The sequence below is a fragment of the Streptomyces sp. R302 genome (genome assembly GCF_012927245.1).
In the GTDB taxonomy this organism is placed as follows: domain Bacteria; phylum Actinomycetota; class Actinomycetes; order Streptomycetales; family Streptomycetaceae; genus Streptomyces.
In genome coordinates this window covers 1-55,293 of the sequence record NZ_JABBGE010000002.1, presented here as the reverse complement: position 1 = coordinate 55,293, position 55,293 = coordinate 1, and the positions used below count along the sequence as shown (strand labels likewise).

Here is a 55,293-nt window from a genome sequence, read left to right as displayed (position 1 = left end):
TCGCCACCGCCCCGCTCGTCGACACCGTCGCCGAGCTCCTCGCCGGGACGGACGCGCCCGTGGTCGTCGACCCCGTCGGCGTCTCCAAGCACGGCGACCCGCTGCTCGCGGCCACCGCCCTGGAGTCCGTACGCGAGCGGCTGCTGCCGACCGCGACCGTCGCCACGCCCAACCTGGACGAGGTGACGCAGCTCACCGGGATCGTCGTCGAGGACGAGGACGGGATGCGCCGGGCCGCCGACGCGATCCTCGGACACGGGCCGCGCTGGGCGCTCATCAAGGGCGGCCACCTGCCCGGGGACGCCGCCGAGGTCGTGGACCTCCTCACCGACGGCACCGAGGAGCACTGGCTGTACGCCCCCCGGTACGACAACCGGCACACCCACGGCACCGGCTGCACGCTCGCCTCGGCGGTCGCGTCCGGCCTCGCCAAGGGGCTGCCCGTGCCGAAGGCCGTACGGGAGGCGAAGGCGTACGTGACCGGGGCCCTCGCCGCCGGCTTCGCCCTGGGGGAGGGCATCGGGCCCGTCGACCACGGGTGGGAACTGCGCCGCTGAACCACCGGCATGACGAAGGGCGGGTCCGACCCCCGAGGTCGGACCCGCCCTTCGTGTCACGCGGGCAAGGCTGGTGTCGCTGAGAAGGCGGAAGGCCGGTCCACCGAGGTGGACCGGCCTTCCCAGGCAACCGCAGGGGCTGCGCTACGACACGGAAACGTCGCGATTAGCGCGAGACCTTGCCGGCCTTGATGCACGAGGTGCAGACGTTGAGCCGCTTCGGCGTCCGACCGACCACGGCACGCACACGCTGGATGTTCGGGTTCCAGCGACGAGACGTACGGCGGTGCGAGTGCGAAATGTTGTTGCCGAAGCCCGGCCCCTTGCCGCAGACGTCGCAGTTGGCAGCCACGGGTCACTCCAAAGACTTCAGATTTACAGTGAGATCCGGCGCACCGGAATCAGGAGTCTGAAGTGGCTTGCCGGGGATGGCCCGGCGAGTGCCGGGCAACCGAAGCAGCATACAACGACTGCTCCGGTGGAACGAAACTACCACGGTCCGGTCCGACGGCGTCCCGGCCCCCGGACCCGGAAGCCCCCGGTCTACCCTGCGGTGGACTTCACCGCCGAAGGAGGACCCCCGTTGTCGCGAGCCCCGCAGCCCTTCGACCCCGCCGACCGAGGTGACGAGCGTCTCGTCCTCGACGCCGAGGCGGTCCGGGCCTGGAGCGCGCGGACGGCCGAGGCCCTCGGCCGGGAGCGGGCCGCGATCGACGCCATCAACGTCTTCCCGGTCGCCGACGGCGACACCGGCACCAACCTCTACCTGACCGCCGACGCCGGCCGCCGGGCCGTCGAGGCCGTCTTCGCCGCCCCCGGCGCCGCCGGAGCCTCCGCGCCCGACACCGCCGACGCCGTACGGGCCCTGGCCCACGGCGCCCTCCTCGGCGCCCGCGGCAACTCCGGCACCATCCTGTCCCAGCTGCTCCGCGGCATGGCCGCCGTCCTCGCCGACGGCGGCGACGGCGACCACCTCGCCCGCGCCCTCGACACCGCCGCCGCCTCCGCCCGCGCCGCCGTCGCCCACCCCGAGGAAGGCACCATCCTCACCGTCGCCTCCGCCGCCGCGGCCGGCTGCGCGGCCGGCGGCACCCTCCCCGAAGTGGCCAGGAAGGCCTACGACGGGGCCAGGACGGCCCTGGAGGCCACCCCCGGGCAACTGGCCGTGCTCGGCCGCGCCGGGGTCGTGGACGCCGGAGGGCAGGGCCTGGTGGCCGTCCTCGGCGCGCTCGTGGAGACGGTGACCGGCCGGGCCCCGGAACCGCTGCCGCCGTCCCCGGCGGTACGCGCCCTGCCCGAGCGGCCGGGGGAGACCTGCGGCCACGACGGCGCGCAGGGCCCCGGCTACGAGGTCCTGTACCTCCTGGAGGCCGAGGACGCCGCCGTCGAACTCCTCAAGGCCCGGCTCGACGCCCTCGGCGACTCCCTCGTCGTCGTCGGCGGCGACGGGCTCTGGAACGTCCACGTCCACGTCGACGACGCGGGCGCCGCCGTCGAGGCCGGGATCGAGGCCGGCCGCCCGCACCGGATCCGCGTCACCCACTTCGCGAGCGCCGCCCCCGCGCCCGCACCCGACGCACCCGACCACACGGCCGAGGCACCCGCCCACGCGCGCGGGGAACGGGCCCAGCGGGCCGTCGTCGCCGTCCTCCCCGGCGAAGGGCTCGCCGGACTCTGCGCCGAGGCCGGCGCCACCACCCTCCAGGCCAGGCCCGGCGAACCGCCCACCGGCGACGAACTCCTCGACGCCGTACGCCGCGCCCACGCGCGCGAGGTGGTCCTCCTGCCCAACGACACCGAGCTGCGGGCCGCCGCCGCGTCCGCCGCCGAACGGGCCCGCGCCGAGGGCATCCGGGTCGCCCTCATCCCCACCCGGGCCGCCGTCCAGGGCATCGCCGCCCTCGCCGTCCACGAACCCGGGCGCAGCTTCGACGAGGACGTCGTCGCCATGACCGCCGCCGCCGGCGCCACCCGCTACGCCGAACTCGCCGTCGCCGCCCGCCAGTCCTTCACCAGCGCCGGCGTCTGCCAGGCCGGCGACGTCCTCGGCCTCATCGAGGGCGACGTCGCCGTCATCGGCCAGGACCTCACCGCCACCGCCCGCACGGTCCTCGACCGGATGCTCCAGGCCGGCGGCGAACTCGTCACCCTCGTCGTCGCCGACAGCGCACCGGCCGGCCTCGCCGACACCCTCGAAGCCCACGTCCGCCGCGGCTACCTGGCCGTCGACACCGTCACGTACCACGCGGGCGAAGGTGCCCCGCCGCTGCTCGTCGGGGTGGAATGAGAGCGCTCGGCCGTGGTGCGGAGCGCCCCCGGTGTCCGAGTCATGGTGTGCAATGGAACACGTGCCCGCGCTCGACGAACCCCTCAAGAAGTCCCTCGGCCCCGCCACCGCCAAGGTCATGGCCGAGGCCCTCGACCTGCACACGGTCGGCGACCTCCTCCACCACTACCCCCGGCGGTACGCGGAGCGGGGCGAGCTGACCACGCTCTCCGACCTGCCGCTCGACGAGCACGTCACGGTCGTCGCCCAGGTCGCCGACGCCCGCGTGCACACCTTCAACGGCGCCAAGGGCCGCGGCCAGCGCCTCGAAGTCACCATCACCGACGGGTCCGGCCGGCTCCAGCTGGTCTTCTTCGGCAAGGGCGTCCACAAGCCCCACCACGACCTGCTGCCCGGGACCCGCGCCATGTTCTCCGGCAAGGTCTCGCTCTTCAACCGCCGCCTCCAGCTCGCCCACCCCGCGTACGAACTCCTGCGCGGCGACGGCGAGGTGGCCGTCGACGCCTGGGCGAGCGCGCTCATCCCGATCTACCCGGCCACCACCAAGCTGGAGTCCTGGAAGATCGCCAAGGCCGTCGACGCCGTCCTGCCGAGCGCCGCCGACGCCGTCGACCCGCTCCCGCCCGCCCTGCGCGAGGGCCGCGGCCTCGCCGAACTCCCCGACGCCCTGCGCCTGATCCACCGCCCCGGCACCAAGGCCGACGTCGCCGCCGCCCGCGAACGGCTCAAGTGGGACGAGGCCTTCGTGCTCCAGGTCGCCCTCGCCCGCCGCCGGCACGCCGACACCCAGCTCCCCGCCGTCCCCCGCCGCCCCGCCGCCGACGGCATCCTCACCGCCTTCGACGCCAAGCTCCCCTTCACCCTCACCGACGGCCAGACCAAGGTCTCCAAGGAGATCTTCGACGACCTCGCCACCGACCACCCCATGCACCGCCTCCTCCAGGGCGAGGTGGGCTCGGGCAAGACCATGGTCGCCCTGCGGGCCATGCTCGCCGTCGTCGACGCCGGGGGCCAGGCCGCGATGCTCGCGCCGACCGAGGTCCTCGCCCAGCAGCACCACCGGTCGGTGACCGAGATGATGGGCGAGCTCGCCGAGGGCGGGATGCTCGGCGGGGGCGACAAGGCCACCAAGGTGGTGCTGCTCACCGGATCCATGGGGGCCGCCGGCCGGCGGCAGGCCCTGCTCGACCTGGTCACCGGCGAGGCGGGGATCGTCATCGGGACGCACGCGCTCATCGAGGACAAGGTCAGGTTCCACGACCTGGGGCTCGTCGTCGTCGACGAGCAGCACCGGTTCGGCGTGGAGCAGCGCGACGCGCTCCGCGGCAAGGGGAAGCAGCCGCCCCACCTGCTCGTCATGACGGCCACCCCGATCCCGCGGACCGTCGCCATGACCGTCTTCGGCGACCTGGAGACCTCCGTCCTCGACCAGCTCCCCGCCGGGCGCTCCCCGATCGCCAGCCACGTCGTCCCCGCCGCCGACAAGCCGCACTTCCTCGCCCGCGCCTGGGAGCGGGTCCGCGAGGAGGTGGAGAACGGCCACCAGGCGTACGTCGTCTGCCCCCGGATCGGGGACGACATCGACCAGGCGGCCCAGAAGAAGGCGGCCAAGGGCAAGCCCTCCGCCGAGGACGAGGCCGAGAAGCGGCCCCCGCTCGCCGTCCTCGACGTCGCCGAGAAGCTCGCCCGGGGCCCCCTCGCCGGGCTGCGGATCGCCGTCCTGCACGGGCGCATGCACCCCGACGACAAGGACGACGTCATGCGCCGCTTCGCCGCCGGCGAGCTCGACGTCCTCGTCGCCACCACCGTCATCGAGGTCGGCGTCAACGTGCCCAACGCCACCGCCATGGTCATCATGGACGCCGACCGCTTCGGCGTCTCCCAGCTCCACCAGCTCCGCGGCCGCGTCGGCCGCGGCTCCGCCCCCGGCCTCTGCCTCCTCGTCACCGAGATGCCCGAGGCGAGCCCCGCCCGCCAGCGCCTCGGCGCCGTCGCCTCCACCCTCGACGGCTTCGAGCTCTCCCGCATCGACCTCGAACAGCGCCGCGAGGGCGACGTCCTCGGCCAGGCCCAGTCCGGCGTCCGGTCCTCCCTGCGGGTCCTCGCCGTCATCGACGACGAGGAGGTCATCGCCGCCGCCCGCGAGGAGGCCACCGCCCTCGTCCTCGCCGACCCCGACCTGACGGACCACCCGGGGCTGCGCACCGCCCTGGACGCCCTGCTGAGCGAGGAGCGGGAGGAGTACCTGGAGAAGGGCTGACCGAGCCCCCGGCCCGTACGGCCATATCCTGGGGCGTACGCACTGGACGACGCAGGACGAGGAAACCGATGACCCGCGTGATCGCCGGCACCGCCGGCGGGCGGCGCCTGGCCGTGCCCCCGGGCACCGGCACCCGCCCCACCTCCGACCGGGCGCGCGAGGGCCTCTTCTCCACCTGGGAGGCGCTCCACGGCATCGAGGGCAGCCGGGTCGCCGACCTGTACGCAGGCTCCGGCGCCGTCGGCCTGGAGGCGCTCTCCCGCGGCGCCGTCCACGCCCTGCTTGTCGAGGCCGACGCCCGCGCCGCCCGCACCGTCCGGGAGAACGTCGCCTCGCTCGGCCTGCCCGGCGCCGAGGCCCGCACCGGGAAGGCCGAGCAGATCGTCACGGGACCGGCCCCGGCCGAGCCGTACGACCTGGTCTTCCTCGACCCGCCCTACGCGGTCGCCGACGAGGAGCTGCGAGAGATCCTCCTCACACTGCGCTCGGGGGGCTGGCTGAGCGAGGATGCCGTCGTCACCGTGGAACGCAGCACCCGAGGCGGCTCCTTCGGCTGGCCGGACGGCTTCGAACCACTGCGGTCCCGCCGCTACGGCGAGGGAACGTTTTGGTACGGTCGCGCCGCCTCTACGTGCGAAGACGCACGATGACCGGACCGGAGAGCGAGGGAACCAAGGTGCGCCGCGCCGTCTGCCCGGGGTCGTTCGACCCCATCACCAACGGACATCTCGACATCATCGCCCGCGCCTCCAAGCTGTACGACGTCGTGCACGTCGCGGTGATGATCAACCAGTCCAAGAAGGGCCTGTTCGCGGTCGAGGAGCGGATCGAGCTGATCCGCGAGGTCACCGCCGACTTCGGCAACGTCGAGGTGGAGTCCTTCCACGGCCTGCTCGTCGACTTCTGCAAGCAGCGGGACATCCCCGCCATCGTCAAGGGCCTGCGTGCGGTCAGCGACTTCGACTACGAGCTCCAGATGGCCCAGATGAACAACGGCCTGTCGGGCGTCGAGACGCTCTTCGTGCCCACCAACCCCACGTACAGCTTCCTGTCGTCCTCGCTGGTCAAGGAGGTCGCGGCCTGGGGCGGCGACGTCTCCCACCTGGTGCCCCCGCAGGTCCTCGGCCGGCTCACCGAGCGGCTCGCCCAGAAGTGACGCGCGGCCACCGCCGCTGACACTCCGTCATCTGGTGTCGGACGGGCCACGACTGCCCTTACAGTCGTCCCGTCCGTCTCCATCCAGCTGTAGAGAGTGGCGAGCACCCGGTGGACGTGCAGAAGAAGCTCGACGAGATCGTCGCGACCGTACAGAACGCCCGCTCGATGCCCATGTCGGCCTCCTGCGTGGTGAACCGCGCCGATCTCCTCGCCCTCCTCGAAGAGGTACGGGACGCCCTGCCGAACTCCCTCGCCCAGGCCCAGGAGCTGATCGGCGGGCGCGAGCAGATGGTCGAGCAGGCCCGCCAGGAGGCCGAGCGGATCATCGAGGCCGCCCACGCCGAGCGGGGCACCATCGTCTCCGACACCCAGATCGCCCGGCAGTCCCAGGAGGAGGCCGACCGGATCCTCTCCGAGGCCCGCCGCGAGGCCGAGGAGGTCCGCGCCGAGGCCGACGAGTACGTCGACTCCAAGCTCGCCAACTTCGAGGTCGTCCTCAACAAGACCATCGGCTCCGTCGACCGCGGCCGCGAGAAGCTCCTCGGCCGCGGCCCGGGCCTGGACGAGCAGGGCTACGCCGACGAGGACGCCCCCGAGTACAGCGCGGACCCCCAGACCCTCATCGCCCGCGCCGACGAGTACGTGGACGCCAAGCTGGGCGCCTTCGAGGCGGTCCTCTCCAAGACCCTGGAGGCCGTGGGCCGCGGCCGGCAGAAGCTGCACGGCCGGATCGCCACCGACGCCCTCGGCGAGCACATGGCCGCCCAGGAGGGCCTCGGCCACTCCGTGCACACCAGCGACGCCGACTACCTCGCCGGCCTCGCGGAGCTCGCCGACCCGGCGCCCGCCGCCCCCGCCCCGGTCGCCGCGCAGATCCCGGCCCAGCAGCCGGACCCGTACGGCTACCAGCAGCCGCAGCAGCCGGACCCGTACGGCTACCAGCAGCAGGACCCGTACGCGTACCAGCAGCAGGACCCCTACGCGTACCAGCAGCCCCAGCAGCCCCAGCAGGCCGACCCGTACGGCTACCAGGAGCAGCAGCCCCGGCCCGCCGCGCTCGACGAGACCAGCTTCTTCGACACGAGCATGATCGATCTGGAGCAGCTGCGCCGCTACGAGCAGGGGCAGTAGCCGGCACGGGGGCCGATTGGGCCCAGAGCGAAGCGTCCAGTATCCTGGCTCTTCGGTCGCGTGTATGCCCGCGATCCGGGCTGCCCGCGAGCGGGCGGCCCCCGTGAAGACTTTGCGACGCGAACGATCCGAAAGCAGGAAGAACCCTGAGCACGCGCCTCGACCACCGCAACCCCCTCGTGTTCGACACACACGAGCTGGGGCGGCGTCCCGGTGCCCTCCAGCGGATCTCCCGCACGGTCGACGCGCCCGCCGATCTCGGCGTCGCCGGGGTCGTCGGAGTGCCCGAGGGCGCTCCGGTGGAGATCGAACTCCGACTCGAGTCCGTCATGGAAGGGGTGCTTGTCACAGGCACCGCCCGTGCATCGGCCGAGGGGGAGTGCGTAAGGTGTCTGGAGCCCGTCGAGCTGGAGCTCGACGCGGACTTCCAGGAGATGTTCTCGTACCCGGAATCCGACGACCGGGGCCGTGTCAAAGCGGCCGCGGACGACGAGGACGATGAAGACGAGAGCATGATCCCCCTCGAGGACGGCATGTTCGACCTCGAACCCGTGCTGCGTGACGCCGTGGTGCTCGCTCTGCCGATGCAGCCGGTGTGCCGGGAGGACTGTGCGGGTCTGTGTTCCGACTGTGGAATCAACCTGAACGACCACCCCGACCACCACCACGACGCCACCGACATCCGTTGGGCGGCACTGCAGGAACTCGCCGGTTCGCTGGGAGCCGACGAGAAGGACAACATGAGCGACGCCGCTACCGGTGTCGACGAGAAGCAGGAGAAGTAGCCGTGGCTGTTCCGAAGCGGAAGATGTCGCGCAGCAACACGCGCCACCGCCGGTCGCAGTGGAAGGCTGCGGTCCCCACCCTGGTTTCGTGTGAGCGTTGCCAGGAGCCGAAGCTGCAGCACATCGCGTGCCCGAGCTGCGGCACCTACAACAAGCGCCAGGTCCTCTCGGTCTGAGCGGGCTGGTGAGAGGCACGATGTCTGACAACATCAGCAACGCCTCGTCCCACACGCTTCTGGAAGGGCGGCTCGGGTATCACCTCGAGTCCGCCCTTCTGGTGCGTGCGCTGACGCATCGCTCGTACGCGTACGAGAACGGCGGCCTGCCCACCAACGAGCGCCTGGAGTTCCTCGGGGACTCCGTGCTCGGCCTGGTGGTCACCGACACCCTCTACCGCACCCACCCGGATCTGCCGGAGGGCCAGCTGGCCAAGCTCCGGGCCGCGGTGGTCAACTCGCGTGCGCTGGCGGACGTCGGGCGCGGCCTCGACCTGGGCTCCTTCATCCGGCTCGGCCGGGGCGAAGAGGGCACGGGCGGCCGGGACAAGGCATCCATCCTCGCCGACACCCTCGAAGCGGTGATCGGCGCGGTCTATCTCGACCAGGGCCTCGAAGCGGCGTCCGAGCTGGTGCACCGGCTCTTCGACCCGCTCATCGAGAAGTCCTCCAACCTCGGTGCCGGCCTGGACTGGAAGACCAGCCTCCAGGAGCTCACCGCGGCCGAGGGGCTCGGTGTCCCCGAGTACCTCGTCTCCGAGGAGGGCCCGGACCACGAGAAGACCTTCACAGCTGCCGCCCGCGTCGGTGGTGTCTCGTACGGCACCGGCACCGGCCGCAGCAAGAAGGAGGCGGAGCAGCAGGCCGCCGAGTCCGCGTGGCGCGCGATCCGCGCGGCCGCGGACGAGCGGGCGGCGGCGGCCAAGGCCGCGGCCGAGGCCGGCACGACCGGCGATCAGGACCGGACGGACGGGGCCACCCCGGCCACCGCCTGAACGCCTGACGCCTGCCGGCCGACGGCTGACGCCCGAGGCCTGATCCGGTCACGCGACCTCGCCGACCTCGCGTGAGCGGGCACCCGCATCCTTCAGCGGAGTTCTTCACCGCCCGCCCCCCATCAGGGGGCGGGCGGAGCCGTTTCCGGGGTCGGGTCCCGGCCGGGGCTCGGGCCGGACCCGGCCCCGAGCCCGATCCCGGGCCACCTCGGGGACTTCTCCCGGGGGCCGTGTCCGGTCTTTCTCGGAGCCGTTTCCGGGTCGGCCCGGTGGGGCGGGGTCCGGGGCGGCCCAGGGCCCGTTCCCGGGGGCGATTCCGGGAGGTTTCCGGGCCTGTTCCGGGCCTTCCGACGGGGCGGTCCTCGGGGGAGCCCGGGCGGTAGGCTGCGAGGACCACCACCCCGTACCCCCTCCGGAGGAGTCCCGTGCCCGAGCTGCCCGAGGTCGAGGTCGTCCGGCGCGGACTGGAGCGCTGGGTCGCCGGCCGGACCGTGGCCGGGGTCGAGGTGCTGCACCCGCGGGCCGTCCGGCGCCACCCCGCGGGCGGCGCGGACTTCGCGGCCCGGCTGACCGGACAGCGCTTCGAGCCGGCCCGCCGCCGCGGCAAGTACCTGTGGCTGCCGCTCGCCGACACCGGCACCTCCGTCCTCGGGCACCTCGGGATGAGCGGGCAGCTCCTGGTGCAGCCGGCGGACGCCCCGGACGAGAAGCACCTGCGGATCCGGATCCGCTTCGAGGACCGGGCCGGTACGGAGCTCCGCTTCGTCGACCAGCGCACCTTCGGCGGGCTCTCGCTGCACGACACCGCCCCGGACAGCGCCGACGGGCTGCCGGACGTCATCGGCCACATCGCCCGCGACCCGCTCGACCCGGCCTTCGACGACGCCGCCTTCCAGGCCGCGCTCCGGCTGCGCCGCACCACGATCAAGCGGGCGCTCCTCGACCAGTCGCTGATCAGCGGCGTCGGCAACATCTACGCCGACGAGGCGCTGTGGCGGGCCAAGCTCCACTACGACCGGCCGACCGCCACCCTCACCCGCCCGCGCTCGGCCGAGCTCCTCGGCCACGTCCGCGACGTGATGAACGCGGCCCTCGCCGCCGGCGGCACCAGCTTCGACAGCCTCTACGTGAACGTGAACGGCGAGTCCGGCTACTTCGACCGCTCGCTCGACGCCTACGGACGCGAGGACGAGCCCTGCCGCCGCTGCGGCACCCCGATGCGCCGCCGCGCCTGGATGAACCGCTCCAGCTACTTCTGCCCGCGCTGCCAGCGCCCGCCGCGCGTCAGCCCGTGACGGCGGCGCGCTCGGAGTCGTACGCCTCCCGGGCCGCGACGACCTCCGGCATCCGCCCCTCGACCAGCGCGATCAGCCCGACGAGGCGCTCGGCGACGTCCCGCCCCAGCGGCGTCAGCCGGTAGTCGACCCGGGGCGGATTGACCGGCTGCGCCTCCCGGTGCACCAGGCCGTCCCGCTCCAGCGCGTGCAGCGTCTGCGCCAGCATCTTCTCGCTGACGCCGTCGACCCGCCGGCGCAGCTCGTTGAAGCGGAAGGAGCCCTCGTACAGGGCGGAGAGGGTGAGGCCGCCCCACCGTCCGGTGATGTGCTCCAGCGTCACCCGCGAGGCACACCCGCGCGCGAACACGTCGAAGGCCGGATCGTCGCTCATGCCCCCACGGTAACCGTGGGGGCGGCTGGTTCAGTAGCCGAAGTCCTGGGTCCACCACGGGCCGCCGTCGGCGAAGTGGACGCCGACGCCGAGGGTGGTGAGGTCGCAGTTCAGGATGTTGGCGCGGTGGCCGTCGCTGTTCATCCAGGAGACCATCACGGCGGTCGCGTCGACCTGGCCGCGGGCGATGTTCTCGGCGCCGAGGCTGTCTATGCCGGCGGCCTGGGCGCGGGACCAGGGGGTGGCGCCGTCGGGGTCGGTGTGGTCGAAGAAGTTCCGGGCGGCCATGTCGGCGCTGAAGGCGCCGGCGAGCCGGGCGAGGCCGGCGGAGGGCTGGACCGGGGAGCAGCCGACCTTCGCGCGCTCGACGTTCACCAGGCGCAGCACCTCGGCCTCGGCGGCGTCCGCGCGGTCGGCGGTGGAGCCGGCCGCCTCGGCCGTCTCCTCGGCCGGTGCCGGCGTCGTGGCCGTGGGGGCCGGGGCGGCCTGGGTGGTGGCCGGGGCCTTCGAAGGCTGCGCCGTCCTCGACGGCTTCGGCTTCGCCGGGGCGGTGGCCGCGCGGGTCTTCGACGGCGTGGGGGAGGGGGTCGCCGTCGCGGTCCTCGTGGGGGTGGGCGTGGCCTCGGGGGAGGCCGGGGCGTGGGTCTTCCTCGTGCCCTTCGCGCCTTCGCCGGTGCCCGTCGAGGCCTCGGCCGGGGTGCGGGTCGCCCCGCCCTGGGTGGTCAGCTCGGGCGCCTGCCGGCTCTCCGCGGTGGTGGGCCGGCTGGTGCCGGCGCTGCCCGCGGTGAGGGTCTCGCCGCCGGGGAGGAGCCCCGGGGAGGCGACCGCGACGGCGGCGGCGCCGACGACGACGGCCGCCGAGGCGCCGATCAGTCCGGTACGGACCGGGCGGCCGCGCCGCTTGCGGCGGGTACCCCCGTGACCGCGGTCGGTGCCGGTCGCGTAGTCTGCCTCGGCGGGCGCGGCGCCGGAGCGACGGTGGCGTCCCATCTGCCCTGCCTCCCTGAGCTGGCTCTGCCGGCTCCTGCCGGATCTTCGCTACTGGATCTTTGCGCCCTTTGCTTTCGGCATGGAGTTCCGCGGAGCGTGACGCTCCGTGCGGACGGCCGAGCGGCGTGCACCCGTGTGGGTGAGGCGCATTCCGTCGGACTGTACGCCATGGGAAGCCGCCGCGACGTGCCGTTCGGGCAATCCGCCCGCTAGCGTGCAGCCATGAGTGACGATGTACGGATGACCGCCTGGGTGCGCGGACGGGTACAGGGAGTGGGCTTCCGCTGGTTCACCAGGGCAAACGCTCTGGAGATCGGCGGCCTCACCGGCTTCGCCCTGAACCTCGACGACGGCCGGGTGCAGGTGGTGGCCGAGGGCCCGAGTGACCATTGCCACCGTCTGCTCGACTGGCTGCGGACCGGGGACACGCCCGGCCGCGTGGACGGTGTCACCGAGATATGGGGCACCCCCCGCGGCGGCTACGACGGCTTCGCCATCCGCTGACCCCCGCCCCGACGCCTTCCGCCTCCTCCGCCGGCCCTCCCTCCGGACGCCCTCCACGGGCCCCGGGCGGGGGGCCGCTTTCGCGCCGGTGAACGCGGGTGAACGGGCGTCCTGCCTGGTGGTTGCCAAGATTCGGCACTCGTGCAAGGCTTCCCGGGTAAGGATCATCGCCACGCCCCGGAGCGCACGGGTCGAGAGGCGCCGCCGCCCCCGTCGCGGCCGCGAACTCCCCGTCGCCGCACCCGTCGGGGCGTGATCGTGTTGACCGTCAAACTTTTTGGTGAGACTCTGGAAGCCCCGCGCACCTTAGCTGTGTGGCAGTAGAACACCGGCACGACTCAGGTACTGCCGAGCACCGCGGGTGCGAATCCATCCCTCACGACCCACACCGCAATCGGTCGGTCACTCAGTGTGGAGGACCACTCATCATGGCAAAGGCGCTTCTCGGTTACGTCGGCGGCTCCGACCCGCGACTCCTCGCCGAGATGCGACGGCTTCAGCAGCGCGTCCAGGACCTGGAATCCGAGCTCGTACGGATCCAGACCGAGAACGACGCGCTCAACGCTGCCGCCGCTCAGCAGGGCGAGTCGCTGCTCGACCGCATCGACCTCGACGTACCCCAGGCGGAGCCTGCGCTCACCTGACACCCATGCACCGACGGGCTCAGGTGGGAACAGCTGAATAGGCAAGGGGCGCTCCGGCGTCCCTTCTTTTCTGATCTCTTCCGACCCCGCCGACCTCCGACGGCCTCTCCCCGTCGGCCTTCCCCCGTCGACCTCTCCCCGTCCCCCTCGTCACACCCTCCGTTCACCCGAGGGTCTGCCCTGCGCGATCACGGGCGAAACGCGACACCCCGGGTAGAGTCCCACGGGTGCACCTCAAGGCCTTGACGCTCCGCGGATTCAAGTCGTTCGCCTCCGCCACCACGCTGAGGTTCGAACCGGGAATCACCTGCGTCGTCGGCCCCAACGGCTCCGGCAAGTCCAACGTCGTCGACGCCCTCTCCTGGGTCATGGGAGAACAGGGCGCCAAGTCGCTGCGCGGCGGCAAGATGGAGGACGTCATCTTCGCCGGCACCACCGGGCGGCCCCCGCTCGGCCGCGCCGAGGTCTCCCTCACCATCGACAACTCCGACGGCGCCCTGCCGATCGACTACGCCGAGGTGACGATCACCCGGATCATGTTCCGGGGCGGCAGCAGCGAGTACCAGATCAACGGCGACACCTGCCGGCTCCTCGACATCCAGGACCTCCTCTCCGACTCCGGCATCGGCCGCGAGATGCACGTCATCGTCGGCCAGGGACAGCTCGACTCGGTGCTGCACGCCGACCCCATGGGCCGGCGCGCCTTCATCGAGGAGGCCGCCGGCGTCCTCAAGCACCGCAAGCGCAAGGAGAAGGCGCTGCGGAAGCTCGACGCGATGCGCGCCAACCTCGCGCGCGTGCAGGACCTCACCGACGAACTGCGCCGGCAGCTCAAGCCGCTCGGCCGGCAGGCCGCCGTCGCCCGCCGCGCCGTCGTCATCCAGGCCGACCTGCGCGACGCCCGGCTCCGCCTCCTCGCCGACGACCTCGTCCGCCACCGGCGCGCCCTGCACGCCGAACTCGCCGACGAGGCCGCCCTCCTGGCCCGCAAGGAGACCACCGAGGAGGAGCTGCGCGCCGCCCTCGCCCACGAGGCCGCCCTGGAGGCCGAGGTCCGCGCCCTCGCCCCGCGCCTGGAGCGCGCCCAGCAGAGCTGGTACGCCCTCTCCCAGCTCGCCGAACGCGTCCGCGGCACGATCTCCCTCGCCGACGCGCGCGTGAAGAGCGCCACCGACGCCCCCGCCGAGGAGCGGCGCGGCCGCGACCCCGAGGACCTGGAGCGCGAGGCCGCCCGCGTCCGCGAACAGGAGGCCGAGCTGGAGGCCGCCCTGGAGGCCGCCGAACGGGCCCTGGAGGACACCGTCGAGCACCGGGCCGAACTCGAACGGGCCCTCGCCGCCGAGGAACGCCGCCTCAAGGACGCCGCCCGCGCCCTCGCCGACCGCCGCGAGGGCCTCGCCCGGCTGCACGGCCAGGTCAACGCCGCCCGCTCCCGCGCCGCCTCCGCCCAGGCCGAGATCGACCGGCTCGCCGCCGCCCGCGACGAGGCCGCCGACCGGGCCGTCACCGCCCAGGAGGAGTACGAGCGGCTCAAGGCGGAGGTCGACGAGCTCGACGCCGCCGACACCGCCCACGGCGAGCGGTACGAGGAGGCCCGCCGTACCCTCGCCGACGCGGACGCCGCCCTCGGCGCCGCCCGCGAGGCCGCCGCCGACGCCGAGAGCCGCCGGGCCGCCACCCGCGCCCGGCACGACACCCTCGCCCTCGGCCTGCGCCGCAAGGACGGCACCGGCGCCCTGCTCTCCGCGGGCCTCGCCGGGATCCTCGGCCCCGCCGCCGAACTCCTCACCGTCACCCCCGGATACGAGGTCCCCGTCGCCGCCGCGCTCGGCGCCGCCGCCGACGCCCTCGCCGCCGACGGCCCCGCCGCAGCCGTCGAGGCCCTCCGCCTGCTCCGCAAGCAGGACGCCGGCCGCGCCACCCTGCTCCTGACCGCCGCCGACGAGCAGCGGGACCCGACGCCGCTGCCGCCGGGCACCGTGCCCGCCGCCGGACTCGTCACCGGACCCGCGGGACTCGTCGCCGCCGCACGCCGGCTCCTCGACGGCACCGTCGTCGTCGACGGCCTCGACGACGCCCTGCAACTCGTCCGCGCCCACCCCCGCCTCACCGCCGTCACCGCCGACGGCGACCTGCTCGGCGCCCACCACGCCCAGGGCGGCTCCGCCGGCGCCCCCAGCCTCCTCGAAGTCCAGGCCCAGGTCGACGAGGCCGCCGCCGAACTCGCCGAACTCGCCGTCCGCCGCGAGGAGTCGGCCCGCGCCAAGGAGGAGGCCGCCGAACGCCGCCGGGCCGCCGCCGCCCGCGTCGAGGAGCTCGACGCCCTCCGGCGCACCGCCGAGAAGGAGAAGGCGACCGTCGCCCAGGCCCTCGGCCGGCTCGCCGGCCAGGCCAGGGGAGCGGCCGGCGAGGCCGAACGGACCGCCGCCGCCGTCGCCCGCGCCCAGGAGGCCCTGGAACGCGCCGCCGCCGAGGCCGAGGAGCTGACCGAACGGCTCCTCGTCGCCGAGGAGACCCCCGCCGAGGAGGAACCCGACACCTCCGTCCGCGACCGGCTCGCCATCGACGGATCCCACGCCCGCCAGACCGAGATGGAGGCCCGCCTCCAGGTCCGCACCCACGAGGAACGGGTCAAGGGCCTGGCCGGCCGCGCCGACTCCCTCGACCGGGCCGCCCGCGCCGAACGCGACGCACGCGCGCGTGCCGAGCAGCGCCGCGCCCGCCTCCGCCACGAGGCCCGCGTCGCCCGCGCCGTCGCCGGCGGAGCCCGTACCCTCCTCGCCCACGCCGAGGTCTCCCTGGAGCGCGCCGAGCGCGAGCGCGCCGCGGCCGCCGCCGCCCGCGCCGACCGCGAGCAGGGCCTCGCCGCCGCCCGCACCCGCGGCCGCGAGCTCAAGACCGAGCTCGACAAGCTCACCGACTCCGTCCACCGAGGCGAGGTCCTCGGCGCCGAGAAGCGGCTGCGGATCGAACAGCTGGAGGCCAGGGCGCTGGAGGAGTTCGGCGTCGAGGCGGGCGCGCTCACCGCCGAGTACGGACCCGACCAGCCCGTCCCGCCGTCCCCGCCCGCCGAGGGCGAGACCCTCCCCGAAACCTCGTCCGACAGCGGCTCCGCCGCGGGGGCGGACCCCCGCAACCAGCCGCGCCCCTTCATCCGTTCGGAGCAGGAGAAGCGGCTGAAGGCGGCCGAGCGCGCCTTCCAGCAGCTCGGCAAGGTCAACCCGCTGGCCCTGGAGGAGTTCGCCGCCCTGGAGGACCGCCACCGCTTCCTCTCCGAACAGCTCGAAGACCTGAAGAAGACCCGCGCCGACCTGCTCCAGGTCGTCAAGGAGGTCGACCAGCGGGTCGAACAGGTCTTCACCGAGGCGTACCACGACACCGCCCGCGAGTTCGAGGGCGTCTTCTCCCGTCTCTTCCCCGGCGGCGAGGGCCGACTGGTCCTCACCGACCCCGACAACATGCTGACCACCGGCGTCGACGTCGAGGCCCGCCCGCCCGGCAAGAAGGTCAAGCGCCTCTCGCTGCTCTCCGGCGGCGAGCGCTCCCTGACCGCCGTGGCGCTGCTGGTCTCCATCTTCAAGGCCCGCCCCAGCCCCTTCTACGTCATGGACGAGGTCGAGGCGGCCCTCGACGACACCAACCTCCAGCGCCTGATCCGGATCATGCGGGAGCTCCAGGAGTCCTCGCAGCTCATCGTGATCACCCACCAGAAGCGGACGATGGAGGTCGCGGACGCGCTGTACGGCGTCTCCATGCAGGGCGACGGCGTCTCGAAGGTGATCAGCCAGCGGCTCCGCTGAAGTGGTGGACCGCCGGAAGGTGTGCGCCACTGGAAGCCCCGGCGCCCCGGCGGGCCCGGGAAGCCGACAGCAGGACGACCGCCGCACCGAGGAGTCCATGTGACCGACACCGCACAGGCCCCCACGCCTCCGCCGCCATCCGAAGGCAGGGCGGCACACCCGGACCACCTCGGCCACGTCATCTTCATCACCGCCTCCGCCGCGATGGGCGGATTCCTCTTCGGCTACGACAGCTCCGTCATCAACGGCGCCGTCGAAGCCATCCGCGACCGGTACGACATCGGCTCCGCGACCCTCGCCCAGGTCATCGCCATCGCCCTGATCGGCTGCGCCATCGGCGCCGCGACCGCCGGCCGGATCGCCGACCGCATCGGCCGCATCCGCTGCATGCAGATCTCCGCCACCCTCTTCACGGTCAGCGCCGTCGGCTCCGCCCTGCCCTTCGCCCTGTGGGACCTCGCCTTCTGGCGGGTCGTCGGCGGCTTCGCCATCGGCATGGCCTCCGTCATCGGCCCCGCCTACATCGCCGAGGTCGCCCCCGCCGCCTACCGCGGCCGCCTCGGCTCCTTCCAGCAGGCCGCCATCGTCATCGGCATCGCCATCTCCCAGCTCGTCAACTACGGCATCCTCCAGCTCGCCGACGGCGACCAGCGCGGCGAGATCGGCGGCCTGGAGGCCTGGCAGTGGATGCTCGGCGTGATGGTCGTCCCCGCCCTCCTCTACGGGCTGCTCTCCTTCGCCATCCCCGAGTCCCCCCGCTTCCTCATCTCCGTCGGGAGGACCGCGCGGGCCAAGGAGGTCCTGGCCGAGGTCGAGGGCCACGGCGTCGACCTCGACCGCCGGGTCGCCGAGATCGACCTGGCCATGCGCAGCGAGCACAAGTCCACCTTCAAGGACCTGCTCGCCCCCGGCAGCCCGTTCCGTCTGCTGCCGATCGTCTGGGTCGGCATCGGCCTCTCCGTCTTCCAGCAGCTCGTCGGCATCAACGTCGCCTTCTACTACTCCGCGACGCTCTGGCAGTCCGTCGGCATCGACCCGTCGAGCTCGTTCTTCTACTCCTTCACCACGTCGATCATCAACATCATCGGCACCGTGATCGCGATGGTCCTGGTCGACCGGGTCGGCCGCAAGCCGCTCGCCCTCGTCGGCTCCGTCGGCATGGCGATCGCGCTGGCCTTTGAGGCCTGGGCCTTCTCCGCCGACCTCGTCGACGGCAAACTCCCCGAGACCCAGGGCGTGGTGGCCCTCGTCGCCGCCCACGTGTTCGTGCTCTTCTTCGCCCTCTCCTGGGGCGTGGTCGTCTGGGTCTTCCTCGGCGAGATGTTCCCCAACCGGATCCGCGCCGCCGCCCTCGGCGTCGCCGCCTCCGCCCAGTGGATCGCCAACTGGGCCATCACCGCCAGCTTCCCGTCCCTCGCCGACTGGAACCTCTCCGGCACCTACGTCATCTACTGCGCCTTCGCCGTGCTCTCCATCCCCTTCGTGCTCCGGTACGTCAAGGAGACCAAGGGCAAGGCCCTGGAGGAGATGGGCTGACGGGTCACGCCTGGAGGCGGGGCAGCACCTCGGCGCAGAACAGGCGCAGGCTCCGCCACCCCTCCTCCACCGGCATCCCCCCGCACAGCGGATGCAGCACCAGGCTCTCCAGGCCGAGCCCCGCGCACTCCTCGGGCGTCACCACCCGGTACACGCCCTCCGCCCGCAGCTCCGCCACGCTCGACGCCGTCGACCGCACCGCCGAGCGGATGTCCTTCGACTGCCAGGAGGCGTAGGTCCGCGCCTCGTGCAGGAAGTGCTCCCCGTACTCCGCCCAGGTCCGGTCCGGGTCCTCCGCCACGTGCAGCAGCGGGGTCACAGGACCCGGCATCATCGTCCAGCCCTCGGTGCCGTACTCCGCGCACCGCGCCCGGTAGTACGTCTCAAGGTCCGGCAGGTGCGCGGAGGGGAAGAACGGCAGCCCCAGCCGCGCCGCCCGCCGCGCCGCCGCCTTCGAGGAGCCCCCGACGAGCAGCAGCGGATGCGGTGCGGTGAAGGGCCGCGGGGTGACCCGTACCGTACGGCCCCGGTACGGGAAGGGCTCGCCCGTCCAGGCGGCGAGCAGGGTCTCCAGGAGCTCGTCCTGGAGCTTGCCGCGCCGCCCCCAGTCGACCCCGCGCTCCTCGTACTCCTCCGGGCGGTAGCCGATCCCCGCCACCGTGACGAGCCGGCCCCGGCCGATCAGGTCGAGCACCGCGATCTCCTCCGCGAGCCGCAGCGGGTCGTGGAGCGGGCCGATGATCGCGGAGACGGTGACCGCGATCCGGCGGGTGGCGCCGAAGACCGCGCCGGCGAAGACGAAGGGGGAGGGGAGCCAGTTGTTCTCCACCCCGTGGTGCTCCTCGGTCTGCACGGTGTCCACCCCGTGCCCGTCGGCGTAGGCCGCCATCTCCAGCGCGGCGCGGTACCGCTCCGCGAGGGACCCGGGGGTGGCGCGCGGGTCGACCAGGTTGAACCGTACGACGCTGAAGGCCATGAGGGGTCCCCTCCGCGGGTGGGCTGCCGACGAGGGGCGACCCTAGCTGACGAGGCGTCAGATGAGAACGGTACCGGCACCCGGGGCGCCCGCGACCCACGCTGCGTACGTACGGCGTCACCGGGCGGCTCGTGTCCGATACTGGATGGCGTTATGGAACTCATCCTTGCTGTAGTCATCGCTCTGGTCGTCGCGGTCGCCGTGACCAGCGGGCTCGTGATCAGCGGTCGCAAGAAGAAGCAGCTGCCGCCGGCCGAACCGCCGTCCACCACGCCGACCATCACCGCTCCGCCCGCCGAGCCGCACGTCGGCGACGAGGCGGAGACGCCGCGGGAAGAACCACGCCGCACCATCGAGGAGGTCGGCCTCCCCACCGCAGAGGCGCCCGAGGCCGAGGCCGAGGCCCCGGCCGTCGAGGAGCCCGAGGCGCCCGCCGCGCCCGAGATCGAGGTGCCCGAGCCCACCGCCGGACGCCTCGTCCGCCTCCGGGCCCGGCTCGCCCGCTCCCAGAACTCGCTGGGCAAGGGCCTGCTGACCCTGCTCTCCCGCGAGCACCTCGACGAGGACACCTGGGAGGAGATCGAGGAGACCCTCCTCACCGCCGACGTCGGCGTCGCCCCCACCCAGGAACTGGTCGAGCGGCTCCGCGAGCGCGTCAAGGTGCTCGGCACCCGCACCCCCGACGAGCTGCGCGGCCTGCTCCGCGAGGAGCTCATCGCCCTCCTCGGCGAGTACGACCGCACCGTCCACACCGAGAGCCCCGAGGACGTCCCCGGCGTCGTCATGGTCGTCGGCGTCAACGGCACCGGCAAGACCACCACCACCGGCAAGCTCGCCCGCGTCCTCGTCGCCGACGGCAAGTCCGTCGTCCTCGGCGCCGCCGACACCTTCCGCGCCGCCGCCGCCGACCAGCTCCAGACCTGGGGCGACCGGGTCGGCGCCCGCACCGTCCGCGGCCCCGAGGGCGGCGACCCGGCCTCGATCGCCTACGACGCGGTCAAGGAGGGCATCGCCGAGAAGGCCGACGTCGTCCTCATCGACACCGCCGGCCGCCTGCACACCAAGACCGGCCTCATGGACGAGCTCGGCAAGGTCAAGCGCGTCGTCGAGAAGCACGGTCCGCTCGACGAGATCCTCCTCGTCCTCGACGCCACCACCGGCCAGAACGGCCTCATCCAGGCCCGCGTCTTCGCCGAGGTCGTCGACATCACCGGCATCGTCCTGACCAAGCTCGACGGCACCGCCAAGGGCGGCATCGTCGTCGCCGTCCAGCGCGAGCTGGGCGTCCCGGTCAAGCTCGTCGGCCTCGGCGAGGGCCCCGACGACCTGGCCCCCTTCGAGCCCGCCGCCTTCGTCGACGCCCTCATCGGCGACTGACGACCCGCGACGGCACACGGAAGGGCCCCCGCTCCGTCCAGGAGCGGGGGCCCTTCCGTACGCCTGCCTAGCCGTGCGTCCGATGGCACATGTACGCCAGCGTGCCGAGCAGCAGCCGGGCCTGCGGCGGCGCGCCCGCCGTGTCCAGCGTCGGCGGCCGCAGCCAGCGCACCGGACCGAGGCCGCCCAGCTGCGACGGGGGAGCGGTGATGTGGCTGCCGGGACCCAGGCAGTGCAGATCCAGATCCGCGTCGTCCCAGCCCATCCGGTACAGCAGCCGCGGCAGCTCCTCCGCCGCGCCCGGCGCGACGAGGAACTGCGCCCGGCCGGTCGGCGTCGCGCAGACCGGGCCCAGCGGCAGCCCCATCCGCTCCATCCGGACCAGCGCCCGCCGGCCCGCCGCCTCGGCCACCTCGATCACGTCGAAGGCGCGGCCCACCGGCAGCAGCAGCGCCGCGCCCGGGTACTCCGACCACGCCTTGGTCGCGTCGTCGAGCCCCGCGCCCGCCGGGACGGGCGGCGCGAAGGAGAGAGGATGCGCGCCCGGGGCCGTACAGGCCCGGTCGCCGCAGGAGCACCGGCCGCCCGCGGCCAGCGCGCCGGGCTGGACGTCCCAGCCCCAGAGTCCGGTGTACTCGGCCACCGCTGTGTACTCGGTGGTGCGTGCGCGGCGGCGTGAGCCGGTCCGCATCTCACGAATGCCGCCGATCGTGAAGCCCATGCCCCCTCCAACGGGTCGGACGCGCCGGTGGTTACGAGCCGGAACACCCCTGTCACGTTCAGTGACGCCACGCCCGGGTTTCGTCGCCCAGGGTGGCGTACGGTCGCGTACGGGGTGGTGCGCACGGTGGCGCGCGCCTCTTCGCGCTTCCGTGCGCCGACTCCGGTTCGTCGCATGTCAAGTGAATCGCGTGGAGCCCCTGGCGGGTTCATTCGAAGGGGTGGCGAATGGTGGCGTTTCTTGTCACGGCCTCACGGCAGGGGTGATCGTAGGATTACTTTCGGTACCCGAAGCCCCAGAGGGGCGTGCACGGGTGGGTATGCCGGAGGCAAGTCGGTTTCCCGTTCGAAGGAGTCGGAACACCGAGCGGGGAGCCGCGGGACGCGGCATTCTGATAGGGGTTCGCACGACAGGCAATCAGGTGGATGGGGGCGTTCCAGTGGGCGGCAACGGCACAGACGGTACGACTGCCGGCAAGCGCCCCAACGAGCGGCTCGGCTCGTGGTTCGTGCGCAGCGGCTGGTCCAAGGGCGAGCTGGCCCGCCAGGTCAACCGCAGGGCCCGCCAGATGGGCGCCCACCACATCTCCACCGACACCTCCCGCGTCCGCCGCTGGCTCGACGGCGAACAGCCCCGCGAGCCCATCCCGAGGATCCTCTCCGAGCTGTTCTCCGAGCGCTTCGGCTCCGTCGTCGCCATCGAGGACCTCGGACTGCGCACCGCCCACCAGACGCCCTCCGTCTCCGGCGTCGACCTGCCCTGGGCCGGACCGCAGACCGTCTCCCTGCTCAGCGAGTTCTCCCGCAGCGACCTCATGCTCGCCCGGCGCGGCTTCCTCGGCTCCTCGCTCCAGCTCGCCGCGGGACCCGCCCTCATCGAGCCCATGCAGCGCTGGCTGGTCCCCACCCCCGTGGGCGAACCGGCCACCGCCGAGCAGGCGCCCGGCGGCCGGCCGCGCCGGCTCTCCGACATCGAGCTCGACCTCCTCGAATCCACCACCGCCATGTTCCGCAAGTGGGACGCCCAGTGCGGCGGCGGACTGCGCCGCAAGGCCGTCGTCGGCCAGCTCCACGAGGTCACCGACCTCCTCCAGGAAGCCCAGCCGGCCGCCACCGCCAAGCGCCTCTTCACCGTCGCCGCCGAACTCGCCGAACTCGCCGGGTGGATGAGCTACGACGTGGGCCTCCAGCCCACCGCCCAGAAGTACTTCGTCCTCGCGCTGCACGCCGCCAAGGAGGCCGGCGACAAGCCGCTCGGCTCGTACATCCTCTCCTCCATGAGCCGGCAGATGATCCACCTCGGCCGCCCCGACGACGCCCTCGAACTCATCCACCTGGCCCAGTACGGCAGCCGGGACTGCGCCACCCCCCGCACCCAGGCCATGCTGTATGCGATGGAGGCCCGCGCCTACGCCAACATGGGCCAGCCCTCCAAGTGCAAGCGGGCCGTCCGGATGGCCGAGGACACCTTCGCCGACGCCACCCTCGAAGGCGGCCCCGAGCCCGACTGGATCCGCTTCTTCACCGAGGCCGAGCTCAACGGCGAGAACTCCCACTCCTACCGCGACCTCGCCTACGTCGCCGGACGCTCCCCGAGCTACGCCTCGCTGGCCGAGCCCGTCATGGAGCGGGCCGTCGAGCTCTTCGGGAAGGACCCCGACCACCAGCGCTCGTACGCCCTCAACCTCATCGGCATGGCCACCGTCCACCTGCTCAAGCGCGAGCCCGAGCAGTCCGTCGTCCTCGCCGAGCAGGCCCTCGGCGTCGCCCGCTCCATCCGCTCCGAGCGGGTCAACAACCGGCTCCGCAAGACCGTCGACACCGCCGCCCGCGACTTCGGCGACGTCGCCGAGGTCGTCGACCTCACCGACCGGCTCACCCTGCTGCTCCCCGAGTCGGCCGAGGCCGTCTGACCCCGTACCGCACGCTCCCGAGAGCCCCACGACCCCGGCCGCGCCGGACGTCCCGTACTGCCCGACTCGGCTCCCCCGCCGCACAGGACACACGGACGCCGGCGCGGCCGGTCCGCGTTCCGGACGCCCCCTCGTCCGCCCGGCACCGCCCGGAGAGTACGCCCGTTACTTCCCCGTGACCCAGGCGTTCACGGTCACGTAACACGCCCCCTCCCTTCGTCACCGCCCCGAAACATCGAGCGGCATCGGCGGAAACCGCGCTGCGCGAATCTCTGGGCCATCACCGGCCACCCCTCAGGCCGCCGCTCACCGCCGGCCCCGCCCCGCACAGGCCGCATCCGACGACGAGGAGACGCCGATGGCACCAGCCATCACGACCCTGGCAGCAGACGCCCCCGAGCTGTCCGCCGCCAACACCGGGTTCATGCTCATCTGCTCCGCCCTGGTCATGCTGATGACCCCGGCCCTCGCCTTCTTCTACGGAGGCATGGTCCGCGTCAAGTCCACCCTCAACATGCTGATGATGAGCTTCATCAGCCTCGGGATCGTCACGGTCCTGTGGGTGCTCTACGGCTTCAGCGTCGCCTTCGGCACCGACACCGGCGGCATCGTCGGCTGGTCCTCCGACTACCTCGGCCTCAGCGGCATCGGCGTCACCGAACTCTGGGACGGCTACACCATCCCGGTGTACGTCTTCGCCGTGTTCCAGCTGATGTTCGCCATCATCACCCCCGCCCTGATCAGCGGCGCCCTCGCCGACCGGGTCAAGTTCACCGCCTGGGCCCTGTTCATCACCCTCTGGGTCACCGTCGTCTACTTCCTCGTCGCCCACTGGGTCTGGGGCGCCGGCGGCTGGCTCTTCGAGATGGGCGTCATCGACTTCGCCGGCGGCACGGCGGTCCACATCAACGCCGGCGCCGCGGCCCTCGGCGTCATCCTCGTCATCGGCAAGCGCGTCGGCTTCAAGAAGGACCCGATGCGCCCGCACAGCCTCCCGCTGGTCATGCTCGGCGCCGGTCTCCTCTGGTTCGGCTGGTTCGGCTTCAACGCCGGCTCGTGGCTCGGCAACGACGACGGCGTCGGCGCCGTCATGTTCGTCAACACCCAGGTCGCCACCGGCGCCGCCATGCTCGCCTGGCTGTTCTACGAGAAGATCCGCCACGGCGCCTTCACCACCCTCGGCGCGGCCTCCGGCGCCGTCGCCGGCCTCGTCGCCATCACCCCCTCCGGCGGCTCCTGCTCCCCGCTCGGCGCCATCGCCATCGGCGCCATCGCCGGTCTCGTCTGCGCCATGGCCGTCGGCCTCAAGTACAAGTTCGGCTACGACGACTCCCTCGACGTCGTCGGCGTCCACCTCGTCGGCGGCATCATCGGCTCCCTCCTCGTCGGCCTCTTCGCCACCGGCGGCGTCCAGTCCGACGCCAAGGGCCTCTTCTACGGCGGTGGCCTGGAGCAGCTCGGCAAGCAGGCCGTCGGCGTCTTCGCCGTCCTCGCCTACTCTCTGGTCGTCTCCGCGATCCTCGCCCTGATCATCGACAAGACCATGGGCATGCGGGTCAGCGAGGACGACGAGGTCTCCGGCATCGACCAGGTCGAGCACGCCGAGACCGCCTACGACTTCAGCGGAGCCGGCGGCGGCGCCTCCGGGCGCACCACCGCCGTCGCCGCGCCGGTTGCCACGGAGAACAAGAAGGTGGACGCATGAAGCTCATCACCGCGGTCGTGAAGCCGCACCGGCTCGACGAGATCAAGGAGGCCCTCCAGGCCTTCGGGGTCCACGGCCTCACCGTCACCGAGGCCAGCGGGTACGGACGTCAGCGCGGCCACACCGAGGTGTACCGCGGCGCCGAGTACACCGTCGACCTCGTCCCCAAGATCCGCATCGAGGTCCTGGTCGAGGACGAGGACGCCGAACAGCTCATCGACGTCGTCGTGAAGGCGGCCCGCACCGGCAAGATCGGTGACGGAAAGGTCTGGAGCGTCCCGGTCGAGACCGCCGTCCGCGTCCGCACGGGCGAACGCGGACCCGACGCCCTCTAGGAGCACGGCCCGACGGACCCACCGGTCCGCCGGGCCGTTTCCGCAGCCCCATCCGCGAAGAAGGAGCCGCCGGTGACCACCCTCGAACCGCAGGACGCGACCGAAGAGCAGGGACCCGGCGGCTACGCGGCGGCCCGGCTGCGGCTCCTCCAGGAGAAGACGCCGTCCGGGCCCGAGCGCCGTACCGCCCTCGCCGGCCTCACCGACGACTGGCTCGCCGCACTCTTCGCCGCCGCCGCACCGCCCAAGGGCACCGCCCTCGTCGCCGTCGGCGGCTACGGCCGCGCCGAACTCTCCCCGCGCAGCGACCTCGACCTCCTCCTGCTGCACGACGGCACCGCCCCCAAGGAGGCGATCGCCGCCCTCGCCGACCGCCTCTGGTACCCCGTCTGGGACCTCGGGCTCGCCCTCGACCACTCCGTCCGCACCCCCGCCCAGGCCCGCGCCACCGCCGCCGACGACCTCAAGGTCCACCTCGGCCTCCTCGACGCCCGGCCCCTCGCCGGCGACACGGCCCTCGCCACCGCCCTGCGCTCCACCGTCCTCGCCGACTGGCGCAACCAGGCCGTCCGCCGCCTCCCCGAACTCGCCGAGCTCTGCCGCGACCGCGCCGCACGCTCCGGCGAACTCCGCTTCCTCCTCGAACCCGACCTCAAGGAGGCCCGCGGCGGCCTCCGCGACGCCCAGGCCCTGCGCGCCGTCGCCGCCTCCTGGCTCGCCGACGCCCCCCGCGACGGCCTCGACACCGCCCGCCGCCGCCTCCTCGACGCCCGCGACGCCCTCCACCTCGCCACCGGCCGCGCCACCGACCGGCTCGCCCTCCAGGAACAGGACGCCGTCGCCGAGCAGCTCGGCCTCCTCGACGCCGACACCCTGCTCCGCGGCGTGTACGAGGCCGCCGGCATCGTCACGTACGCCTCCGACGTCACCTGGCGCGAGGTCGGCCGCGTCCTCAAGGCCCGCTCCGCCCGCCCCCGGCTCCGCTCCCTCCTCGGCGGCCGCGCCGCCCAGAAGCCGCCCGTCGAACGGACCCCGCTCGCCGAGGGCGTCGTCGAGATGGACGGCGAGGCCGTCCTCGCCCTCTCCGCCAAGCCCGAACGCGACCCCGCCCTCCCGCTGCGCGCCGCCGCCGCGGCCGCCCAGCACGGCCTGCCGCTCTCCCCGCACGCCGTACGCCGGCTCGCCGCCGCCGCCAAAGCGCTGCCCGTGCCCTGGCCCGCCGAGGCCCGCGAGGCGCTCGTCACCCTGCTCGGCGCCGGCGCCCCCGCCGTGCCCGTCTGGGAGGCCCTGGAGGCCGAAGGACTCGTCACCCGCCTCCTGCCCGACTGGGAACGCGTCCGCCACCGCCCCCAGCGCAACCCCGTCCACACCTGGACCGTCGACCGCCACCTCGTCGAGACCGCCGTCCGCGCCGCCTCCCTCACCCGCCGCGTCGGCCGCCCCGACCTCCTCCTCGTCGCCGCCCTCCTCCACGACATCGGCAAGGGCTGGCCCGGCGACCACTCCGTCGCCGGCGAGACCATCGCCCGCGACCTCGCCGCCCGGATCGGCTTCGACCGCACCGACACCGCCACCGTCGCCACCCTCGTCCGCCACCACCTCCTCCTCGTCGACACCGCCACCCGCCGCGACCTCGACGACCCCGCCACCGTCCAGTCCGTCGCCACCGCCGTCGGCACCGTCGGCACCCTCGAACTCCTCCACGCCCTCACCGAGGCCGACGCCCTCGCCACCGGACCCGCCGCCTGGTCCGCCTGGCGCGCCTCCCTCGTCGCCGACCTCGTCAAACGGGTCTCCGGCGTCCTCGCCGGGCAGCCCCTGCCCGACCCCGAGGCCGCCGCCCCCAGCGCCGAACAGGAACGGCTCGCCGTCGAGGCCCTGCGCACCGGCGAACCCGCCCTCACCCTGCACACCCGCGACGAGCAGCCCCTCGACCCCGACGAACCCGAGCCCGTCGGCGTCGAACTCGTCATCGCCCTCCCCGACCAGCCCGGAGTGCTGCCCGCCGTCGCCGGCGTCCTCGCCCTCCACCGGCTCACCGTCCGCGCCGCCGACCTGCGCGCCGTGCACCTCCCCGCCGAACTCGGCACGGGCCCCGGCTCCGTCCTCGTCCTCGACTGGCGGGTCGCCGCCGAGTACGGCTCCCTGCCCCAGGGCCACCGGCTCCGCGCCGACCTGGTGCGCGCCCTCGACGGCTCCCTCGACATCCCCGCCCGGCTCGCCGAGCGCGAGGCCGCCTACCCGCGCCGCCGCGGCGTCCAGGCCCCGCCGCCCCGCGTCACCGTCGCCCCCGCCGACTCCCGCCTCGCCACCGTCCTGGAGGTCCGGGCCCAGGACGCCCCCGGCCTGCTCCACCGGATCGGCCGCGCCCTGGAGGGAGCGGCGGTACGGGTCCGCAGCGCGCACGTCTCCACGCTCGGCGCCAACGCCGTCGACACCCTGTACGTGACCCGCCCCGACGGCTCCCTCCTCCCGGACGAGGAGGCCATCGACCTCGCCCGGGCCCTGGAGGCGGCGCTGGCGTGACGAGGGCCTCGTCCGCCCAATCCGACCGGCAAGGCCAGGGGTGCCCCCGGGCCGGATACCCTGGGTGGCGACCATCCGCCCCGACCCGAGGATCGCGACCACCGTGTTCGATACGCTTTCCGACCGCCTCAGCGCGACTTTCAAGTCCCTCCGGGGCAAAGGCCGCCTCTCCGAGCAGGACATCGACAGCGCGGCCCGGGAAATCCGTATCGCCCTCCTCGAGGCCGACGTCGCCCTGCCGGTCGTCCGCGCGTTCATCAAGAACGTCAAGGAGCGGGCCCTCGGCGCCGAGGTCTCCAAGGCGCTGAACCCCTCGCAGCAGGTCATCAAGATCGTCAACGACGAGCTGATCTCGATCCTCGGCGGCGAGACCCGCCGGCTGCGGTTCGCCAAGACCGCGCCGACCGTGATCATGCTCGCCGGTCTCCAGGGTGCCGGTAAGACCACCCTCGCCGGAAAGCTCGGCCTCTGGCTGAAGGCGCAGGGCCACTCGCCGCTGCTCGTCGCCTGCGACCTCCAGCGCCCCAACGCCGTCAACCAGCTCTCGGTCGTCGCCGACCGCGCCGGCGTCGCCTTCTACGGCCCGCAGCCCGGCAACGGCGTCGGCGACCCGGTCCAGGTCGCCAAGGACTCCATCGAGTACGCCCGGTCGAAGATGTACGACATCGTCGTCGTCGACACCGCCGGCCGCCTCGGCATCGACCAGGAGCTGATGCAGCAGGCCGCGGACATCCGCGACGCCGTCAGCCCCGACGAGATCCTCTTCGTCGTCGACGCCATGATCGGTCAGGACGCGGTCAACACCGCCGAGGCCTTCCGCGACGGCGTCGGCTTCGACGGCGTCGTGCTCTCCAAGCTCGACGGCGACGCCCGCGGTGGTGCCGCGCTCTCCATCGCGCACGTCACCGGCAAGCAGATCATGTTCGCCTCCAACGGCGAGAAGCTGGACGACTTCGACGCGTTCCACCCGGACCGCATGGCGTCCCGCATCCTCGGCATGGGCGACATGCTGTCGCTCATCGAGAAGGCCCAGCAGACCTTCGACGAGGAAGAGGCCGCCAAGATGGCCTCGAAGCTCGCGTCGAAGAAGGGCCAGGACTTCACCCTGGACGACTTCCTCGCCCAGATGGAGCAGGTCCGCAAGATGGGCTCCATCAGCAAGCTCCTCGGCATGCTGCCCGGCATGGGGCAGATGAAGGAGCAGATCGCCAACATCGACGAGCGGGACGTGGACCGTACCGCCGCCATCATCAAGTCGATGACCCCGGCCGAGCGCCAGGACCCGACCATCATCAACGGCTCCCGCCGCGCCCGTATCGCCAAGGGTTCCGGCGTCGAGGTCAGCGCCGTGAAGGGCCTGGTCGAGCGGTTCTTCGAGGCCCGCAAGATGATGTCCCGCATGGCCCAGGGCGGCGGCCTGCCCGGCATGCCCGGCATCCCGGGCATGGGCGGCGGCCCCGGCCGGCAGAAGAAGCAGGTCAAGCAGGCCAAGGGCAAGCGCAAGAGCGGCAACCCGATGAAGCGGAAGGCCGAGGAGCAGGCCGCCCAGGAGAAGCGGGAGCAGGCCCAGCAGGGCGGCGCCTTCGGGCTGCCGGGCGCCGGCCAGGGCCCGCAGGACTTCGAGCTGCCGGACGAGTTCAAGAAGTTCATGGGCTGACCCTCGCCTTCGAGGGGGCACGGGCCGACCCTCGCCTTCGAGGGGTTCACGGGCCGACCCTCGTCGGCCGGAGGGGCCCGGGGCGGTTTCGGATCACCGAAACCGCCCCGGGCCCCTTCTCGTCCGCCCGGACCGCCCGGAATGCCGCCTCGATCCCGCTCTCCGATACTGGGGCCACTGCCGCCCCGAGGAGAGCGACGTGGCCAACCCCGTACCCCCGCGCGACCGGACCGACCAGCCCTGGCGCTCGGAAGGGGCACCGCCGCCCCCGCCGCCGAAGAAGAAGATGCCCGGCGGCTGGGGCGGCCTCATCCTCACCGCGCTCGCCGTCTACCTGATCGCCAACCTCGTGCTGTCCTTGTTCAACGAGGGCGACGGGCCGACGGTCTCGTACACCGAGTTCAGCAAGCAGGTCACCGCCGGGAACGTCACCAAGATCTACTCCAAGGGCGACGCGATCCAGGGGCAGCTGAAGGAGAAGCGGCCCGTGCCCGACGGCAAGGGCGACTACACCAAGTTCCAGACCCAGCGCCCCGCCTTCGCCGACGACGACCTGTGGGAGCAGCTGACCAAGCAGAAGGTCACCGTCACCGCCGAGCCCGTCGTGCAGGAACGTTCGTTCCTCGCCAATCTGCTGCTCTCCCTCGCCCCGATGCTCCTCCTCGTCCTGCTCTGGGTCTTCATCGCCCGCCGGATGAGCTCCGGCATGGGCGGAGCCGGCGGGATGCTCGGCCGCAAGCAGCCGCCGAAACCGGTCGAGGTGGACGGCGGCAAGCGCACCACCTTCGCCGACGTCGCCGGCATCGACGAGGTCGAGGGCGAGCTCAACGACGTCGTCGACTTCCTGAAGAACCCGCAGGCCTACCGCGAGATGGGCGCGAAGATGCCCCGAGGCGTCCTCCTCGCAGGACCGCCCGGCACCGGCAAGACCCTCCTCGCGCGGGCCGTCGCCGGCGAGGCCGGCGTGCCCTTCTTCTCCGCCTCCGCCTCCGAGTTCATCGAGATGATCGTCGGCGTCGGCGCCTCCCGCGTCCGCGAGCTCTTCGCCGAGGCCCGCAAGGTCGCCCCGGCGATCGTCTTCATCGACGAGATCGACACCATCGGCCGCGCCCGCGGCGGCGGCTCCGGCATGGGCGGCCACGACGAACGCGAACAGACCCTCAACCAGATCCTCACCGAGATGGACGGCTTCACCGGCTCCGAAGGCGTCGTCGTCCTCGCCGCCACCAACCGCGCCGACGTCCTCGACCCCGCCCTCACCCGCCCCGGCCGCTTCGACCGGATCGTCCACGTCAACCCGCCCGACCGGGGCGGCCGCGAGGCCATCCTCAGGATCCACACCCGGCAGATCCCGCTCGCCAAGGACGTCGACCTGGAGCAGGTCGCCCGCACCACCCCCGGCATGACCGGCGCCGAGCTCGCCAACCTCGCCAACGAGGCCGCCCTCCTCGCCGTCAAACGCCAACAGAAGGCCGTCACCCAGTCCGACCTCTCCGACGCCCTGGAGAAGGTCCAGCTCGGCGCCGAACGCCCCCTCGTCATGCCCGAGGAGGAACGCCGCCGCACCGCCTACCACGAGAGCGGCCACGCCCTCCTCGGCATGCTCCAGCCCGGCGCCGACCCCGTCCGCAAGATCACCATCGTGCCCCGAGGCCGCGCCCTCGGCGTCACGTTGTCCACACCCGACGCCGATAAATACGCTTATACGGAGGAGTATCTGCGCGGCCGGATCATCGGCGCCCTCGGCGGCATGGCCGCCGAACAGGTCGTCTTCGGCGTCATCACCACCGGCGCCGAGAGCGACCTCGAACAGGTCACCAACATCGCCCGGGGCATGGTCGGCCGCTGGGGCATGAGCGAGACCGTCGGCCGCCTCACCGCCATCCCGAGCGACGCCCAGCAGGCGTACGGCCTCTCCGCCGCCCCCGCGACCCTCGACACCGTCGACGCCGAGATGCGCCGCATCGTCGACGAGTGCTACGAGGACGCCGTACGCCTCCTGGACGAGCACCGCGACAAGCTCGACGCCCTCTCCGCCGCCCTCCTCGCCGACGAGACCCTGGAGGAGGACGCCGCCTACCGCGCGGCCGGCATCGAACGCCCGGACCCGAACGCCCCCCAGCCCGGCGTCGGCCCCAACCCCGAGCGACCGCCCGCCTGAGCCGCCTCGCCTTCCCGGGGGCGGCTACGGCACGCGCGCGATGACGTACCGGAAGACGTTCGGCATCCACACCGTGCCGTCGGCGCGCCGGTACGGGGCCAGGGCCTCCTCGATCTCCTTCTCCACCCGGGAGGGGTCGGAGACCCGCACCGCCGCGTCGAAGGCCCCGGTGGAGAGCAGTCCGCGCACCGCGCTGCCCTCGTCCGCGTACCCGAAGGGACAGGCGACGCGGCCGTCGCCCACCGGTCGGAGGCCGGCCCGGACGGCGAGCGCCCCCAGGTCGGTACGGGGGGAGGGGCGCCGGTCCGCGAGCCGGTCCGCGAGCCGCAGCAGCGGCTCCGTCGCGCACCGCTCGGGCGGCCCCCAGCCGGCCAGCACCACCGCCGTGCCCCGTTGCGCCGCCCGGGTGAGCCCGTCCGGCCCGAAGGCGGTCCGGTCGGCCGCGTGGAAGGCGGTGATCACGTCGTACGGGCCGTCCTCCGGAATATCGGAGGTGACCGCCACGGAGTCGGGCAGACGGGTTCTCGCCAGTTCCACGCGCGCGTGGTCCGCCTCCGCCCCGGCGGCCAGGGCGCCCCTGGCCGCCGCCATGAGGAGCGCCAGACCGGTCCCGCAGTCCAGGCCGAGCAGGCGGGTGCCCGGGCCCACGCCGAGGCGTTCGTGGACCGCCTCGTAGAGCGGGACGAGCATCCGTTCCTGGATCTCGGCCCAATCGCGCGCGGGGTGGTGCGGGACGAGCGTAGGTGTCATGGATCAGGCCCCAATCCGTGCCGGACGACAGCCCCCCGTAGTCAGGGAACTGCGCTTCGCGTCCGGCGTCCAGTGCTCGGGCCGGACGACCGGGGGCGAGTTCGGGCCACACCCCCCGGCAGGGCGGCGGGGAAGCCAGGGGTCGGTGCCCGAAGTCGGGCACCGACCCGGTAAGGTCCCCTCCCGCAAGGGCCAGGCGCGCGTGAAGTGACCGCGCGCCGGGGCGTATGCGCCCTGTGCACCAGCTGCGGACGCCTGGGTACCGACTGACGGGTACGTGCAAAATATTTGAGTTGCCCCGGAATGGAACCCGGAGGGGATCCAGCTCGTTGTACCCGACGTGAGCACGACACCACCTGTCCTCGCCGCAGAGCTGGCGCAGGCGTGGGCCGACATTCAGCGGCACCACCCCGAGCTGCCGGACCTCGCCGCGCCCGAGTCCCTGATCGGAGAGTCCTCGTCCGCCTGCGGCGCCGAGCTCTCCTTCGAGCGACTGCTCCACGAGGCAGTCCACGGCATCGCCGCCGCCCGGGGTGTCCGCGACACCTCCCGCGCCGGCCGCTACCACAACCGCAGATTCCTCGCGATCGCCGAGGAGATGGGCCTCGACCATCCCGAGGAGCCGCACGCCAGCAGCGGCTTCTCCCTGGTCACGCTCAACCCCGAGGCGAAGCGGCGGTACCGGCCCACCATCGAGCGGCTCCAGCGCGCCCTCAAGGCCCACACCGTCGCCACCGCCGCCGACACCAAGCGCTCCTTCCGCGGACCGGCCGCCCGGCACGGCTCCTCGGGCGGCGGCGTCCGCGTCAAGGCCGTCTGCGACTGCGGACGCAACGTACGCGTGGTGCCCTCGGTGCTCGCCCAGGCCCCGATCGTCTGCGGAGGCTGCGGCAAGCCCTTCCGGATCCCCGAGACGGTGGGCGCCGCCGGCTGACCTGGCGGCGAGCGGCACGGCGGCGTGTGGCACAATGGACAGCTGTACTCGACAGTCGCACAGGACCCCTCTCTCCTCCGGCTGACGCGTCCATCGGGCACCCGAGTACCGCAACCCCACGTGGCATCTCAAGTGCCCAACCACGTCAAGACCAGGAGACACCACTCCAGTGGCAGTCAAGATCAAGCTCAAGCGCCTCGGCAAGATTCGCCAGCCGCACTACCGCATCGTCGTCGCCGACTCGCGCACCCGCCGTGACGGCCGCGCGATCGAGGAGATCGGCCTCTACCACCCGACGTACAACCCGTCGCGTATCGAGGTCGACTCCGAGCGTGCGCAGTACTGGCTCTCCGTCGGCGCCCAGCCGACCGAGCCCGTCCTCGCCATCCTGAAGCTCACCGGCGACTGGCAGAAGCACAAGGGCCTCCCGGCCCCGGAGAAGCCGCTGCTCGCCCCGGCGACCAAGGAAGAGAAGCGCGCTTCCTTCGACGAGTTCGCCAAGGCCCTCGAGGGCGCTGAGGACAAGGGCGAGGCCATCACCCCGAAGGCCAAGAAGGCGAAGGCGGACGAGGCCGAGGCCGAGTCCACCACCGAGGCCTGATCATGCTCGAGGAGGCTCTCGAGCACCTCGTGAAGGGCATCGTCGACAACCCCGACGACGTGCAGGTCGCCTCGCGCAACCTGCGTCGCGGCCGCGTGCTCGAGGTCCGGGTCCACCCCGACGACCTCGGCAAGGTGATCGGTCGCAACGGCCGCACCGCGCGTGCGCTGCGGACCGTCGTGGGCGCCATCGGCGGTCGTGGCATCCGCGTCGACCTCGTCGACGTGGACCAGGTCCGCTGAAAGTTTGACACCGGCACGGGCCGGGGAGGGCACACCGCCCACCCCGGCCCGTTGCCGTACGACAGGAAGAGTTCACCAGTGCAGTTGGTAGTCGCGCGGATCGGCCGCGCCCACGGGATCAGGGGCGACGTCACCGTGGAGGTGCGCACCGACGAGCCCGAACTGCGGCTCGCCCCCGGCGCCGTCCTGCTCACCGACCCGGCCTCCGCCGGTCCGCTGACCATCGAGTCCGGCAAGGTGCACAGCGGCCGACTGCTGCTCCGCTTCGAGGGCGTCCGCGACCGCAACGGAGCCGAGGCGCTCCGCAACACCCTCCTCATCGCCGAGGTCGACCCGGCGGAACTCCCCGAGGAGGAGGACGAGTACTACGACCACCAGCTCGTCGACCTCGACGTGGTCCTCGCCGACGGCACCCTCATCGGCGCCATCACCGAGATCTCCCACCTGCCCTCGCAGGACCTGTTCATCGTCGAGCGGCCCGACGGCACCGAGCTGATGATCCCCTTCGTCGAGCAGATCGTCACCGAGATCGACCTGGAGAACCAGCGGGCCGTCATCGACCCGCCGCCCGGCCTCATCGACGACCGCGCCGAGATCGCCTCCGCCCGCGACGCCGAGTCCGCCGAGTCCGCCGAGTCTGTCGAGTCTGTCGAACAGGGCGAAGAGGGCGAAGAGGGCGATCAGGCATGAGGCTCGACGTCGTCACGATCTTCCCCGAGTACCTCGAACCGCTGAACGTCTCCCTCGTCGGCAAGGCACGCGCGCGTGGACAGCTCGACGTCCACGTCCACGACCTGCGGCAGTGGACCCACGACCGGCACAACACCGTCGACGACACCCCGTACGGCGGCGGCCCCGGCATGGTCATGAAGACCGAGCCCTGGGGCGAGGCCCTCGACCAGACCCTCGCCGACGGCTACGACGCCGGCGCCCACGGCCCCGTCCTCGTCGTCCCCACCCCCAGCGGCCGGCCCTTCACCCAGGAACTCGCCGTCGAGCTCTCCGAGCGGCCCTGGCTGATCTTCACCCCGGCCCGCTACGAGGGCATCGACCGCCGCGTCATGGACGAGTACGCCACCCGCATGCCCGTCTACGAGGTCTCCATCGGCGACTACGTGCTCGCCGGCGGCGAGGCCGCCGTCCTGGTGATCACCGAAGCCGTCGCCCGGCTGCTCCCCGGCGTCCTCGGCAACGCCGAGTCGCACCGCGACGACTCCTTCGCCCCCGGTGCCATGGCCAACCTCCTCGAAGGCCCCGTCTACACCAAGCCCCCGGAGTGGCGCGGTCACGCCATCCCCGAGGTGCTGGTCAGCGGCCACCACGGCAAGATCGCCCGCTGGCGCCGCGACGAGGCCTTCCGGCGCACCGCCGCCAACCGGCCCGACCTCATCGAGCGCTGCGACCCCGCCGCCTTCGACAAGAAGGACCGCGAGACCCTCTCGATCCTCGGCTGGGCCCCCGAGCCCGGCGGCCGATTTTGGCGCAGGGTCGAGGGCGTGGAAGAATAGGCGACTGCCGTACGTCCGGCGCGCGCCCCTGCCACAGGGGGAGCCGCCCGCCAACGACCGTACGGCGCTCCCATGATTCGTACGTCACCGCTGATGGCCTGTGGCATCGGCGAGGAAAGAGACCTCCATGGCCTCCCTGCTCGACCAGGTGAACGCGGCTTCGCTCCGCTCCGACCTGCCCGCCTTCCGTCCCGGCGACACCGTGAACGTCCACGTGCGCGTCATCGAGGGCAACCGCTCCCGTATCCAGCAGTTCAAGGGCGTCGTCATCCGCCGCCAGGGCTCCGGCGTCTCCGAGACCTTCACCGTCCGCAAGGTCTCGTTCTCCGTCGGCGTCGAGCGCACCTTCCCGGTGAACAGCCCGATCTTCGAGAAGATCGAGCTCGTCACCCGCGGTGACGTCCGTCGCGCGAAGCTCTACTACCTCCGCGAGCTGCGCGGCAAGGCCGCCAAGATCAAGGAGAAGCGCGACAACTGAGCTCCGGCTCACCGCTCGCGCGAGGCTTCACGCTCCACGTACAGGCGGGCCGGATAGGCTCACCCCCCGATGGACACCGAAGCACAGCACACGGAGCGCGACCCCTCTTCCCCGGCGGAATCCCCAGCGGATCCCACCACGGAGGACGGGTCGCGCTCCGTGCGCGTTTCCGGCCGCGCCGGACCCTCCTGGCGCAGGACGGGGCTGGTCGGCGCCGCCTGTGTGGTCTTCCTGCTGCTCCTCAGCCACTTCGTCGCCCAGCCGTTCCTGATCCCCAGCGGCTCCATGGAACCCACCCTCCAGGCCGGGGACCGGATCCTGGTCAACAAACTGGCGTACCGTTTCGGCAATGAGCCGCGCCGCGGTGACGTCGTGGTCTTCGACGGCACCGGATCCTTTATCCAGGAGGAGCCGGCGGGCAACCCCGTCACCGGCCTGCTGCACGACGCGGCGGCCGCGCTCGGGCTCGCGCCGCCCGACGAGACCGACTTCGTGAAGCGGGTCGTCGGCGTCGGCGGCGACCGGGTCGTCTGCTGCGACGAGGACGGCCGGATCACCGTCAACGGCGGCCGGGTCCAGGAGCCTTACCTCACCCCGGGCGACCGGCCCTCCGACGTCCCCTTCGACATCGTCGTCCCCCCGGGCACCCTCTGGGTGATGGGCGACCACCGCAGCCAGTCCAGCGACTCCCGCGACCACCTCGGCAGCCCCGGCGGCGGCGTGGTCCCCGTCGACAAGGTCGTCGGCCGCGCCGACTGGATCGTCTGGCCCTTCGCCCGCTGGACCATCGTGCCCGAGACCGACGCGTACGACTCCGTCCCAGCACCGCCCGCCGGCGGACACCCCTTCGGACCGCGGGAGAGCGGCGCACGGGGGAGCGGGCAGGAGAACGTACGGGGAAGCGGCCAGAAGGACGTACGGGGAAACGGCCAGAAGGACGTACGGGGAAACGGGCAGGAGGACGTACAGGGGAGCGGGCAGGAGGACGTACGGGGGAGTGGGCATGGGTAGCCGGGGCCGTCCCCGGGCGGGCGCCGCGCCGGAGGGGGCGCAGGCGCCGCCGCCCGGCCGGGCCGAACGCCGCCGCCTGGCCCGCAGGGTCCAGCGGCGCCGGCGGCGCTCCGCGATCCGCGAGATCCCCATCCTCGTCGGCGTCGCCGTGCTCATCGCGCTCGTCCTCAAGACCTTCCTCGTCCAGGCCTTCGTCATCCCGTCCGGCTCCATGGAGCAGACGATCCGGATCCACGACCGGGTCCTGGTCGACAAGCTCACCCCGTGGTTCGGCTCGAAGCCGCAGCGCGGGGACGTCGTCGTGTTCAAGGACCCCGGCAGCTGGCTCCACCAGGAGACCGCCCCCACCGCCGAGGACCCCGTCGGGATCAAGCAGCTCAAGCAGGCGCTGACCTTCATCGGCCTGATGCCCTCGGCCGACGACCGGGACCTCATCAAGCGGGTGATCGCGGTCGGCGGCGACACCGTCCGCTGCTGCGGCAAGGACGGCCGCATCACCGTCAACGGCGTGCCGCTGGACGAGCCGTACCTCAACCCCGGCGACAAGCCGTCCACGATCCCCTTCGACGTGAAGGTCCCCGAGGGCCGCGTCTTCGTCCTCGGCGACCACCGCTCCGACTCCGCCGACTCGCGCTACCACTTGGACGAGCCGGGCCGGGGCACCATCGCCGAGGAACAGGTCGTGGGCCGCGCCGTGGTGATCGCCTGGCCGCTCGGACACTGGCGCGGCCTGGAGGAGCGGGAGACCTTCGCCGCCGTGCCGGACGGACGTACGACCTCCGAGACCGCGCTCGGCATGTCGCATAGTGTGTCCACGCGGAACGTGAACGGAATGCCCTGGCCGCCGACCCCTGCGGAACTCCTGCTCGTTATGGGAGTGGCGGGCCTGTCCCTGTTCCGGGACGGGCAGTTGCACGGAGTGAGGAGTGGATGTGGGGGAAGTGGCCGTCGGCGCACGTTCCGGACACGAAGGGCCCGAGGACAGGGCCGACGGGGCCAGAGGTGAGAACGTGACGGAAGAGAACAACAGCGGCGGCTCGTCGCCGTCCGGCGGCGACCGGCCGGACCACGGCGACGGTGCCGAGGGCACCGACGGTGCCGAGGGCACGGGGGCGCGGCCCAGGAAACAGCGTTCCTTCTGGAAGGAGCTGCCGCTCCTCATCGGCATCGCGCTGATCCTCGCCCTGCTGATCAAGACCTTCCTGGTGCAGGCGTTCTCGATTCCCTCGGAATCGATGATGAACACCCTGAAGAAGGGCGACCGGGTCCTCGTCGACAAGCTGACCCCCTGGTTCGGCTCCGAGCCCGAGCGCGGAGAGGTCGTCGTCTTCCACGACCCGGGCGGCTGGCTGGAGACCGCGGAGACCCCGAAGCCGAACGCGATCCAGAAGTTCCTCAGCTTCATCGGCCTCATGCCGTCCGCCGAGGAGAAGGACCTCATCAAGCGGGTCATCGCCGTCGGCGGCGACACCGTCTCCTGCAAGGAGGGCGGCAAGGTCGTCCTCAACGGCAAGGAACTCGACGAGACCGCCTACCTCTACCCCGGCTCCGTGCCCTGCCAGGACTCCTTCGGCCCGATCAAGGTCCCCCAGGACCGCATCTGGGTCATGGGCGACAACCGGCAGAACTCGCTCGACTCCCGCTTCCACCAGGAGCTCCCGGGCGGCGGCACCATCGCCAACGACCAGGTCGTCGGCCGGGCCGTGGTCGTCGCCTGGCCCCTCACCCGCTGGGCGACCCTGCCGGTCCCGGACGTCTTCGACCAGCCCGGACTCAACCCGGCCGCGGCCGCCGCGCCGGCCATGGCCCCCGCGGCGGCCGGCCTCGCCGGAGCGCTCCCGCTGGTGCTCTGGCGCCGCAGGAAGCGCTCCACGGGCCATACCGCCGAGTAGCTTCGCGCGGGTAGGGTGCCGTCCCAGATCGTCGACGGACTCTGGGGTGCACATGAGCGCAGCGACCAAGAAGACCGACGGCCGCGGCCGTCTCGGCAGCGTGCTGTCGGGACTCGCCGTGGCCGTCGGCTGTCTGCTCTTCCTCGGCGGCTTCGCCGCGGGAGCCGTGCTCTACCGGCCGTACTCGGTGCCCACCGGGTCCATGGCCCCCACCCTGGAGATCGGCGCCAAGGTGCTCGCCCAGCGCGTCGACGGCACCGACGTGCGCCGCGGTGACGTCGTCGTCTTCGAGGACCCGCTCTGGGGCGGCGCGACCATGGTCAAACGGGTCGTCGGCGTCGGCGGCGACACCGTCGCCTGCTGCGGCACCGACGGCCGCCTCACCATCAACGGCACCCCCGTCGACGAGCCGTACCTGGGCGCCCAGTCGGGCGGCCCCGGCGGGGTCGTCCCCGACGAGTTCAGCGCCACCGTCCCCGAGGGCAGCCTCTTCCTCCTCGGCGACGACCGCACCACCTCGCTCGACTCCCGCAGCCACCTGGAGGACGCCGCGGGCGGCTCGGTGCCCCGCTCCGCCGTCGTCGCCCGCGTCGACTCCGTCGTCTGGCCGCTCTCCGGCGGCGTCGTCGAACGCCCGGCGGGCTTCGCCGCCCTGCCCGGCGGCATCTCGACCCCCGGCCCCGTCACCCTCCTCCTCACCGCCATCGGCGCCGGCGCCGCCCTGATCCTGGGCGGCGCCGCCTACGGCCCGGTGGCCGACCGGCTCGGCGGGCGGGGCAGGGGAGCGCGAGAGAAGGTGAAGGCATGACGGGCGGTACGGGCTCCGGCGACGGCGGTACGAGCTCCGCGGGCTCCGGCGGTGGTGGCGGTACGGGGATCGGTACGGGTACGGGTGCGAGTACGGGCTCCGGTGGCGGCGGGGACGGGCGTGAGGTGCGGCAGGTCGCGCGGGTGATCCTGCTCGACCCCGACGACCGCGTGCTGCTCATGCACGGACACGAACCCGACGACCCCGGCGACACCTGGTGGTTCACCCCCGGCGGCGGCCTCGAAGGCGACGAGACCCGGGCGCAGGCCGCCCTGCGCGAGCTCGCCGAGGAGACCGGCCTCACCGACGTCGAACTCGGCCCCGTCCTCTGGCGGCGCCACTGCTCCTTCCCCTTCGCCGGCCGCCGCTGGGACCAGGACGAGTGGTACTACCTCGCCCGCACCCGTCACACCGGCCCCGTACCCGGCCCCCAGGCCCTCACCGAGCTGGAGACCCGCAGTCTCTCCGGCCTGAGATGGTGGACCTCCGCCGAACTGTCGGCGGCACATGAGACCGTGTACCCCATCAGGCTCGCCGAGCTGCTGCGCACGCTGCTCGACGAGGGACCCCCGAGCACGCCCGTCGTCCTCGCCCCGGAAATCGTGTAGGGGCGCGGCCCGACTGGCGCACAATAGGGGGACGCACGGCTGAAGGGGAACATGCCATGAGCGCCGAGGACCTCGAGAAGTACGAGACCGAGATGGAGCTGAAGCTCTACCGGGAGTACCGCGACGTCGTCGGGCTGTTCAAATACGTGATCGAGACCGAGCGGCGCTTCTACCTCACCAACGACTACGAGATGCAGGTGCACTCGGTCCAGGGCGAGGTCTTCTTCGAGGTCAGCATGGCCGACGCCTGGGTCTGGGACATGTACCGGCCGGCCAGGTTCGTCAAGCAGGTCCGCGTCCTCACCTTCAAGGACGTCAACATCGAGGAGCTCAACAAGAGCGACCTCGAACTGCCTGGCAGCTGAGCTCCGCTCTCCTCACCCGTGTGAGTGACGCGGTTCCCCGGGACCGCCCACTCGTCCACAGCCCCGCACACGCCCAGGACCACCTCCGTCACAGTCGGTGACGGAGGTGGTCTCATGAACGCGACCCAAGCACTCGGACGGTACGGAGAAGAGCTGGCGGCCCGCCGGCTCACCGAGACCGGACTGCACATCCTCGCCCGCAACTGGCGCTACGGCCGCGCCGGAGAGATCGACATCGTCGCCCGCGACGGGGACACCCTCGTCATCTGCGAGGTCAAGACCCGCCGCATCGGCGACTTCGAACACCCCATGGCCGCCGTCACCCCCGACAAGGCCGCCCGGCTCCAGCACCTCGCCGCCTGCTGGCTCGACCGCACTGGCACCCCGCCCCCCGCCGGCGGCGTCCGCATCGACCTCGTCGGCATCCTCCTGCCCCGCCGCGGCGCCCCCGTCCTCACCCACGCCCGGGGGGTGGCCTGAGATGGGCTTCGCCCGCACCTGCTCCGTCGCCCTCGTCGGCGTCGAAGGCGTCGTCGTCGAGGTCCAGGCCGACCTCGAACCCGGCGTCGCCGCCTTCACCCTCGTCGGCCTCCCCGACAAGAGCCTCACCGAGAGCCGCGACCGCGTCCGCGCCTCCGTCGTCTTCCCTGTCAAGTCCTACGTGTCGAAGCCACGGGCTAGGGAGAGGGGTCGATCGTCCGCCGTCCGCCTCCCGCCACGGCGTAGGTCCCAACTCCTCGGCCGTGTCGGCCGTTTCCCCCTCGTGTCACACCTGGAGGCTGTTGGCGTTGCTGTAGCCTGAAGGGGTGCAGCTATTCGGGGGGGTGCCGTCCGCGGAACGGACGGGGTTGGCGAGATCATTTACTGTCCGTCAAGCCAAACGGTTGATGGATGCTGTGCCGCGAGCAGAAGCGGAAACGCACTGGCGTCGTCGATGTGAGGCTGCTCATGCGCCCTATTCGACAAGCCGTCTCCCGATGGACATGAGCGGTCAGGGGCAAGCCGCTCTGATGCGATCACTCGAGCGTTGTGCGCCCGGAACTCGGTTCGCTGAGATCTGCGCCGCCTTCGCCGAGCGGTTGGAGAAATACGAGCGGACGGAGCTTCCGTCTGACCAGGCGGACGCGATCCACCAGCACACCCTGTTGCTTGTGGGTAACGCTGTGGATCATGTCCGTCAGGTCTGGAGAGTGTCTGACGAGATCGAGAGTCTCCAGGCTGAAGAAGCGGCACTGGGCAGGAGTAACCATCGGCTCCTGCGAGTACTGAGGTCGGCGCAGATCCCGCTGTGGGCCCTGGCCGTTCTGCGGGACACGCCCCGCAGCGACATCCTGTCGCTGACTGCCGAGCAGCTTCTCGAGCTCGCTGGCCTCGGCGGCCCGAGCTTCAGGTTCAAGAGGGTCACGCGGGAAGACGCCCTGACCGAAGCAGCGGCTGTTCTCGATCTTCTGCGGATCTTGGCGGTAATCGGTCTGGAGCCGTCGAGCTGGAATGAGTTTCTCAGGGGTCTCGCGGCGCGTCTTGAGTATGCTGATCACATCCAGGCTTCTCGGGTTGAGGAAGTCCCGGTTCCGCCTCGACCGTGTCGTCCACCAGGCGAACTCGTGACGGCGGCACCTCGGGTGCCGCGAGCGCCGGGTCGTGTGGTCCCTCGCTGTTCCACTGGCAGGGGCCGCACTCAACTGCGTTGCCTCGGAAGGCGCGGAGGGCGTGGAGGGCGCCCGACCGCGCTCCTGTAATAGGCAAGCAAGTTCTGCGGTCCTGCGAACAAAGGACCGATTGTGAACCCGGAAGCTGTTCTCGGCTGGATCTCTGCACTTGCGGGCGTAGGGTCGCTCGGCATTCAGGGCTTCGAGCTGTGGCGGGACAAGCGCAACAACTCTGACCGCGATGCCTCCGAAGTGCCGGGCGAGCCCACTGGGCTCCTCGACGGCGACGGACTGGACGACGTGGCCGACGACCCTGGCGACCAGCAGGGCGAGATGCCGGCTGAGTAAGTAAGCGAAGTGGCTGGGACACCCGTCTAGCGGGGTGTCTCAGCCACTTCGCGTTTCACTGGGCCAACCTGGAGGCCAGAGACGTGGGCGGCGAGCCGGGTGGAACCGATGACTGAGCATTTGCGCAGGTCGGCGAAGTGCAGCAGGAGGGTCCGCATCGGCGACGATGTTTCCGACGCAGTCGGCAGTCTGGATGTCCCTCTTTCGAGTGCCCTCCGCGCGAGGGGCGGATCCTATGTTCCAGCGACCGAGCTGCCGATAGTGTGGCGGCTCGAAGCGAGGGGCAGTCGGCGACAGCCGGTGCAAGGGGGGACTGTGATTCCAGCGCTCACCCAGAGTGGCCTTTTGCCGCCCGGTCGTCACCCTGCGACCATGGCGGAGATCAAAGAGTTTTTTGTCGAGCAAGCTCCTAACGTCGATCGTCGACGTCGGATCTTCCGTGCCTTCGAGTTGTATGCCGAAGTCATCGGCGATGTTCTTGAGCGAGGCACGTTTTGGGTGGATGGTGGGTTCTGTTCCTATAAGTCGGCTCCCCCTGAAGACATAGACCTTGCCGTTCTGATCGACCCGACCCTGCCGCTGACAGATAAGGATCATGAGCGGCTGGTCCCACTTTTCACGCTTCAGGAAGTGCAGACGGGCATGCCGCAGGGGTGGGTCGACCGCGTCCAGCCCATGGGTGGCCTGATCGACAGCTTCGCCGTGATGGCTGGCGTTGCCGCGCAGGAGGAGTATTGGCATGACACCTGGTCCAAGGTGAAGGGCCCCGATGGGCAGCTGATCCCTGGGGCGGTCAAGGGATACCTGGAGGTGAGCTGGTGAGCAACGATCTTCGCGACAAGTACGCTCGCGCCCTCCAGACGGCCGAGGGAAATGACCCCCTTTCTCGGCTCGCCCGGGCCAGCCTGCAGACCTCAGCGGCAAAGTTCAGCGGCCTTGGCCTGCATGATGTGGCTGCCAGCCCAGGACTCAACTTTCGCCTCGCGGACACGGGGCACGGTGGTCTCATCGCGGCCAATGAGGTCGGAGACTTCCTTCAGCGTGTTCAGAAGGCTGTGGCGCGACTGGCCAAGGCGAGGCGCGCTCGCATGGCAGATGTCGTGAAGCTACTGCCGCTGGACTTCGAACTTGCCCGGCTGGACGTCGCCTCCTCTGGAGCGGGCTCCGTCATCGTCGACCTGAGGCCCCATGTGCCCGTTGATGAAGACGGGCGGGACGAGCTCCCCCCTGGCGGCGTCTCGTGGGCCGAGATTGGCGCGGTAGAACTGGTTCGCGCTCTGCCGGAAGGCCCCGAAGACGAAGCCTCCATGGACTCGCTGTTCAGTGCTTCGCCCGTTTTGCGTCGTGCAGTAGCTGACCTGATCTCTGACTTGCCGAACCCGAACCTCGAAATCGGCCTGTCTGTGCAGCGAGGAACGGGTGAACGGCTCGCCTCCGGTCTTTCGGCAGGTCAGGCAGCTTCGCTCCGTGATCGCTTGAACATCATCAGGGAAGAGCGCGAGATCATTCGGATGCGAGGACGTCTCGACGGCCTTCGAACGCGCAGGCAAATCTTCTATCTCGAGACCCCGGCCGGGGTCGAGATCCATGGGTTTGTGGACGAGTCCCTGGTCAACGTGGTGAAACAGCATCTCGACGAGCAGGTGGACGTAGCGCTTGAGCGCTTCGTGCTGCGATCAGCTGCAGGCAAGCGCAGCCAGCGTCGGTATCGGCTCGTCGAAGTGGCTGGCCAGCTGTCCCAGCTCCCGCCTGAGGGCGAGCTGGACGAGGACACGTAGATCGGGTGCCCCCAGGTAGTTGTCCCGAACGCTTCATGGGTTCGGGACAACTGACCATCCGGGGGCTCGAAGCTTGCAAGCCCCGGACTGGGCGGCCGGCGATGTCCTCGAAGGTCGCAGTGGTTTTGCTGACGGGAAGTTGGTGAATGCCGTCCTGATCGAGCTGAGGGCGGAGCGCCGAATGCTTGTCGACCAGGTGGTCAACGATGTCGCTCGCCGGGGTGCGCAGGAACTCGTCCGGGTCCCGGCCAAGGGCATCTTTCTGCATGCCCATCAGCTTGTCGCGCAGGGTCTTGTGCAGGTCTCGTTGCCCGAAGGGCGTCGACCGCCGGTATGAGGTCTGCTTTATGAACACATTGTGTGACTAAATGCTGGCAAGCCGTGAAACCAAGATGGGGTTTCCGCGGCGAACGCGCGGCCTGCAGCCTGGAGGGGGGATCCGAGGTGACCGCTAGGTAGTAACGCCACTGGGCCGTCCATCGCCTCGGCAATCCGGCCAGACGGTGGCATCTGTAAGTGAAGCGTCACTCAGTGTGCGGGTTGCACTTCCATCCGCCCGACAATCACAGCCTCAACGGGAACTCCATCGACTTCGGACGGCAGGTCAGGGCGGTCGTCGCCATCAACGAGGTTGACTCGGATGACGTAGCGAGTCCTGTTGCCGCCGATTCCGACCCCGTTGACTCGTGAGTCGGCGGCCAGCCTGTGGGCGAGCGTTCGCTTCGCGGCCTGGACAGCTTTGAGGTCAGCCATGCTTCCTCCCTCCGGCTCAGGTGACGAGTCTCGCGCCAAGACGGTCAAGGACCATCGTGAGTGGGTTGACGACTGTCTCATACCCCTTGCTCCCTGAACTACGGGTGCCTGCGAACAGCAGGCCAATGGCTTCCCCGGGCCCGATGGCGGAGACGAGTGAGCCGCTATCTCCTTCGTCGCTGAACCGTGTTCCGTCTTCGGTTCCCACCTGGATCTGGCCGTGGAAGACGAGGCGGCCCAGGGGACCGTAGTCGATCTCCAGATTGTCGCTTTCGATCACGGTGATGCGGCCGGTTGTTCGCCCGGTTGTTCGCCCTGTCTTCTCGACGGGCTCATCCGGTTCCGGATCGATCGGGCCGCCCGGAAGGACGCCGCCGATGCGTGGTTCAGAGGGAATGTCCTCATCGACGCGGCAGACTGCGGCATCCACGGTGTTCAGCTGGTCGGCCGGAAGGAGCTCGACGAAAGCGGCCAGGATCCCAACGCGGTCCGTGCCGATCTGCCCCCCATCAATTGGGCTCGGGTGCAGTATCTCGTCGCCGATGCTGGCTTGGTTACAGTCCGCGAGGACGTGGTTGTTGGAGAGGAAGTGCAGAAGGGGATCGTCTTCGACAACGACAAACGCGCCGAGCGTGCCGGCCCCCACGCGGCGATGAGCGACAGAGGATCCGCTCGTCAGAGGGCTGTGCTGTGCCTGAACCCGCCCCAAGAAGCTGACATCCACCTCGTGACATGCGGCGGCGCTGATCCTTTCGACCTCCATCTGTGCTTCTGAGGCCGTGGTCTGCAGCCGTAGGGCGATCGCGTAGCCCTTCTCTCCGTTCCTGCAGATGCCGACGGCGATTCCGCTGGTTCGAGGCTCAGAGCTTGCGCTTGTGAGCCCGTGGGTCACGTTCGCCATCCACCGTTCGCGACGGTGGTGCAGCAGCTTGTCGTGATGCTCGCTTGCGAGGATCTCCTGCTTCAGGTCCCGGGCGGACTCCAGGCGCATGGCTTCACCTGCTTAAACGGATGAACTCAAGATCGCGATCCAGATGCTGGGCGACGGAAGACGGTGCGAGTGGGGCAAAATCGCTCTTTTGGGTCAATCATGGCCCAGCTGGCGGGCCACGGCGCGATGGTGCTCGCCGAAGTCCCCTGAGGGCTGGGAGAACCCGGGCCACTCCTTTCGGTCGGATCGACCCGTGGGTGATCACGCGAAGAGTTCGCTCAGTCGGCTCGTGATGAACCGGGTCATGGTGTGGGCGGAGTCGATGACCAGCAGGACGTGGCTCTCCTGGAGCTTCTTTGGGGCGGCAGGGTTGCCATGGCCGGTGCCGACCTTGTTTCGGGTTTCGGCGATGCCGGTGATGACGGTGCTCATGGCGTTGAGGGTCTTGGCGATGCCGATGTCCTTCCCGCCGAGTGCAGGGTCTGCGGCGGGGTCCTCCTGAATGAGTGTCCGCAGTCGCTTCCAGAGCTGCGGCATCTCGTCCTTCTCGAAGCCGGTGACCGTCGGGTCGGCGTAGTGGATCGCGCCCTTCATCGCCGCTTCGACGAGTTCCTTCGCGGCACCGATCGCTGCCCGGCGCTGGGCGACGGTCCGGCGGGTGCGCATGGTGCTGAGGTAGCCGTCGAGGACAGCGTCCTCGATGAGTCCGAGCTCGCGGAGATGGGTCCAGCCGCCTGCCGCGTCGCGCTCTGCCCCGGCTGGAGTGGGGGCGGCCTCGCCGATCAGCTGCTTTACGCTTTCCAAGCGGCTGCGGATCGCGATCCTGGCGTTGTCGATGAGCGTCGGCAGTTCCTCGGCTCCCTTGCCGTTGGGGTGGCGGATGACGCGGTGGCGCATTGCTTCGGGGAGGTAGCCCTTGGCGTACTCGTCGAGATCGGCGACCCACTTCTGGGCCTTCTCGACGGTATGGTGCTGGCCCTCGTCGAAGACGGCCTTCAGGCTGTCGCCGGCCATCAGTTCGGCGGTGCTGAGGTTATCCGCTCCCAGGCGCCGCATGAGGGCGTCGATCGCCTCCAGCCGTTCCCGGCCCTGGTTGAGGAAACGGCGGAGCTTAGTAATGACCGAGGTGGACAGGTCTGTGGGCGTCGGCATGTTCGACAGTGTGCCTGGCGAGCCCGGCCGTGGATGCCGATGCTGGCGAAGCAGTGGAGGCGATCGAGAGCAAGCTGAGCTGGGGGTGTTCCGTGATCTTCCGGGAGGGGCTTGCCGAAACCACTCAGTGTCCACTGGGCCCGGATTCGCGAGCCTTCCATGAGAATCGCCGGTATCTCGGTGGCAACCATGCGTGTCAGCGGTGTGTGGCACCCTGGCAAAGCATCACAACACCACCGAAGTGACGCCAAGTTGGGGGTTCCATGAGTGATTGGCTCGACCGCACGATCAGGGATGACCACCGTGCCAAGGGAGCTCTTCGCGAGTACGTGTATGAGATTCCGGTTCCGGCTGAGTCAGCGGAGGGTGCGGAGCCCAGCGGGACTGTGTTGTTGAGATTGATGGCCGAGCCGAGCCCGTCCTGGGGTGGCGTTCAGGCGAGCGATGGGTCCTCCAGCCGTCCGGAAACCAGCTGGAAGTACATCCTGCGAACGCAGGCCCGGCAAGCTTCGGGCGGCGTTGTCGTTGCCGAGCCGTTCAGCGGGGGGTTGCCGTTCACGGTGACAGGCGTCGGACCGTGGGAGGCGGAGCCTGAAGGTGGCTTCGACCCCGACGTCCTCGCAGCCCGTCTCCTTGCGTTCGTGAGCGACTGGCGTAGGCCGGAAGGACCGCTCACTCCGGACCAGCGTGAGTGGTTCCGCTGGCTCGGCCCTGCGGTCGACGCACTGCTGCCGGCCGAGGAGGAAGCCGCCGTGGAGTGGATCCACGACCACCGACCGGCTGATCAGTAGGCATCTGAAGCCCCTCGCCGAAGTCGACTCCCCAGTTTTCCTGGTAATCCGAGAGCTCACGCCGTCGGCCGACACCGTAGATCTCGTGGTGTCGGCCGTTCGCTGATCGGCGCCAGCCAGCGGAATGACCGGAAGACCTCTCGGCTTCCGATCCCCGATCGTCGGTCCCGTCAGTCCCTCACTCGCCTGCGAGAGGCCAGGGTTCGGCGAGGGGGAGCTGGCCGTTCATCGCGGCGTCGCTGTCAGCGTCGAGGAGGGCTGTGGCGATGCGCTGCCGCAGGGTCGGGTCGGTGATCTCGTCGATGTCGCGCCAGGCGGCGCCGGAGACCTCCTCGGTCTGCAGGTCGCCGACGTCGGCGGTGGTGCGGAAGAGGAAGCGGAAGTCGAAGTGGTGGTGGGCGGGTTCGTCCTTGGCGGGGTTGGCGTCGATGGGGTGGACGTCGATGTGGAGGGGGGCGTGGCTGCGGGGGGTGACGAGGTGGGGCGGGATGCCGGTCTCCTCGGCGAGCTCGCGGCCGGCGGCCTGGAGGAGAGTGCCGTCGGAGGCTTCGAGGTGGCCTCCGGGCAGCAGCCACTTGCCGGTGGCGTTGTGGAGAATGTGCAGGATGCGCCTGTCGGGGCTGACGAGGATCGCGCCAGCGGTGACGTGGCCGGGCAGAGTCTTGCGGCTGGTGAGGTCGTCGCCGTCGTCCAGGAGGCCGAGGACGACGCCGAGCTCGGTCTTGGCCTCGGGGTGCTGGTCGAGGTAGTCGGCCAGGGTGGTGCGGATGTGGTCTGCCGTGATGGCCATGGTGATCACCTGTTGAAGTAGTTGAGCCAGGTCGCCGCGATGGCGGCGCGGTCGGCCGCGGGGACCTCGTGGATGCCGGGGGCGAGTTCTTCGCGGGTGAGCATCCTGATCCCGGCGAGGATCTCGGCCTGGACCAGGAAGATGAACGGCCCAACGCTGGCGCCGTGGATGAAGTTGACGGCGTTGCCGCCGTTCGCCAGATAGAAGTAGTGGCCGGTGGTCTGGTAGCGGGTGACGTGGTCGCCGACCTGCGTGCGGGTGTAGACGTCGGGCAGTCCGGCGAGGTCGAGTTCATCCTCGCTGGAAGTGACCGTGGCGATGTAGGTGCCGTTGCGGAGGTGGGCGAAGTCCTCGCCCCGCAGGGAGACCGCCCCGGTCGCGCAGAGGACCAGGCCGGCGCCGGTCAGGGCGGCCTCGCGGTCGCGGGCGACGTTGAAGCCCTGGGAGAGGGCCTGGGTTCGGCGGACGGGGTCGATGTCGAAGACGGTGACCTGGACGCCCTTGGCGTGCAGCAGGCGGGCGATGGAGGAGCCGAGCTTGCCGAAACCGATCACGAGGGCGGGCCGGCCGTGGAGGATGTCGCCGCGTCCGCGCATGACGGCCTCGGTGGAGAACACCACCGACTGGCCGACGAGGAAGTCCTCCGGGTCCTTCAGCGGGGACCGGGCGACCGAGATGACGGGACAGGGCAGTTTGTCGAGGTCCTCGTAGCGGCGGTGGCCGTTCTCGGTGTCCTCGATCACCCCGGCGAGCCTGCCGGTGAAGCGGCTGTGGATCGTCTCGAGGGTGGGGGCGAAGTAGCCGCCGACGTCCAGGAGGCAGGTCGTCTCGCCGGCGGCCCGGGATTCGAGGTAGTCCAGGGCGGTATCGGGGTCGGTGAACAGTTCGCGGCTGAGGGTGTCGACGGCGGTGGTGTGCTCGACCTCGCGCCGGGCGGCGGGGCTGATGGACTTCGGCTTGGGCAGCACCGCCTTCAGGGCGGTCATCGCCGCGACGGCGCGGACGAAGGAGGGCCGCTCGGGCAAGAGGTGCGTGATGAGGAAGGCGGCGGTCTCCTCGTCGGGGGCGAAGGTCGTGGCGATCTTGGTGAAGTAGGCGTCCAGCCTGGCGCGCTCGAAGATTTCCATGGCAGTTCCCTCTCCGGAAGGTGAGTCGGGCGGTGCATGGGGGCTGGGTGGTTCAGGCGGTGCGGGAGGTGCGGCGGGCGAAGCCGAACAGCAGCCGGCCGCGGGCGAGTGCGGCATCGAGGTAGGCGTCGACGCGGGGTGCGTTGGCGGACTGGGCGAGCGGGTCCAGTCCGAGGATCAGGGTGGCCCGTCCGTGGTCGTGGACGAGTCGGGTCCACTGCGGGTGGGCGGGCAGCTTCAGGCCCCAGCGGGCGCCGGGGAACCTCAGCAAGACGTGTGAGCCGACGGTCACGAGGGTTCCGAGGGCGTCGGGGACCGGGTCTTCGGCCTGGGCGAGACCGCCGAGGGTCTTGGCGAGGTGCCGCATGCGTGCCTCGATCGCGTCGGGGGTGTAGTGGCTGGTGCGGCCGAGCCGGTGGGCCAGCAGGAGATGAGCGACTTGCTGTCCGTCCGGGGCGGTGCCGGGCCAGGTCCAGGCGCCTAGCGAGGCCAGTAGCCCGGTGTCTGGGCCGGTCGCGGGGACGGTGCGGGTCAGCACGTCCGGACCTCCTGACCGACCTGGACGGGGGCGGCCGGCAAGGCGGTGGGGAAGTGGGACCAGACGATCTTCCCGCGCGGCTGGCGGGGAGTGACGCCCCAGCGGGCGGCGAGGGCGGCGGCGATCACCAGTCCCCGGCCGGTCTCGGCCGCCGGGTCCGGTTTGGCGGGTTCGGGCAGGGGCCGGTGGGGGTCGCGGCTGTCGTGGACTTCCAGGCGGACGCCGTCGGTCTGGGCCTCCAGGCGGACGAGGAAGCCGTGGTCGCGGTCGCTGCCGTGAGCGAGGGCGTTGGTGGCGAGTTCCGAGACGACCAGGCGGATGTCGCCGGTGTCGTCCAGACCCCAGTCCCTCAGCGTTCGGGTGGTGAAGTCACGTGCCGCTTTGACCGATTCGGGCCGGTGGTCGAAGAACCTCTGAGTCGCTTCAGGCATGGGGGCCTCACGTGTCGTGGTCCAGAGCGGGGGCAGGGCCGGAACTGCGGCGGCGGCCCCATCCGGAGGGGGCCCCGGCAGGGCCGGGAGCGGCCGGGCGAGGGGTGCGGGGGCCGCGGACCAGCAGCAGCCGAGCGCCGGAGGCGGTGATCCGGCCCTGACGGGGGACGGCTATCGCCTTCGGCCCGAGGTGCGAGAGGGCGGGCAGGACGACGCCGTAGGTGCCGTGCAGGTCCAGGACGTCCAGCAGACCGGTGAACGCGGCCGACCGCTCGGTGCCCGCCGTCCGTTCGGTGAAGACCCCGTGCAGGTCGAGCTCGTGCTGGCGGCAGTACTCGGCCAGAGCGTCGTGCAGAGCGTCCTGACGGGCCCGGGAGACCCGCACCAGCCTCAGGAAGCCATAGACGACCGGGCCGCTGACGCCGCGATGCTCGGTGAGGGGCTCCATCGTTCGCAACCATCCAAAGGTCCGGCAACTGCTGTCACCGGTCAGCCTGGCCCTGGCCCCGACCACCGGGGAATGACCGCCTGTTGCACTTCCGTGGCACTTGCGTCCCCCCGCCCCGGCCTGGCGTGCTTCGATGACGGCGGGAAGGGAGCGACGTGTGGCGACCGTGCACCACTGGACCGGGCTGGAGGCCAAGGCACTCCGGCTCGCGCTGCGGCTGAGCGTCCGCGCGTTCGCAGAACACCTCGGTGTCGGCGTGCGGACCGTCTCCAAGTGGGAGAAGCTCCAGGCGTTAACCGAGCCTCGCCCGGACACCCAGGCGATCCTCGACACGGCACTGGCCCGCGCGGACGCGGCCGCCCATCTGCGGTTCGAGACGTTCCTGTCCGAGGCCGGGCGGCCCGGGCCGGAGACCGCTGGCCGGCGGGTGACGCCCGCCGGGCCGCTGGCCTGGGAGTACGAGTCGTGGACCGACGACCTCGACCGGGCCGTGGTCGCCCTGTCGAGGCAGGATTTCGCCTTCGCCGAGAGCCTCATCAGCCGGTGGACCAGCCGCTTCACCCCGCTCAGGCTCGATGACCGGGGCCTGTATCTTTTCGCCCGTTCGACTGCCCTCCTCGGCGATCTCCAGCGTGACCAGGGCAGTGTGGTCGGACCGCTGTCCGCCCAGCGCTCGTATGTGACCGCCAAGTCGCTGTTCACCCAGCTCGACATCCCCCGCCGGATCGCCCAGCTCGACCTGTCCCTGGCCGTCGTCGCCGAGATGTCCGGGAAGCTGGAGACGGCCGCCCGCCAGTACGAGCACCTCGCGGTCGACGACCGGCTCTCCCGCCGGGACCGGGCCCGGTCCCGGCTGTGGGTGGGGACCGCGCTGAGCAAGGACGGACAGCACGACTATGCGACCCGCGTGATGCTGTCCGCGACCCGCGACTTCGAGGACCTCGCCGAACCGGAGGACTGGTCGGTGGCCCACCAGAAAATCGCCCTGGCCCACCGCGGCGCCGGCGACCTCTCGTCCGCCCTGCACTTCATCACCGTCGCCCGCGGCACCGCCACCACCGACGCCCCCATGCAGAAGGTCCGCCTGGACACCGCCCACGGCCACATCCTGCTGAGCGACCCCGCGACCCGCGATGATGGCCTTCACGTCCTCGACAAGGCCGCGACCATGGCCGCCCGCTTCGGGCTGTCCCACCAGCTGGCCAGCATCGAGAACATCAAGGCCATGAGCACGGGGCCGGACGGCCCCGCCAGCCGGTGACCAGGGAGAGACCAGCGTGGGCGATAACCAGCAGACCATCACCGAGGACCAGTGGCGCCAGACCAAGCTGATCTGGGACTACCACCAGATGCAGCACCAGGTCCGGTCCGTCGACGTGGCGATTGGCCTGGGCAGCCACGACCTCGGCGTCGCCGCGGCCACCGCCGACCTCTATCACCGCGGCCTGTTCCCGACGCTGGTGTTCACCGGCGGCAACAGCCCCACAACCAAGGCCCGCTTCCCCCGTGGCGAGGCCGTCCACTTCCGCGAGCACGCTCTCGAACTCGGCGTCCCCGACGAGGCGATCCTCGTCGAGCCAAACGCCGCGAACACCGGCCAGAACATCACCCTCACCCGCGACCTGCTGGCCGCGGCCGGCATCGTCCCGGCGACGGTGATGCTGGTCTCCAAGCCCTATATGGAGAGGCGATCGTTCGCCACCGCCCGCAAGCTGTGGCCCGACGTCGAGATCGTGTGCGCGTCGGAACCGCTCGAGCTGGACGACTACGTCAAGTCCATCGGCGACGCCAAGCTCGTGGTGGACATGCTCGTCGGCGACCTCCAGCGGGTGATCGAGTATCCGAAGCAGGGCTTCGCCATCGCCCAGGATGTCCCGGAGGACGTGCATGCCGCATACGAGTCCCTCATCCGCGACGGCTTCACCAGCCGCCTCATCTCCTGACCGGCCGACGGGCGGGCTGTGTGCGATCCACCAGCCCAACGTGTTTCCGAGGCTGGCCACCCTGGCCAAGCTGTTCGCGGCGGACACCTGGATCGTCCTCGACGACGTCCAGTTCACCCGCCGCGACTACCAACACCGCACTCGCCTGGCCTCCCTGACAGACCCGGACCGGACCCGGTGGCTGTCCATCCCCACCCACCTGCCCCAGGGCCGCCAGACCGCTGTCCAGGACGCTCGGATCGCCGACCCGGCCCTGGGTCGGCGTCGGACAGAGGCGATGATCCGGCAGGAATACGGGGCCAGCCCTGACTGGCCCGCTCTCCAGACGGCTCTGGAACCGGTCTGGGCCGTGTTTGACACCGGCCGGACCGCCGCCGTTGCCGAGACCTCCACCCGCGTCCTGCTGGACCTTCTCGGCTGGAACGGGCGCGTCCTGGCTGCGAGCGGGCTGCCAGCCCGGCCGGAGCGGTCCCAGCGGCTTGCCGACCTCACCGCCGCCGCCGGCGCCGGCACGTATCTGTGCGGGACCGGCGGGATGACGTATCTCGACCCGGCCCCCTTCACCGCCCGCGGCATCACCGTCGCCTCGTTCCTGCCCCCGACCACCGGGATCTGGGCTACTGCCCGGCGCGTGACCGCTCTGTGGGCCCTGGCCCGCCTCGGCCCCGACGCTCTCGCCGCCCGACTCCGGGCCCTCGCCAGCAGCCCGGACTCGCTCGAAGCCGCAGCCTGAAGACCGTCCCCCCTCGAGGAGGGGGGACGTACCACTGAATGTCCTCAGTCGCGTACGACTTCCTCGTGCACCATCGCGTATGGGATGTACCTCGGTCACACGCCCTCTTGGCTCCGGGCCGGGAGCCAAGGCAGGCCCGCACACAGGTGTGGCGTCCCTGACAACAGGCAGCCAGAGATTCCGCTTAGGTCTGTTCGCGGAGCCGCAGAGCCGTGTCGGCCTCCCGCGCGGTGGCCGCCGCCCCGCTGGATGGCGCGGCGACACTCTCGCTTGTGTGACGAACGCCACACCCTCTCCGGTGCGTCCGAAGCGGCCGTTGGGCGTGGTGCGGGACGGCGCGGTTCGGAACCGTGCACCCCTCCTCACCAGGGCTTCGGCTACCTCACCCCGTCCGTGACGGTGGAGGAGCTCCGCTGGAGTGCCCTCCGTTGGACGACGAGCGGCTGCCACGAACAGCCAGAGAGGGCTCCTCCCGAACGGAGCTCATGCCGGGGTGGACAGCCGACACTCCGGCGCCTACTCACTGCGCAAGGCGCCAGGAGAGCACCAAGGGGACGCGCTCCGAATACCCGTGCCTCGGGGCCTTGGGCTGCACCTCGCCCGGCGGGACACGCCCCCCTGCGAGCAGGCCAGCCGCACCTGGGATCAATCTCGTTGGGAATTCTGTCGCCCAACTCTGCGCGTTCGTGTCCCGTCGTTCCGGCCCGCACAACGACGCCTTCCTGTGTGGTGTTTCGGGGTGGGGTGGTTCGGCTTCAAGAGCGTCCCTGTTCGTTTCGGAGGCGTGGTCCTCGGCTTCGGGAGCGTCCCCGTTCGTTTCGGGAGCACGCTGCCGGGCTTCGACGCCGGCGGACGCAGGCCTTGGTCTCGCGGACGCAGGTCTCGGTCTGGCCTCGGTCTCGCGAGGAGGTCTCGGCGTTCAACGACACAGGTCTCGTCTTCATCGCGACAAGATTGGCGTTCAACGACACGGGGCCCGTGTTCAACAGCTGCTGTCGCGACA

General features: G+C 71.5%; 56 protein-coding genes and 2 pseudogenes (1 of these 58 only partly in view). 43 read left to right on the top strand and 15 right to left on the bottom strand.

What is annotated here, in order from left to right; translation table 11 throughout:
* Positions 1–557 carry the 3' portion of a bifunctional hydroxymethylpyrimidine kinase/phosphomethylpyrimidine kinase gene (gene thiD, locus HHL19_RS06195; protein WP_169086455.1) on the top strand. The gene continues 247 nt to the left of window position 1, outside the view, so 557 of the gene's 804 nt are visible here — the last part of the coding sequence; the start codon falls outside the window, past its left edge; the stop codon is at positions 555–557.
* Positions 558–723: 166 nt separating this feature from the next.
* On the opposite strand, the gene rpmB is transcribed toward thiD, so the two are convergent.
* Complete coding sequence (gene rpmB, locus HHL19_RS06190) at positions 724–909, bottom strand: 50S ribosomal protein L28 (protein WP_003957616.1); 186 nt, start codon at positions 907–909, stop codon at positions 724–726.
* A 231-nt stretch (positions 910–1,140) separates the two neighbouring features.
* Between rpmB and HHL19_RS06185 the strand changes: the two genes are divergently transcribed.
* The 9 genes from HHL19_RS06185 (at position 1,141) to mutM (ending at position 10,464) form a co-directional block, all read left to right on the top strand.
* Positions 1,141–2,844: a DAK2 domain-containing protein gene (locus HHL19_RS06185; protein ID WP_169086453.1), complete on the top strand. Its 1,704-nt coding sequence runs from the start codon at positions 1,141–1,143 to the stop codon at positions 2,842–2,844.
* Between the two features lie 52 nt (positions 2,845–2,896).
* Positions 2,897–5,104, top strand: a complete 2,208-nt coding sequence (recG, locus tag HHL19_RS06180) for an ATP-dependent DNA helicase RecG (RefSeq protein WP_169086451.1) — start codon at positions 2,897–2,899, stop codon at positions 5,102–5,104.
* Between the two features lie 68 nt (positions 5,105–5,172).
* Complete coding sequence (gene rsmD, locus HHL19_RS06175) at positions 5,173–5,754, top strand: 16S rRNA (guanine(966)-N(2))-methyltransferase RsmD (protein ID WP_169086450.1); 582 nt, start codon at positions 5,173–5,175, stop codon at positions 5,752–5,754.
* Positions 5,755–5,780: 26 nt separating this feature from the next.
* Positions 5,781–6,260: a pantetheine-phosphate adenylyltransferase gene (gene coaD / locus HHL19_RS06170; RefSeq protein ID WP_346768478.1), complete on the top strand. Its 480-nt coding sequence runs from the start codon at positions 5,781–5,783 to the stop codon at positions 6,258–6,260.
* Positions 6,261–6,370: 110 nt separating this feature from the next.
* Entirely contained in the window at positions 6,371–7,393 is a 1,023-nt protein-coding gene (locus HHL19_RS06165; protein ID WP_169086446.1) for a cell division initiation protein, read from the top strand.
* A gap of 146 nt (positions 7,394–7,539) precedes the next feature.
* Complete coding sequence (locus HHL19_RS06160; protein ID WP_169087547.1) at positions 7,540–8,178, top strand: DUF177 domain-containing protein; 639 nt, start codon at positions 7,540–7,542, stop codon at positions 8,176–8,178.
* A gap of 2 nt (positions 8,179–8,180) precedes the next feature.
* Positions 8,181–8,354: a 50S ribosomal protein L32 gene (gene rpmF / locus HHL19_RS06155; protein ID WP_015036448.1), complete on the top strand. Its 174-nt coding sequence runs from the start codon at positions 8,181–8,183 to the stop codon at positions 8,352–8,354.
* Positions 8,355–8,374: 20 nt separating this feature from the next.
* Positions 8,375–9,169 (top strand): ribonuclease III, encoded by a 795-nt coding sequence (rnc, locus tag HHL19_RS06150; protein ID WP_169086444.1) that lies wholly within the window; start codon positions 8,375–8,377, stop codon positions 9,167–9,169.
* A 425-nt stretch (positions 9,170–9,594) separates the two neighbouring features.
* Positions 9,595–10,464, top strand: coding sequence for a bifunctional DNA-formamidopyrimidine glycosylase/DNA-(apurinic or apyrimidinic site) lyase (mutM, locus tag HHL19_RS06145; protein WP_169086442.1), 870 nt, complete (start codon positions 9,595–9,597; stop codon positions 10,462–10,464).
* On the opposite strand, the gene HHL19_RS06140 is transcribed toward mutM, so the two are convergent.
* Positions 10,454–10,837: a helix-turn-helix domain-containing protein gene (locus HHL19_RS06140; RefSeq protein WP_169086440.1), complete on the bottom strand. Its 384-nt coding sequence runs from the start codon at positions 10,835–10,837 to the stop codon at positions 10,454–10,456. The genes mutM and HHL19_RS06140 overlap by 11 nt on opposite strands.
* 30 nt (positions 10,838–10,867) lie before the next feature.
* Positions 10,868–11,827, bottom strand: a complete 960-nt coding sequence (locus HHL19_RS06135; protein ID WP_169086438.1) for a CAP domain-containing protein — start codon at positions 11,825–11,827, stop codon at positions 10,868–10,870.
* 222 nt (positions 11,828–12,049) lie between these two features.
* Between HHL19_RS06135 and HHL19_RS06130 the strand changes: the two genes are divergently transcribed.
* The 4 genes from HHL19_RS06130 to HHL19_RS06115 all read left to right on the top strand — a co-directional run bounded on the left by HHL19_RS06130 (position 12,050) and on the right by HHL19_RS06115 (position 18,311).
* Complete coding sequence (locus HHL19_RS06130; protein ID WP_169086436.1) at positions 12,050–12,331, top strand: acylphosphatase; 282 nt, start codon at positions 12,050–12,052, stop codon at positions 12,329–12,331.
* Between the two features lie 428 nt (positions 12,332–12,759).
* Positions 12,760–12,975: a hypothetical protein gene (locus tag HHL19_RS06125; RefSeq protein WP_169086434.1), complete on the top strand. Its 216-nt coding sequence runs from the start codon at positions 12,760–12,762 to the stop codon at positions 12,973–12,975.
* Between the two features lie 227 nt (positions 12,976–13,202).
* The gene (gene smc / locus HHL19_RS06120; protein ID WP_169086432.1) at positions 13,203–16,775 is read left to right on the top strand and encodes a chromosome segregation protein SMC; all 3,573 of its coding nucleotides are present in this window, start codon (positions 13,203–13,205) and stop codon (positions 16,773–16,775) included.
* Positions 16,776–16,874: 99 nt separating this feature from the next.
* A complete protein-coding gene (locus tag HHL19_RS06115; RefSeq protein ID WP_169086430.1) occupies positions 16,875–18,311 on the top strand; it encodes a sugar porter family MFS transporter in 1,437 nt (478 codons plus the stop codon).
* Positions 18,312–18,315: 4 nt separating this feature from the next.
* Here the strand turns inward: HHL19_RS06115 and HHL19_RS06110 are convergent, their stop codons facing one another.
* Positions 18,316–19,287, bottom strand: coding sequence for an LLM class flavin-dependent oxidoreductase (locus tag HHL19_RS06110; protein ID WP_169086428.1), 972 nt, complete (start codon positions 19,285–19,287; stop codon positions 18,316–18,318).
* Positions 19,288–19,440: 153 nt separating this feature from the next.
* Between HHL19_RS06110 and ftsY the strand changes: the two genes are divergently transcribed.
* Positions 19,441–20,664: a signal recognition particle-docking protein FtsY gene (gene ftsY / locus HHL19_RS06105; protein ID WP_169086426.1), complete on the top strand. Its 1,224-nt coding sequence runs from the start codon at positions 19,441–19,443 to the stop codon at positions 20,662–20,664.
* Positions 20,665–20,731: 67 nt separating this feature from the next.
* On the opposite strand, the gene HHL19_RS06100 is transcribed toward ftsY, so the two are convergent.
* A complete protein-coding gene (locus HHL19_RS06100; protein ID WP_169086424.1) occupies positions 20,732–21,385 on the bottom strand; it encodes a bifunctional DNA primase/polymerase in 654 nt (217 codons plus the stop codon).
* Between the two features lie 439 nt (positions 21,386–21,824).
* On the opposite strand from HHL19_RS06100, the gene HHL19_RS06095 reads away from it, so the two are divergent.
* From HHL19_RS06095 to ftsH, 6 genes are all read left to right on the top strand, one after another.
* Positions 21,825–23,297, top strand: coding sequence for a hypothetical protein (locus tag HHL19_RS06095; protein WP_169086422.1), 1,473 nt, complete (start codon positions 21,825–21,827; stop codon positions 23,295–23,297).
* Between the two features lie 358 nt (positions 23,298–23,655).
* Entirely contained in the window at positions 23,656–25,002 is a 1,347-nt protein-coding gene (locus HHL19_RS06090; protein ID WP_169086420.1) for an ammonium transporter, read from the top strand.
* Positions 24,999–25,337 (top strand): P-II family nitrogen regulator, encoded by a 339-nt coding sequence (locus tag HHL19_RS06085; RefSeq protein ID WP_015036464.1) that lies wholly within the window; start codon positions 24,999–25,001, stop codon positions 25,335–25,337. Before HHL19_RS06090 ends, HHL19_RS06085 begins: the two co-directional genes overlap by 4 nt.
* Positions 25,338–25,409: 72 nt before the next feature.
* On the top strand, positions 25,410–27,863 hold the full coding sequence (locus HHL19_RS06080) for a [protein-PII] uridylyltransferase (protein ID WP_169086418.1): 2,454 nt from the start codon (positions 25,410–25,412) through the stop codon (positions 27,861–27,863).
* A 103-nt stretch (positions 27,864–27,966) separates the two neighbouring features.
* Positions 27,967–29,520: a signal recognition particle protein gene (ffh, locus tag HHL19_RS06075; RefSeq protein WP_169086416.1), complete on the top strand. Its 1,554-nt coding sequence runs from the start codon at positions 27,967–27,969 to the stop codon at positions 29,518–29,520.
* Positions 29,521–29,719: 199 nt separating this feature from the next.
* On the top strand, positions 29,720–31,681 hold the full coding sequence (ftsH, locus tag HHL19_RS06070; protein WP_169086414.1) for an ATP-dependent zinc metalloprotease FtsH: 1,962 nt from the start codon (positions 29,720–29,722) through the stop codon (positions 31,679–31,681).
* A gap of 24 nt (positions 31,682–31,705) precedes the next feature.
* On the opposite strand, the gene HHL19_RS06065 is transcribed toward ftsH, so the two are convergent.
* Positions 31,706–32,431, bottom strand: coding sequence for a methyltransferase type 11 (locus HHL19_RS06065; protein ID WP_169086412.1), 726 nt, complete (start codon positions 32,429–32,431; stop codon positions 31,706–31,708).
* 340 nt (positions 32,432–32,771) lie between these two features.
* Between HHL19_RS06065 and HHL19_RS06060 the strand changes: the two genes are divergently transcribed.
* The 14 genes and pseudogenes from HHL19_RS06060 to HHL19_RS05995 form a co-directional block, all read left to right on the top strand.
* The gene (locus HHL19_RS06060; protein WP_031013958.1) at positions 32,772–33,365 is read left to right on the top strand and encodes a hypothetical protein; all 594 of its coding nucleotides are present in this window, start codon (positions 32,772–32,774) and stop codon (positions 33,363–33,365) included.
* A 169-nt stretch (positions 33,366–33,534) separates the two neighbouring features.
* Positions 33,535–33,966 carry a 30S ribosomal protein S16 gene (gene rpsP / locus HHL19_RS06055; RefSeq protein ID WP_030496986.1) on the top strand — a complete coding sequence of 144 codons (432 nt, stop codon included), beginning with the start codon at positions 33,535–33,537 and terminating at the stop codon, positions 33,964–33,966.
* A gap of 2 nt (positions 33,967–33,968) precedes the next feature.
* Positions 33,969–34,208, top strand: a complete 240-nt coding sequence (locus tag HHL19_RS06050; RefSeq protein ID WP_005311361.1) for an RNA-binding protein — start codon at positions 33,969–33,971, stop codon at positions 34,206–34,208.
* 78 nt (positions 34,209–34,286) lie between these two features.
* Entirely contained in the window at positions 34,287–34,898 is a 612-nt protein-coding gene (rimM, locus tag HHL19_RS06045; protein WP_169086411.1) for a ribosome maturation factor RimM, read from the top strand.
* Positions 34,895–35,716 carry a tRNA (guanosine(37)-N1)-methyltransferase TrmD gene (trmD, locus tag HHL19_RS06040; protein ID WP_169086409.1) on the top strand — a complete coding sequence of 274 codons (822 nt, stop codon included), beginning with the start codon at positions 34,895–34,897 and terminating at the stop codon, positions 35,714–35,716. Before rimM ends, trmD begins: the two co-directional genes overlap by 4 nt.
* A 127-nt stretch (positions 35,717–35,843) precedes the next feature.
* Positions 35,844–36,194 (top strand): 50S ribosomal protein L19, encoded by a 351-nt coding sequence (gene rplS, locus HHL19_RS06035; RefSeq protein WP_030496989.1) that lies wholly within the window; start codon positions 35,844–35,846, stop codon positions 36,192–36,194.
* Positions 36,195–36,263: 69 nt separating this feature from the next.
* A pseudogene (gene lepB, locus HHL19_RS06030) lies at positions 36,264–37,037 on the top strand (signal peptidase I); the annotation flags it as partial.
* Positions 37,038–37,197: 160 nt separating this feature from the next.
* Complete coding sequence (lepB, locus tag HHL19_RS06025; protein ID WP_169086405.1) at positions 37,198–38,211, top strand: signal peptidase I; 1,014 nt, start codon at positions 37,198–37,200, stop codon at positions 38,209–38,211.
* Positions 38,147–39,097: a signal peptidase I gene (gene lepB / locus HHL19_RS06020; RefSeq protein ID WP_169086403.1), complete on the top strand. Its 951-nt coding sequence runs from the start codon at positions 38,147–38,149 to the stop codon at positions 39,095–39,097. The genes lepB (HHL19_RS06025) and lepB (HHL19_RS06020) overlap by 65 nt, the downstream gene beginning before the upstream one ends.
* Positions 39,098–39,149: 52 nt before the next feature.
* On the top strand, positions 39,150–39,905 hold the full coding sequence (gene lepB / locus HHL19_RS06015; protein WP_169086401.1) for a signal peptidase I: 756 nt from the start codon (positions 39,150–39,152) through the stop codon (positions 39,903–39,905).
* Complete coding sequence (locus HHL19_RS06010) at positions 39,902–40,513, top strand: NUDIX hydrolase (RefSeq protein ID WP_169086398.1); 612 nt, start codon at positions 39,902–39,904, stop codon at positions 40,511–40,513. The genes lepB (HHL19_RS06015) and HHL19_RS06010 overlap by 4 nt, the downstream gene beginning before the upstream one ends.
* Before the next feature lie 56 nt (positions 40,514–40,569).
* Positions 40,570–40,878 (top strand): DUF2469 domain-containing protein, encoded by a 309-nt coding sequence (locus HHL19_RS06005; RefSeq protein WP_005311352.1) that lies wholly within the window; start codon positions 40,570–40,572, stop codon positions 40,876–40,878.
* A 114-nt stretch (positions 40,879–40,992) separates the two neighbouring features.
* Complete coding sequence (locus tag HHL19_RS06000) at positions 40,993–41,358, top strand: YraN family protein (RefSeq protein WP_169086396.1); 366 nt, start codon at positions 40,993–40,995, stop codon at positions 41,356–41,358.
* Between the two features lies 1 nt (position 41,359).
* Positions 41,360–41,521: pseudogene (locus HHL19_RS05995) on the top strand (ATP-binding protein); the annotation flags it as partial.
* 373 nt (positions 41,522–41,894) lie between these two features.
* On the opposite strand, the gene HHL19_RS05990 reads toward HHL19_RS05995, so the two are convergent.
* A complete protein-coding gene (locus tag HHL19_RS05990; RefSeq protein WP_169086395.1) occupies positions 41,895–42,416 on the bottom strand; it encodes a hypothetical protein in 522 nt (173 codons plus the stop codon).
* A 243-nt stretch (positions 42,417–42,659) separates the two neighbouring features.
* Here HHL19_RS05990 and HHL19_RS05985 point away from each other — a divergent pair, with 243 nt between their 5' ends.
* From HHL19_RS05985 to HHL19_RS05970, 4 genes are all read left to right on the top strand, one after another.
* Positions 42,660–42,875: a hypothetical protein gene (locus HHL19_RS05985; protein ID WP_169086393.1), complete on the top strand. Its 216-nt coding sequence runs from the start codon at positions 42,660–42,662 to the stop codon at positions 42,873–42,875.
* 372 nt (positions 42,876–43,247) lie between these two features.
* On the top strand, positions 43,248–43,697 hold the full coding sequence (locus tag HHL19_RS05980; RefSeq protein ID WP_169086391.1) for a hypothetical protein: 450 nt from the start codon (positions 43,248–43,250) through the stop codon (positions 43,695–43,697).
* Entirely contained in the window at positions 43,694–44,653 is a 960-nt protein-coding gene (locus tag HHL19_RS05975) for a hypothetical protein (RefSeq protein ID WP_169086389.1), read from the top strand. The genes HHL19_RS05980 and HHL19_RS05975 overlap by 4 nt, the downstream gene beginning before the upstream one ends.
* A gap of 73 nt (positions 44,654–44,726) precedes the next feature.
* On the top strand, positions 44,727–44,990 hold the full coding sequence (locus tag HHL19_RS05970) for a hypothetical protein (protein WP_169086387.1): 264 nt from the start codon (positions 44,727–44,729) through the stop codon (positions 44,988–44,990).
* A 191-nt stretch (positions 44,991–45,181) separates the two neighbouring features.
* Here HHL19_RS05970 and HHL19_RS05965 read toward each other — a convergent pair whose 3' ends face one another.
* From HHL19_RS05965 to HHL19_RS05955, 3 genes are all read right to left on the bottom strand, one after another.
* Positions 45,182–45,406: a hypothetical protein gene (locus HHL19_RS05965; RefSeq protein ID WP_169086385.1), complete on the bottom strand. Its 225-nt coding sequence runs from the start codon at positions 45,404–45,406 to the stop codon at positions 45,182–45,184.
* A gap of 16 nt (positions 45,407–45,422) precedes the next feature.
* Positions 45,423–46,397, bottom strand: a complete 975-nt coding sequence (locus HHL19_RS05960) for a hypothetical protein (RefSeq protein ID WP_169086383.1) — start codon at positions 46,395–46,397, stop codon at positions 45,423–45,425.
* Positions 46,398–46,598: 201 nt separating this feature from the next.
* Positions 46,599–47,489 (bottom strand): abortive infection family protein, encoded by an 891-nt coding sequence (locus tag HHL19_RS05955; protein ID WP_169086381.1) that lies wholly within the window; start codon positions 47,487–47,489, stop codon positions 46,599–46,601.
* Positions 47,490–47,752: 263 nt separating this feature from the next.
* Here HHL19_RS05955 and HHL19_RS05950 point away from each other — a divergent pair, with 263 nt between their 5' ends.
* Entirely contained in the window at positions 47,753–48,280 is a 528-nt protein-coding gene (locus HHL19_RS05950) for a hypothetical protein (protein ID WP_169086379.1), read from the top strand.
* A gap of 178 nt (positions 48,281–48,458) precedes the next feature.
* On the opposite strand, the gene HHL19_RS05945 is transcribed toward HHL19_RS05950, so the two are convergent.
* The 5 genes from HHL19_RS05945 to HHL19_RS05925 are packed head-to-tail and all read right to left on the bottom strand — an operon-like array spanning position 48,459 to position 51,614.
* The gene (locus tag HHL19_RS05945) at positions 48,459–49,070 is read right to left on the bottom strand and encodes an NUDIX domain-containing protein (RefSeq protein WP_169086377.1); all 612 of its coding nucleotides are present in this window, start codon (positions 49,068–49,070) and stop codon (positions 48,459–48,461) included.
* Between the two features lie 5 nt (positions 49,071–49,075).
* A complete protein-coding gene (locus HHL19_RS05940; RefSeq protein ID WP_169086375.1) occupies positions 49,076–50,197 on the bottom strand; it encodes an adenosylhomocysteinase in 1,122 nt (373 codons plus the stop codon).
* 52 nt (positions 50,198–50,249) lie between these two features.
* The gene (locus HHL19_RS05935) at positions 50,250–50,735 is read right to left on the bottom strand and encodes a DUF5949 family protein (RefSeq protein WP_169086373.1); all 486 of its coding nucleotides are present in this window, start codon (positions 50,733–50,735) and stop codon (positions 50,250–50,252) included.
* The gene (locus HHL19_RS05930) at positions 50,729–51,166 is read right to left on the bottom strand and encodes an ATP-binding protein (RefSeq protein ID WP_169086371.1); all 438 of its coding nucleotides are present in this window, start codon (positions 51,164–51,166) and stop codon (positions 50,729–50,731) included. The genes HHL19_RS05935 and HHL19_RS05930 overlap by 7 nt, the downstream gene beginning before the upstream one ends.
* 7 nt (positions 51,167–51,173) lie before the next feature.
* Complete coding sequence (locus tag HHL19_RS05925) at positions 51,174–51,614, bottom strand: hypothetical protein (RefSeq protein ID WP_240981461.1); 441 nt, start codon at positions 51,612–51,614, stop codon at positions 51,174–51,176.
* Positions 51,615–51,771: 157 nt separating this feature from the next.
* Between HHL19_RS05925 and HHL19_RS05920 the strand changes: the two genes are divergently transcribed.
* From HHL19_RS05920 to HHL19_RS05910, 3 genes are read left to right on the top strand one after another with little or no spacing between them, the layout of a single operon-like run.
* Complete coding sequence (locus tag HHL19_RS05920) at positions 51,772–52,875, top strand: hypothetical protein (RefSeq protein WP_169086369.1); 1,104 nt, start codon at positions 51,772–51,774, stop codon at positions 52,873–52,875.
* Positions 52,876–52,891: 16 nt separating this feature from the next.
* Positions 52,892–53,557 carry a YdcF family protein gene (locus HHL19_RS05915; RefSeq protein ID WP_169086367.1) on the top strand — a complete coding sequence of 222 codons (666 nt, stop codon included), beginning with the start codon at positions 52,892–52,894 and terminating at the stop codon, positions 53,555–53,557.
* Positions 53,502–54,290, top strand: coding sequence for a WbqC family protein (locus HHL19_RS05910; RefSeq protein ID WP_169086365.1), 789 nt, complete (start codon positions 53,502–53,504; stop codon positions 54,288–54,290). The genes HHL19_RS05915 and HHL19_RS05910 overlap by 56 nt, the downstream gene beginning before the upstream one ends.
* The last annotated feature ends 1,003 nt before the right edge of the window (positions 54,291–55,293 follow it).

What these genes read in the sequence shown, in the direction of transcription:
- recG (WP_169086451.1), top strand. Translation starts at nt 2,897, where the DNA reads ATGGAACACGTGCCCGCGCTCGACGAACCCCTCAAGAAGTCCCTCGGC.
- rsmD (WP_169086450.1), top strand. Translation starts at nt 5,173, where the DNA reads ATGACCCGCGTGATCGCCGGCACCGCCGGCGGGCGGCGCCTGGCCGTG.
- rnc (WP_169086444.1), top strand. Translation starts at nt 8,375, where the DNA reads ATGTCTGACAACATCAGCAACGCCTCGTCCCACACGCTTCTGGAAGGG.
- HHL19_RS06140 (WP_169086440.1), bottom strand. Translation starts at nt 10,837, where the DNA reads ATGAGCGACGATCCGGCCTTCGACGTGTTCGCGCGCGGGTGTGCCTCG.
- HHL19_RS06135 (WP_169086438.1), bottom strand. Translation starts at nt 11,827, where the DNA reads ATGGGACGCCACCGTCGCTCCGGCGCCGCGCCCGCCGAGGCAGACTAC.
- HHL19_RS06130 (WP_169086436.1), top strand. Translation starts at nt 12,050, where the DNA reads ATGAGTGACGATGTACGGATGACCGCCTGGGTGCGCGGACGGGTACAG.
- HHL19_RS06125 (WP_169086434.1), top strand. Translation starts at nt 12,760, where the DNA reads ATGGCAAAGGCGCTTCTCGGTTACGTCGGCGGCTCCGACCCGCGACTC.
- HHL19_RS06110 (WP_169086428.1), bottom strand. Translation starts at nt 19,287, where the DNA reads ATGGCCTTCAGCGTCGTACGGTTCAACCTGGTCGACCCGCGCGCCACC.
- ftsY (WP_169086426.1), top strand. Translation starts at nt 19,441, where the DNA reads ATGGAACTCATCCTTGCTGTAGTCATCGCTCTGGTCGTCGCGGTCGCC.
- HHL19_RS06100 (WP_169086424.1), bottom strand. Translation starts at nt 21,385, where the DNA reads ATGGGCTTCACGATCGGCGGCATTCGTGAGATGCGGACCGGCTCACGC.
- HHL19_RS06090 (WP_169086420.1), top strand. Translation starts at nt 23,656, where the DNA reads ATGGCACCAGCCATCACGACCCTGGCAGCAGACGCCCCCGAGCTGTCC.
- HHL19_RS06085 (WP_015036464.1), top strand. Translation starts at nt 24,999, where the DNA reads ATGAAGCTCATCACCGCGGTCGTGAAGCCGCACCGGCTCGACGAGATC.
- HHL19_RS06065 (WP_169086412.1), bottom strand. Translation starts at nt 32,431, where the DNA reads ATGACACCTACGCTCGTCCCGCACCACCCCGCGCGCGATTGGGCCGAG.
- HHL19_RS06050 (WP_005311361.1), top strand. Translation starts at nt 33,969, where the DNA reads ATGCTCGAGGAGGCTCTCGAGCACCTCGTGAAGGGCATCGTCGACAAC.
- trmD (WP_169086409.1), top strand. Translation starts at nt 34,895, where the DNA reads ATGAGGCTCGACGTCGTCACGATCTTCCCCGAGTACCTCGAACCGCTG.
- rplS (WP_030496989.1), top strand. Translation starts at nt 35,844, where the DNA reads ATGGCCTCCCTGCTCGACCAGGTGAACGCGGCTTCGCTCCGCTCCGAC.
- lepB (WP_169086405.1), top strand. Translation starts at nt 37,198, where the DNA reads ATGGGTAGCCGGGGCCGTCCCCGGGCGGGCGCCGCGCCGGAGGGGGCG.
- lepB (WP_169086401.1), top strand. Translation starts at nt 39,150, where the DNA reads ATGAGCGCAGCGACCAAGAAGACCGACGGCCGCGGCCGTCTCGGCAGC.
- HHL19_RS06010 (WP_169086398.1), top strand. Translation starts at nt 39,902, where the DNA reads ATGACGGGCGGTACGGGCTCCGGCGACGGCGGTACGAGCTCCGCGGGC.
- HHL19_RS06005 (WP_005311352.1), top strand. Translation starts at nt 40,570, where the DNA reads ATGAGCGCCGAGGACCTCGAGAAGTACGAGACCGAGATGGAGCTGAAG.
- HHL19_RS06000 (WP_169086396.1), top strand. Translation starts at nt 40,993, where the DNA reads ATGAACGCGACCCAAGCACTCGGACGGTACGGAGAAGAGCTGGCGGCC.
- HHL19_RS05980 (WP_169086391.1), top strand. Translation starts at nt 43,248, where the DNA reads ATGGCGGAGATCAAAGAGTTTTTTGTCGAGCAAGCTCCTAACGTCGAT.
- HHL19_RS05965 (WP_169086385.1), bottom strand. Translation starts at nt 45,406, where the DNA reads ATGGCTGACCTCAAAGCTGTCCAGGCCGCGAAGCGAACGCTCGCCCAC.
- HHL19_RS05960 (WP_169086383.1), bottom strand. Translation starts at nt 46,397, where the DNA reads ATGCGCCTGGAGTCCGCCCGGGACCTGAAGCAGGAGATCCTCGCAAGC.
- HHL19_RS05955 (WP_169086381.1), bottom strand. Translation starts at nt 47,489, where the DNA reads ATGCCGACGCCCACAGACCTGTCCACCTCGGTCATTACTAAGCTCCGC.
- HHL19_RS05950 (WP_169086379.1), top strand. Translation starts at nt 47,753, where the DNA reads ATGAGTGATTGGCTCGACCGCACGATCAGGGATGACCACCGTGCCAAG.
- HHL19_RS05945 (WP_169086377.1), bottom strand. Translation starts at nt 49,070, where the DNA reads ATGGCCATCACGGCAGACCACATCCGCACCACCCTGGCCGACTACCTC.
- HHL19_RS05940 (WP_169086375.1), bottom strand. Translation starts at nt 50,197, where the DNA reads ATGGAAATCTTCGAGCGCGCCAGGCTGGACGCCTACTTCACCAAGATC.
- HHL19_RS05930 (WP_169086371.1), bottom strand. Translation starts at nt 51,166, where the DNA reads ATGCCTGAAGCGACTCAGAGGTTCTTCGACCACCGGCCCGAATCGGTC.
- HHL19_RS05925 (WP_240981461.1), bottom strand. Translation starts at nt 51,614, where the DNA reads ATGGAGCCCCTCACCGAGCATCGCGGCGTCAGCGGCCCGGTCGTCTAT.
- HHL19_RS05910 (WP_169086365.1), top strand. Translation starts at nt 53,502, where the DNA reads ATGCCGCATACGAGTCCCTCATCCGCGACGGCTTCACCAGCCGCCTCA.